44 protein-coding genes (2 of these 44 running past the window's edge) are annotated in these 57671 nt (G+C 52.4%); 30 read left to right on the top strand and 14 right to left on the bottom strand.

The window, feature by feature from the left end; genetic code table 11:
* The 3 genes from pflB to ycaO form a co-directional block, all read right to left on the bottom strand.
* Window positions 1-2084, bottom strand: partial view of a formate C-acetyltransferase gene (pflB, locus tag AB4K05_RS19995; protein WP_368481612.1) — the 5' portion only. It extends 199 nt beyond the left edge of the window; the window shows 2084 of its 2283 coding nt (coding positions 1-2084); it begins with the start codon at window positions 2082-2084; its stop codon lies beyond the left edge, outside the window.
* Between the two features lie 54 nt (window positions 2085-2138).
* Complete coding sequence (gene focA, locus AB4K05_RS19990) at window positions 2139-2996, bottom strand: formate transporter FocA (RefSeq protein ID WP_368481611.1); 858 nt, start codon at window positions 2994-2996, stop codon at window positions 2139-2141.
* A gap of 404 nt (window positions 2997-3400) precedes the next feature.
* A complete protein-coding gene (gene ycaO / locus AB4K05_RS19985) occupies window positions 3401-5161 on the bottom strand; it encodes a 30S ribosomal protein S12 methylthiotransferase accessory factor YcaO (RefSeq protein ID WP_368481610.1) in 1761 nt (586 codons plus the stop codon).
* Window positions 5162-5288: 127 nt separating this feature from the next.
* Here ycaO and AB4K05_RS19980 point away from each other — a divergent pair, with 127 nt between their 5' ends.
* From AB4K05_RS19980 to AB4K05_RS19920, 13 genes are all read left to right on the top strand, one after another.
* Entirely contained in the window at window positions 5289-5981 is a 693-nt protein-coding gene (locus AB4K05_RS19980; RefSeq protein WP_368481609.1) for a DUF421 domain-containing protein, read from the top strand.
* Window positions 5982-6143: 162 nt separating this feature from the next.
* Window positions 6144-7232, top strand: a complete 1089-nt coding sequence (serC, locus tag AB4K05_RS19975) for a 3-phosphoserine/phosphohydroxythreonine transaminase (RefSeq protein ID WP_368481608.1) — start codon at window positions 6144-6146, stop codon at window positions 7230-7232.
* Between the two features lie 73 nt (window positions 7233-7305).
* Window positions 7306-8589, top strand: coding sequence for a 3-phosphoshikimate 1-carboxyvinyltransferase (gene aroA, locus AB4K05_RS19970; protein ID WP_368481607.1), 1284 nt, complete (start codon window positions 7306-7308; stop codon window positions 8587-8589).
* A 187-nt stretch (window positions 8590-8776) separates the two neighbouring features.
* A complete protein-coding gene (gene cmk, locus AB4K05_RS19965) occupies window positions 8777-9460 on the top strand; it encodes a (d)CMP kinase (RefSeq protein ID WP_368481606.1) in 684 nt (227 codons plus the stop codon).
* A 115-nt stretch (window positions 9461-9575) separates the two neighbouring features.
* Window positions 9576-11249 (top strand): 30S ribosomal protein S1, encoded by a 1674-nt coding sequence (rpsA, locus tag AB4K05_RS19960; RefSeq protein WP_368481605.1) that lies wholly within the window; start codon window positions 9576-9578, stop codon window positions 11247-11249.
* A gap of 152 nt (window positions 11250-11401) precedes the next feature.
* On the top strand, window positions 11402-11686 hold the full coding sequence (ihfB, locus tag AB4K05_RS19955) for an integration host factor subunit beta (protein WP_052284034.1): 285 nt from the start codon (window positions 11402-11404) through the stop codon (window positions 11684-11686).
* Between the two features lie 230 nt (window positions 11687-11916).
* The gene (locus AB4K05_RS19950) at window positions 11917-14178 is read left to right on the top strand and encodes a ComEC family protein (RefSeq protein ID WP_368481604.1); all 2262 of its coding nucleotides are present in this window, start codon (window positions 11917-11919) and stop codon (window positions 14176-14178) included.
* Window positions 14179-14214: 36 nt separating this feature from the next.
* Entirely contained in the window at window positions 14215-15963 is a 1749-nt protein-coding gene (gene msbA, locus AB4K05_RS19945; RefSeq protein ID WP_368481603.1) for a lipid A ABC transporter ATP-binding protein/permease MsbA, read from the top strand.
* Window positions 15960-16940: a tetraacyldisaccharide 4'-kinase gene (gene lpxK, locus AB4K05_RS19940; protein WP_368481602.1), complete on the top strand. Its 981-nt coding sequence runs from the start codon at window positions 15960-15962 to the stop codon at window positions 16938-16940. Before msbA ends, lpxK begins: the two co-directional genes overlap by 4 nt.
* Before the next feature lie 30 nt (window positions 16941-16970).
* The gene (locus AB4K05_RS19935) at window positions 16971-18203 is read left to right on the top strand and encodes a winged helix-turn-helix domain-containing protein (RefSeq protein WP_368481601.1); all 1233 of its coding nucleotides are present in this window, start codon (window positions 16971-16973) and stop codon (window positions 18201-18203) included.
* A gap of 51 nt (window positions 18204-18254) precedes the next feature.
* Window positions 18255-18437: a protein YcaR gene (ycaR, locus tag AB4K05_RS19930; RefSeq protein ID WP_052284039.1), complete on the top strand. Its 183-nt coding sequence runs from the start codon at window positions 18255-18257 to the stop codon at window positions 18435-18437.
* Window positions 18434-19180 carry a 3-deoxy-manno-octulosonate cytidylyltransferase gene (gene kdsB / locus AB4K05_RS19925; protein WP_368481600.1) on the top strand — a complete coding sequence of 249 codons (747 nt, stop codon included), beginning with the start codon at window positions 18434-18436 and terminating at the stop codon, window positions 19178-19180. Before ycaR ends, kdsB begins: the two co-directional genes overlap by 4 nt.
* 141 nt (window positions 19181-19321) lie before the next feature.
* Window positions 19322-20215: a YcbJ family phosphotransferase gene (locus AB4K05_RS19920; RefSeq protein ID WP_368481599.1), complete on the top strand. Its 894-nt coding sequence runs from the start codon at window positions 19322-19324 to the stop codon at window positions 20213-20215.
* On the opposite strand, the gene elyC is transcribed toward AB4K05_RS19920, so the two are convergent.
* Window positions 20192-20971, bottom strand: a complete 780-nt coding sequence (gene elyC / locus AB4K05_RS19915) for an envelope biogenesis factor ElyC (protein ID WP_368481598.1) — start codon at window positions 20969-20971, stop codon at window positions 20192-20194. The genes AB4K05_RS19920 and elyC overlap by 24 nt on opposite strands.
* Window positions 20972-21099: 128 nt before the next feature.
* On the opposite strand from elyC, the gene cmoM reads away from it, so the two are divergent.
* The 7 genes from cmoM to AB4K05_RS19880 all read left to right on the top strand — a co-directional run bounded on the left by cmoM (window position 21100) and on the right by AB4K05_RS19880 (window position 31981).
* On the top strand, window positions 21100-21894 hold the full coding sequence (gene cmoM, locus AB4K05_RS19910; RefSeq protein ID WP_368481597.1) for a tRNA uridine 5-oxyacetic acid(34) methyltransferase CmoM: 795 nt from the start codon (window positions 21100-21102) through the stop codon (window positions 21892-21894).
* Window positions 21887-23209 carry a chromosome partition protein MukF gene (gene mukF, locus AB4K05_RS19905; RefSeq protein WP_368481596.1) on the top strand — a complete coding sequence of 441 codons (1323 nt, stop codon included), beginning with the start codon at window positions 21887-21889 and terminating at the stop codon, window positions 23207-23209. Before cmoM ends, mukF begins: the two co-directional genes overlap by 8 nt.
* Window positions 23190-23894, top strand: coding sequence for a chromosome partition protein MukE (gene mukE / locus AB4K05_RS19900; protein ID WP_368481595.1), 705 nt, complete (start codon window positions 23190-23192; stop codon window positions 23892-23894). Before mukF ends, mukE begins: the two co-directional genes overlap by 20 nt.
* Window positions 23894-28342 (top strand): chromosome partition protein MukB, encoded by a 4449-nt coding sequence (gene mukB, locus AB4K05_RS19895; protein ID WP_368481594.1) that lies wholly within the window; start codon window positions 23894-23896, stop codon window positions 28340-28342. Before mukE ends, mukB begins: the two co-directional genes overlap by 1 nt.
* A 289-nt stretch (window positions 28343-28631) precedes the next feature.
* Window positions 28632-30407: a L,D-transpeptidase gene (gene ldtD / locus AB4K05_RS19890; protein WP_368481593.1), complete on the top strand. Its 1776-nt coding sequence runs from the start codon at window positions 28632-28634 to the stop codon at window positions 30405-30407.
* A gap of 184 nt (window positions 30408-30591) precedes the next feature.
* On the top strand, window positions 30592-31143 hold the full coding sequence (locus AB4K05_RS19885; RefSeq protein ID WP_368481592.1) for a DUF882 domain-containing protein: 552 nt from the start codon (window positions 30592-30594) through the stop codon (window positions 31141-31143).
* 190 nt (window positions 31144-31333) lie between these two features.
* Window positions 31334-31981 (top strand): MBL fold metallo-hydrolase, encoded by a 648-nt coding sequence (locus tag AB4K05_RS19880; RefSeq protein WP_368481591.1) that lies wholly within the window; start codon window positions 31334-31336, stop codon window positions 31979-31981.
* Between the two features lie 52 nt (window positions 31982-32033).
* Here AB4K05_RS19880 and AB4K05_RS19875 read toward each other — a convergent pair whose 3' ends face one another.
* From AB4K05_RS19875 to pncB, 4 genes are all read right to left on the bottom strand, one after another.
* Window positions 32034-33224 (bottom strand): amino acid aminotransferase, encoded by a 1191-nt coding sequence (locus AB4K05_RS19875; protein ID WP_368481590.1) that lies wholly within the window; start codon window positions 33222-33224, stop codon window positions 32034-32036.
* 184 nt (window positions 33225-33408) lie between these two features.
* Entirely contained in the window at window positions 33409-34587 is a 1179-nt protein-coding gene (locus AB4K05_RS19870) for a porin (RefSeq protein WP_368481589.1), read from the bottom strand.
* A 616-nt stretch (window positions 34588-35203) separates the two neighbouring features.
* A complete protein-coding gene (asnS, locus tag AB4K05_RS19865; protein WP_368481588.1) occupies window positions 35204-36604 on the bottom strand; it encodes an asparagine--tRNA ligase in 1401 nt (466 codons plus the stop codon).
* A gap of 167 nt (window positions 36605-36771) precedes the next feature.
* Window positions 36772-37974 carry a nicotinate phosphoribosyltransferase gene (gene pncB, locus AB4K05_RS19860; protein ID WP_368481587.1) on the bottom strand — a complete coding sequence of 401 codons (1203 nt, stop codon included), beginning with the start codon at window positions 37972-37974 and terminating at the stop codon, window positions 36772-36774.
* Window positions 37975-38238: 264 nt separating this feature from the next.
* Between pncB and pepN the strand changes: the two genes are divergently transcribed.
* Entirely contained in the window at window positions 38239-40851 is a 2613-nt protein-coding gene (pepN, locus tag AB4K05_RS19855) for an aminopeptidase N (RefSeq protein ID WP_368481586.1), read from the top strand.
* A gap of 82 nt (window positions 40852-40933) precedes the next feature.
* Here pepN and ssuE read toward each other — a convergent pair whose 3' ends face one another.
* On the bottom strand, window positions 40934-41509 hold the full coding sequence (gene ssuE, locus AB4K05_RS19850; RefSeq protein WP_368481585.1) for an NADPH-dependent FMN reductase: 576 nt from the start codon (window positions 41507-41509) through the stop codon (window positions 40934-40936).
* A gap of 250 nt (window positions 41510-41759) precedes the next feature.
* Here ssuE and pyrD point away from each other — a divergent pair, with 250 nt between their 5' ends.
* Window positions 41760-42770 carry a quinone-dependent dihydroorotate dehydrogenase gene (gene pyrD / locus AB4K05_RS19845; protein ID WP_368481629.1) on the top strand — a complete coding sequence of 337 codons (1011 nt, stop codon included), beginning with the start codon at window positions 41760-41762 and terminating at the stop codon, window positions 42768-42770.
* A 167-nt stretch (window positions 42771-42937) separates the two neighbouring features.
* A complete protein-coding gene (zapC, locus tag AB4K05_RS19840) occupies window positions 42938-43480 on the top strand; it encodes a cell division protein ZapC (protein WP_368481584.1) in 543 nt (180 codons plus the stop codon).
* Here zapC and AB4K05_RS19835 read toward each other — a convergent pair.
* Entirely contained in the window at window positions 43477-44586 is a 1110-nt protein-coding gene (locus AB4K05_RS19835; protein WP_368481583.1) for a YcbX family protein, read from the bottom strand. The two genes, zapC and AB4K05_RS19835, sit on opposite strands and share 4 nt — an antisense overlap.
* Before the next feature lie 97 nt (window positions 44587-44683).
* Here AB4K05_RS19835 and rlmKL point away from each other — a divergent pair, with 97 nt between their 5' ends.
* The 6 genes from rlmKL (at window position 44684) to rmf (ending at window position 52607) form a co-directional block, all read left to right on the top strand.
* On the top strand, window positions 44684-46789 hold the full coding sequence (gene rlmKL / locus AB4K05_RS19830) for a bifunctional 23S rRNA (guanine(2069)-N(7))-methyltransferase RlmK/23S rRNA (guanine(2445)-N(2))-methyltransferase RlmL (RefSeq protein WP_368481582.1): 2106 nt from the start codon (window positions 44684-44686) through the stop codon (window positions 46787-46789).
* A 12-nt stretch (window positions 46790-46801) separates the two neighbouring features.
* The gene (locus AB4K05_RS19825; RefSeq protein ID WP_368481581.1) at window positions 46802-48709 is read left to right on the top strand and encodes an ABC transporter ATP-binding protein; all 1908 of its coding nucleotides are present in this window, start codon (window positions 46802-46804) and stop codon (window positions 48707-48709) included.
* A 13-nt stretch (window positions 48710-48722) separates the two neighbouring features.
* Window positions 48723-49982, top strand: a complete 1260-nt coding sequence (gene pqiA, locus AB4K05_RS19820; protein ID WP_368481580.1) for a membrane integrity-associated transporter subunit PqiA — start codon at window positions 48723-48725, stop codon at window positions 49980-49982.
* Between the two features lie 4 nt (window positions 49983-49986).
* On the top strand, window positions 49987-51624 hold the full coding sequence (pqiB, locus tag AB4K05_RS19815; RefSeq protein WP_368481579.1) for an intermembrane transport protein PqiB: 1638 nt from the start codon (window positions 49987-49989) through the stop codon (window positions 51622-51624).
* The gene (pqiC, locus tag AB4K05_RS19810; RefSeq protein WP_368481578.1) at window positions 51624-52184 is read left to right on the top strand and encodes a membrane integrity-associated transporter subunit PqiC; all 561 of its coding nucleotides are present in this window, start codon (window positions 51624-51626) and stop codon (window positions 52182-52184) included. Before pqiB ends, pqiC begins: the two co-directional genes overlap by 1 nt.
* 255 nt (window positions 52185-52439) lie before the next feature.
* Entirely contained in the window at window positions 52440-52607 is a 168-nt protein-coding gene (gene rmf, locus AB4K05_RS19805) for a ribosome modulation factor (protein ID WP_073971187.1), read from the top strand.
* A 98-nt stretch (window positions 52608-52705) separates the two neighbouring features.
* Here rmf and fabA read toward each other — a convergent pair whose 3' ends face one another.
* Complete coding sequence (gene fabA, locus AB4K05_RS19800; protein ID WP_368481577.1) at window positions 52706-53224, bottom strand: bifunctional 3-hydroxydecanoyl-ACP dehydratase/trans-2-decenoyl-ACP isomerase; 519 nt, start codon at window positions 53222-53224, stop codon at window positions 52706-52708.
* Between the two features lie 69 nt (window positions 53225-53293).
* Window positions 53294-55054: an AAA family ATPase gene (locus AB4K05_RS19795; protein WP_368481576.1), complete on the bottom strand. Its 1761-nt coding sequence runs from the start codon at window positions 55052-55054 to the stop codon at window positions 53294-53296.
* Between the two features lie 184 nt (window positions 55055-55238).
* Between AB4K05_RS19795 and matP the strand changes: the two genes are divergently transcribed.
* Window positions 55239-55694 (top strand): macrodomain Ter protein MatP, encoded by a 456-nt coding sequence (matP, locus tag AB4K05_RS19790; RefSeq protein ID WP_368481575.1) that lies wholly within the window; start codon window positions 55239-55241, stop codon window positions 55692-55694.
* A gap of 89 nt (window positions 55695-55783) precedes the next feature.
* Here matP and ompA read toward each other — a convergent pair whose 3' ends face one another.
* Both ompA and sulA read right to left on the bottom strand, forming a co-directional pair.
* The gene (gene ompA, locus AB4K05_RS19785) at window positions 55784-56839 is read right to left on the bottom strand and encodes a porin OmpA (protein ID WP_368481574.1); all 1056 of its coding nucleotides are present in this window, start codon (window positions 56837-56839) and stop codon (window positions 55784-55786) included.
* Window positions 56840-57192: 353 nt separating this feature from the next.
* Window positions 57193-57671 carry the 3' portion of an SOS-induced cell division inhibitor SulA gene (sulA, locus tag AB4K05_RS19780; protein ID WP_368481628.1) on the bottom strand. 31 nt of this gene lie beyond the right edge of the window, so 479 of the gene's 510 nt are visible here — the last part of the coding sequence; the start codon falls outside the window, past its right edge; its stop codon occupies window positions 57193-57195.

Here is a 57671-nt window from a genome sequence, read left to right as displayed (position 1 = left end):
TGGAAGTAACCATCCATCAGGCCTGCCAGGTTGGTTTTACGAACGTCGTCGTCTTTACCCAGTGCGTTAGGAACGATAGAGAAGGTGTAAGAGATACCATCTTTAGCGTAAGCAAACGGCAGTTTAGCAACGGAAGTCAGAGAGGCAACAGCACCTTTCTGGTCACGACCGTGCATTGGGTTAGCACCTGGACCGAACGGAGCGCCTGCGCGACGACCATCTGGGGTGTTACCCGTTTTCTTACCATAAACCACGTTAGAGGTGATGGTCAGAACAGACTGAGTTGGGATAGCGTTGCGGTACATAGTCAGTTTCTGAATTTTCTTCATGAAACGTTCTACCAGGTCAACGGCCATGTCATCTACACGTGGGTCGTTGTTACCAAACTGCGGATATTCGCCTTCGATTGCGAAGTCGATAGCCAGACCGTCTTCGTCACGAATTGGTTTAACTTTCGCATATTTGATTGCAGACAGGGAGTCAGCAGCAACGGACAGACCTGCGATACCACACGCCATGGTGCGGATAACGTCACGGTCGTGCAGAGCCATCAGAGACGCTTCGTAGCTGTATTTGTCATGCATGTAGTGAATGACGTTCAGCGCGGTGACGTACTGTTTAGCCAGCCAATCCATAAAGTGATCCATACGATCCATCACTTCGTCGAAGTTCAGGAGATCACCTTTGATTGGTTCAGATTTAGGACCAACCTGCATTTTCAGTTTTTCATCAACGCCGCCGTTGATTGCGTACAGCATGGTTTTCGCCAGGTTTGCACGAGCACCGAAGAACTGCATTTGTTTACCAACGATCATTGGGCTTACGCAGCAAGCGATAGCGTAGTCATCGTTGTTAAAGTCAGGACGCATCAGGTCATCGTTCTCGTACTGCAGAGAAGAGGTATCGATGGACACTTTAGCCGCGTATTTTTTGAACGCCAGTGGCAGTTTTTCAGACCACAGAACGGTGATGTTCGGCTCTGGAGAAGGACCCATGGTGTACAGGGTGTTCAGGAAGCGGAAGCTGTTTTTGGTAACCAGGGTACGGCCATCAACGCCCATACCGGCGATGGATTCAGTTGCCCAGATTGGGTCACCGGAGAACAGTTCATCATACTCAGGGGTACGCAGGAAGCGAACCATACGCAGTTTCATGACCAGGTGGTCAATCATTTCCTGAGCATCAAGCTCGGTGATTTTGCCAGCTTTCAGGTCACGTTCGATGTAGATATCCAGGAAGCTGGAAGTACGACCGAAGGACATTGCAGCGCCGTTCTGAGATTTAACAGCGGCCAGGTAGCCGAAGTAAGTCCACTGAATAGCTTCCTGAGCGTTGGTAGCAGGACCAGAGATATCGCAGCCATATTTAGCAGCCATTTCTTTGATCTGACCCAGTGCGCGGTGCTGTTCAGCGATTTCTTCACGCAGACGGATAGTCGCTTCCAGGTTTACGCCGTTTTCCATGTCAGATTGCAGAGACAGGAACTGTGCGTATTTGTCTTTCATCAGGAAGTCGATACCGTATACGGCGATACGACGGTAGTCACCGATGATACGACCACGGCCATATGCATCTGGCAGACCAGTCAGAACGCCAGATTTACGGCAGTTCAGGATGTCTTTGGTGTAGACATCGAATACGCCTTGGTTGTGGGTTTTACGGTATTCGGTGAAGATTTTTTTGATCTGAGGATCCATTTCGCGGTTGTACGCTTTGCAGGAGTTCTCGATCATTTTGATGCCGCCGAACGGAATCAGAGCACGTTTCAGCGGAGCTTCAGTCTGCAGACCAACAATTTTTTCCAGCGCTTTGTTGATGTAGCCAGCGTCATGGGAAGTGATGGTAGATGCAACGGAGGTGTCAAAGTCAACTGGCGCGTGAGTGCGGTTTTCCAGTTTAACGCCTTCCATAACGTTGTCCCACAGCTTAGTGGTCGCATCAGTTGCGCCAGCCAGGAAGGACTCGTCACCCTCATACGGAGTGTAGTTTTTCTGGATGAAGTCACGTAAGTTTACTTCATTCTGCCAGTCACCTTTGGTAAAACCTTCCCAGGCTGTGGCTAACTTTTCATTAAGTTCGGACATGTAACACCTACCTTCTTAAGTGGACTTTTCTTTACTGCTTGGAGCAACTATCAATTAATGACGGTCACCGCCACGCAGATAAATGACCCAGTATGTCAACCCAACCAGCAAACCGCCGCCGATAATGTTCCCGATAGTGACGGGAATCAGGTTATCGGTGATGAAGTTCATCACGGTTAGGTGAGAGAAACTTTCCGGAGAAGAACCGACAGCGGTCCAGAATTCCGGGCTAGCAAAATTGCGTACAACGATACCCATCGGGATCATAAACATGTTGGCAATACTGTGCTCAAAACCGCTGGCAACGAACATGGCAACCGGTAAAACCATAATCATGGCTTTATCCATCAAGCTGCGGCCAGAGTAGCTCATCCAGACTGCCAAGCAGACCATCAGGTTTGCTAGGATGCCGAGAGCAACGGCTTCAATAAATGTATGGTGCATTTTGTGGTCAGCGGTTTGCAGGACGTTTAGCCCCCATCCGCCGTTCGCTGTCATATATTCACCAGACAGCCACATCAGCAGCACGAATATCAGGCAGCCAATCAGGTTACCAACATAGACGTTGAGCCAGTTTTTTGCCAGTTGACCCCAAGTGATTCGGCCGCTGGCTTTCGCAACTACGATAAGTACGGTCGAAGTGAAGAGGTCGGCACCACAAATAACGCAAAGAATGAGGCCTAGTGAGAAGCAGATACCACCAATCAATTTCGCAATGCCAAACGGCATGCCAGCTGTACCTGTGGTGGCTGTAATGTAAAACACAAAAGCAATCGAGATGAAGACGCCCGCAGTAATCGCCAGATAAAAGGTTTTCAGCGGATGCTTGGTTGCTTTATAGACACCTGCTTCTTCGGCAACTTTTGCCATTGCAGCAGGGAGAAGTAGATCAAAAGGGTTGTCAGCTTTCACACTAACTCTCTCTTTTTATTTAATCGGCGACGAGATACTAACAAAGCATTATAGATGAGAATTTGATGTAGATCATATCTCGCCTGGCTTATAGGCCTGCAAATCGGATGGTTTTTCAGCGAAAGCAGGGTAATATATTGAATATAAAGATAAAAATAATTTTTAATATTTGCAAATTCAGTTGAAAATTTTCTTCACCCTTCATTTTGCTGGTTAATTAAAATGGAGTAATGATCATAGAAATTAACAATAAAAGTAAGCTACTAATAATTGAGTTTACTTATCTTTAACTTTATTTTCACACTCAACTAAAACGAAGCGCGGAAATAAAAAAGGGGCTCATAAGAGGCCCCGTAATATAACGTAGAGTTGCAGGTTAAACCTACTATTTCTACGGATTTGTCTTATTTAGCCCAGAACGCAGCCTTTGCGCGCTGCAGTTTTTCGTAGGCCTGTAACAACGACTGATGTGCCGGGAAGGCTTTTAACGAACCGTCAACCGGCTGCAGGCCATAGAATGCCTCTTCGCCGCTCAGCGCAGCGCTAGCTGCTTCGACAGCGTCCGCGCCGTACATACGTACGAAAGCGTTCAGATACTGTAAAGGCTCGCGCTCTTCTTCCTGAGACAGCAGCAGCAGGGTCTGCAGGCAACGGTAGTAGTTCGCGCGTTCAGCGCTAAACACCGAAGCGTTGAACTCCATTGTCCACTCCGTCCAGATCAGCGCCTGCTCAAGATCGCCGCCTGCCAGTGCCAGCATAGCTTTAAGCTCACCAACACGCAGGGTGTACCAGCCGTTGTCGGAACCCGTCGCCAGGCCCAGCAGTTCGCGTACGCGGGTGAAATCGTCCAGACCTTCATCATCGATCTGTTCGATAAGATTCAGATACTCTTCTTTTTCCCACTCGCTGCCCGGCAGGGAGAGAATGGTTTCGCGCAGGTGGCTGCCCATATTGTTATTCGCCAGCCACAGGTCTTCAGCCGGATAAATGTCGGACATACCCGGCACGATGATGCGGCAAGCGTAAACGCTCAGGTGCTCATAGTCGGCGATGTACACTTCTTTATCTTCTTCTTTGAAGATAGCCATCAGGGTCGCGAACTCTTCTTCAGTGGTACCGGAGAAGTTCCAGTCAGCGAACGGATAGTCAGCGTCCTGCTTGAACAGATCCCAAGAGATAGAACCGCTGGAATCGATGAAGTGGGTTTCGAGGTTGGTGTGTTCGGCAACTTCTTCGTCATCGAAGGTTGGCGGGGTGAACACGTCGAGATCTTTCAGACCACGACCCTGCAGCAGTTCTGTGACGGTACGCTCCAGCGCCACGCCAAAGTCCGGGTGCGCGCCGAAGGAGGCGAAGCAGGTACCGTTTTCTGGGTTGAACAGTACTACGCAGATAACCGGATATTTACCGCCCAGCGAACCGTCGTAAGCGAAGATTGGGAAACCTTCATCTTCCAGCGTTTTAATGGATTCCACCACACCCGGATAGCGAGCCAGCACTTCGGCTGGGATCTCCGGCAGGCTGATGCTTTCCGCAATAATGCGGTTTTTCACGTGGCGTTCGAATACTTCTGACAGACCCTGAACGCGCGCTTCATTACGGGTATTACCCGCAGACATGCCGTTAGACACGTACAGGTTAGCGACGATGTTCATCGGAATGTAGATGGTCTTATCATCAGACTGACGGGTGAACGGCAGGCCGCATACGCCGCGATCGTCGTTACCGGATTGCAGATCGACCAGCATACTTGCGCTTAACTGATCGTCAGGATCGTAGAACGCACGCAGACGAGCATCGAGCAGACCTTCCGGCACTTCGTCATCTTCGGTCAGCGGGAACCATTTTTCGTTCGGATAATGCACGAATGGCCCGTTGGCAATTTCTTCACCTAACCAGAAGTCAGCGAAGAAATAGTTGGTAGACAGGCGCTCGAAATATTCACCCAGCGCTGAGGCCAGCGCCGCTTTTTTAGTCGCGCCTTTACCGTTGGTAAAGCATAAGGAACAGGCTTTATCGCGAATATGTACTGACCAGACGTTAGGTACAGGATTCAACCAAGAGGCTTCTTCAATATCGAAACCGAGGTCGAGCAGCTTTTGCTGGAAGCGGGCGATGGAATCTTCCAGCGCGGCATCTTTGCCGGGTATATAGGTCTGCGTCATAGCAATCTCTTTTGTCGTACGGAAAGCGCGCAATGATACGGGTTTTGCGTGACAGGTGCTATCTCCGGCGAAAATAAAAGGCGGGGCTATGCTTAAGGGAACAACCTCCCGTTAAGGCATTGAAAACATGAAAGCGTTTGATCTTCATCGGATGGCATTTGATAAAGTCCCGCCCGAATTTTTAGGTGAGGTGGCGCTGCGAACTCTATTTACTTTCCTACTGGTCTTTCTGTTCCTCAAAATGACTGGCCGACGCGGTGTTCGGCAGATGTCGCTTTTTGAAGTGCTGATTATCCTCACGCTGGGTTCGGCGGCAGGGGACGTGGCGTTTTATGACGATGTGCCGCTGGTGCCCGTATTGGTGGTTTTTGTCTGCCTTGCACTGCTGTATCGGCTGGTGATGTGGCTGATGGCAAAAAGTGAAAAATTGCAGGATTTACTGGAAGGGAAAGCCATCGTCATTGTGGAAGAGGGGCAGCTGGCTTGGGAAAATTTGCGCAAAGCCAATATGACGGAGCTGGAATTTTTCATGGAGCTACGCCTCAATAGCATTGAGCAACTCGGACAAATCCGCTTGGCTATCATGGAAACCAATGGCCAGATTAGCGTGTTCTACTATCCCGATGACGACGTAAAGCCGGGCCTGTGCATTCTGCCGCAAAGCTTTGTTCAGCGGTATCAGGTCGCACCAGAGCCTGCCGAGTATGCCTGTACAAAATGTAGCTACGTAACGCGCCTGAAGGCGGGCGACCGTCAATTGTGCCCGCGTTGTGCAAATCCGGAATGGACGAAGGTTAGCCGGGCTAAACGGTTCGCCTGACAGCCATTTTGTCGGTTTAGCGGCGGCAGGATGGAAGAATGTATTGTGTGATGGGGGCCGCATTTTACGGGTCATCCGTTTTAGACATTGCGGCGCGTGTCACTGAATGATAAAACCGATATCCACAGTTATTACTTATGACTTTTAGCGTGGTGAGGGAAAATGGCTCAGGTTTTTAATTTCAGTTCAGGTCCAGCAATGTTACCGGCAGATGTGCTTAAACTGGCGCAGCAAGAACTTTGCGACTGGAACGGGTTAGGTACGTCGGTAATGGAAGTTAGCCACCGTGGTAAAGAATTTATCCAAGTGGCGGAAGAAGCAGAAAAAGATTTCCGTGACCTGCTCAGCATCCCTTCCAACTACAAAGTGCTGTTCTGCCATGGCGGCGGTCGTGGCCAGTTTGCCGGTGTCCCGCTGAATATCCTGGGCGATAAAACTACCGCCGACTATGTTGACGCTGGCTATTGGGCTGCAAGCGCGGTCAAAGAAGCGAAAAAATACTGCACGCCGAACGTCATTGACGCCAAGGTAACCGTAGATGGCAAGCGTGCCGTGAAGCCAATGCGCGAATGGCAGCTTTCCGATAACGCCGCCTACCTGCACTTCTGCCCGAACGAAACCATTGATGGCATCGCCATTGAAGAGACGCCAGACTTTGGTAAAGACGTCGTCGTGGCTGCAGATTTCTCCTCCACCATTCTTTCTCGTCCGATTGATGTCAGCCGCTACGGCGTTATCTACGCGGGCGCGCAGAAAAACATCGGTCCTGCTGGATTAACCATCGTTGTTGTGCGTGAAGATTTGCTGGGTAAAGCACACGTTGCCTGCCCGTCGATTCTTGACTACACCGTCTTAAACGACAATGACTCTATGTTCAATACGCCGCCGACCTTTGCCTGGTATCTTTCCGGCCTCGTGTTCAAATGGCTGAAAGAGCAGGGGGGCGTCGATGCCATGGATCGTATCAATCAGCAGAAGGCCGATCTTCTGTATAGCACCATCGATGGCAGCGATTTCTACCGTAACGATGTGGCGAGCGCCAACCGTTCTCGTATGAACGTTCCGTTCCAACTGGCAGATAGCGCGCTGGATAAACTGTTCCTCGAAGAGTCATTTGCTGCTGGTCTGCATTCGCTTAAAGGCCACCGTGTGGTTGGGGGTATGCGTGCCTCTATATACAACGCGATGCCGCTGGCCGGTGTCCAGGCGCTGACGAACTTCATGCAAGACTTCGAACGCCGCCACGGTTAATCTATTTCTATCTATTCATCCCCACGGACATTCCGTGGGGTTTTTATTTTTTGTTTTTTGAGAGTTGAGTTTCATGGAATCCCTGACGTTACAACCTATTGCGCGTGTCGACGGCACCATCAATCTGCCTGGTTCGAAAAGCGTGTCGAATCGTGCGCTGCTGCTGGCCGCGCTGGCCCGTGGCACAACGGTCCTGACCAACCTGCTGGACAGCGATGATATTCGCCACATGTTGAACGCGTTGAAGGCGCTGGGAATTCGCTACACCCTGTCTGACGATCGTACGCGTTGCGAAGTGATTGGGCATGCAGGCCCGCTGCACTCTGCCGATTCACTTGAGCTATTTCTCGGCAATGCGGGCACGGCAATGCGTCCGCTGGCAGCCGCGCTGTGCCTAGGCAGCAATAACATCGTGCTGACCGGTGAACCGCGCATGAAAGAGCGACCAATCGGTCATCTGGTCGACTCCCTGCGTCAGGGCGGCGCAGAGATTGAGTATCTGGAGCAGGAAAACTATCCGCCGCTGCGCCTGAAAGGCGGTTTCAAGGGCGGGCGCGTTGAGGTTGACGGTAGCGTATCCAGCCAGTTCCTAACTGCGTTGCTGATGGCGGCCCCGCTGGCCCCGCAGGATACCACCATTGCCATTAAGGGCGAGCTGGTATCGAAACCGTATATTGATATCACGTTGAATCTGATGAAAACCTTTGGTGTAGAGGTGGATAATCAGAACTACCAGCACTTCGTTGTGCGCGGCAACCAGCAGTATGTTTCACCGGGCCAATATTTGGTGGAAGGTGACGCCTCCTCTGCTTCTTATTTCTTGGCTGCTGGCGCCATCAAAGGCGGTACGGTCAAAGTCACCGGCATTGGCCGTCACAGCGTGCAGGGTGACATTCGTTTTGCCGATGTGCTGGAGAAAATGGGCGCGACTATTACTTGGGGCGATGACTTTATTGCCTGTACCCGCGGTGAGCTTAACGCTATCGATATGGACATGAACCATATTCCCGATGCGGCGATGACCATTGCCACTGCGGCCCTGTTTGCCAAAGGCACCACGACGCTGCGCAATATCTACAACTGGCGCGTAAAAGAAACTGACCGCCTGTTTGCGATGGCGACCGAGCTGCGCAAAGTGGGCGCGACCGTGGAAGAGGGCGAAGACTACATTCGCGTCACCCCTCCTACGACGCTGAACTTTGCCGAAATTGGGACCTACAACGATCACCGCATGGCGATGTGCTTCTCGCTGGTGGCGTTGTCTGATACGCCAGTCACCATTCTCGATCCGAAATGTACGGCGAAAACTTTCCCGGACTATTTCGAACAGCTGGCACAAATCAGCACGCTTGCCTGACCTCTGCTGTAAACGTAAAAACACGTACTTTCTGGGCTGGTATCTGACCAGCCCACTATACTTATCAATCCACCCGCTCTTCTCAAGGCTAATTCTGGAATTCGCAGACAAAGGTAACCGTCGAGCGCAGAGATGCGTATAATGCGCGGCGTTTACGTTGAAGATGCCCTTTGTTAAGGAGATAGAGATGACGGCAATTGCCCCGGTAATTACCATTGATGGCCCAAGCGGCGCGGGTAAAGGCACATTGTGCAAAGCCATGGCAGAAGCGTTGCAATGGCACTTACTGGATTCGGGCGCGATTTATCGCGTACTGGCTTTAGCTGCGCTGCATCATCATGTTGACGTGGCGTCTGAAGATGCATTGGTTCCACTGGCAACCCATTTAGATGTCCGTTTTGTCTCTACCGAAGGAACGCTGGAAGTTATTCTTGAAGGTGAAGATGTCAGCGGTGAGATTCGCACTCAGGATGTGGCTAATGCTGCATCACAGGTCGCGGCGTTCCCGCGCGTTCGCGAAGCACTGCTGCGTCGCCAGCGTGGTTTTCGCGACGCTCCAGGCCTGATTGCGGATGGCCGTGATATGGGCACCGTAGTGTTCCCCGATGCGCCAGTAAAAATCTTCCTTGATGCTTCATCGGAAGAGCGCGCCAACCGCCGCATGCTACAGTTGCAGGAAAAGGGCTTTAGTGTTAACTTTGAGCGCCTTTTGGCAGAGATAAAGGAGCGTGACGACCGCGATCGTAATCGTGCTGTTGCGCCATTGGTTCCTGCCGCCGATGCTTTAGTGTTGGATTCCACCACCTTAAGCATTGAGCAAGTAATTGAAAAAGCGTTAGACTATGCGCGCCAGAAATTGGCACTCGCATAAAACGCGACCGAATTTTTGTAGTACCCCCGCGACAATGGAATGTAAGCGGGTATGTGAAACAACCCCATCCGACATGGTGTCAGATGGACGTTAATCTAACTTTTGAAGATTAAACATGACTGAATCTTTTGCTCAACTATTTGAAGAATCCTTAAAAACAATCGAAACCCGTCCGGGTTCCATCGTTCGTGGCGTTGTTGTCTCTATCGACAAAGACGTAGTTCTGGTTGATGCGGGCCTGAAATCTGAATCTGCAATTCCTGCAGAGCAGTTCAAAAACGCAGCCGGCGAACTGGAAATTCAGGTCGGTGACGAAGTTGACGTTGCGCTGGACGCAGTAGAAGACGGCTTCGGCGAAACCCTGCTGTCCCGTGAGAAAGCTAAGCGTCACGAAGCTTGGATCACGCTGGAAAAAGCTTACGAAGAAGCTGAAACTGTGGTTGGTGTTATCAACGGCAAAGTTAAAGGTGGCTTCACTGTTGAGCTGAACGGTATTCGTGCGTTCCTGCCAGGTTCCCTGGTAGACGTTCGTCCAGTGCGCGATACGCTGCACCTGGAAGGCAAAGAGCTTGAGTTCAAAGTAATCAAGCTGGACCAGAAGCGTAACAACGTTGTTGTTTCTCGTCGTGCCGTTATCGAATCCGAAAACAGCGCAGAGCGCGATCAGCTGCTGGAAAACCTGCAGGAAGGCATGGAAGTTAAAGGTATCGTTAAGAACCTCACTGACTACGGTGCATTCGTTGATCTGGGCGGCGTTGACGGCCTGCTGCACATCACTGACATGGCATGGAAACGCGTTAAGCATCCAAGCGAAATCGTAAACGTTGGCGACGAAATCACTGTTAAAGTGCTGAAGTTCGACCGTGAGCGTACTCGTGTATCCCTTGGCCTGAAACAGCTGGGCGAAGATCCATGGGTAGCTATCGCTAAGCGTTATCCAGAAGGTACCAAACTGACTGGTCGCGTGACCAACCTGACCGACTACGGCTGCTTCGTTGAAATCGAAGAAGGCGTTGAAGGCCTGGTTCACGTTTCCGAAATGGATTGGACCAACAAAAACATCCACCCATCCAAAGTTGTTAACGTTGGTGATGTAGTGGAAGTTATGGTTCTGGATATCGACGAAGAACGTCGTCGTATCTCCCTGGGCCTGAAGCAGTGCAAAAACAACCCATGGCAGCAGTTCGCGGAAACCCACAACAAGGGCGACCGTGTTGAAGGTAAAATCAAGTCTATCACTGACTTCGGTATCTTCATCGGCTTGGACGGCGGCATCGACGGCCTGGTTCACCTGTCTGACATCTCCTGGAACGCTACAGGCGAAGAAGCAGTTCGTGAATACAAAAAAGGCGACGAAATCGCAGCAGTTGTTCTGCAGGTTGACGCAGAGCGTGAACGTATCTCCCTGGGCGTTAAACAGCTCGCAGAAGATCCGTTCAACAACTGGGTTGCACTGAACAAGAAAGGCGCAATCGTAAACGGTAAAGTGACTGCAGTTGACGCTAAAGGCGCAACCGTAGAACTGGCTGACGGCGTTGAAGGTTACCTGCGCGCTTCCGAAGCTTCACGTGACCGCGTTGAAGATGCAACTCTGGTTCTGAGCGTTGGCGACGACGTTGAAGCTAAGTTCACCGGTGTTGATCGTAAAAACCGCGCAATTAGCCTGTCTGTTCGTGCTAAAGACGAAGCTGATGAGAAAGATGCAATCGCAACTGTTAACAACAAACAGGAAGAAGGCAACTTCTCTAACGCGATGGCTGAAGCATTCAAAGCAGCTAAAGGCGAGTAATCTTGTCTGTTCGGGTTTAACAACCTGAATTGTGATGAGTTTACTTGACAGATTGCAGGTTTAGGCCTGTAATCTAGCACAAAGGGCGGCTACGGCCGCCCTTGTTTAATAAGCTGTTAGCTAATTTTCCTTTAATGGAAACCGGAGGAATCATGACCAAGTCAGAATTGATTGAAAGACTTGCCAGCCAGCAATCCCATATCCCTGCAAAGGCAGTGGAAGATGCGGTGAAAGAGATGCTGGAGCATATGGCCTCAACTCTTGCTGAGGGTGAGCGCATTGAAATCCGCGGTTTCGGCAGCTTCTCTCTGCACTACAGAGCACCACGTACCGGGCGTAACCCGAAGACTGGCGATAAAGTTGAACTGGAAGGCAAATACGTGCCGCACTTCAAGCCGGGTAAAGAACTGCGCGATCGCGCCAATATTTACGATTGAGTTTAGCTCGCCAGTAGGCGGAAAACTTGATTGAGAGAAAAGCACCTGCGGGTGCTTTTTTCGTTTCTGCTGATCTTACACTTTTCACTCCTATAGCAATCCGCCTCGCATATTGCCTGTAACGTTTTCCTATCCTGAGTCATTCTTTGGAATGCTTCACGTGTTCCCCGTTTTCCCTAGACGACAAGCTGTCAACCCGGCGCGACACTTCAAAAAACAAGGAGGTGTTAATGCGTCTACCGCAGTTGGCCTGCTGCACATTGCTGGGGATTTTGCCATTGTGCGTGCTGCCGGAATTACCTGCATTATCTGTGACCAAAATGGCGATACCGGGACTCATGCTTCTGATGTTCGCTGGGCGAGCAGGGCGGGTTACGTGTCTTGTCGGGCTCTTTTTTTGCTGGGGCGTGCTGGCAGCATGGCAGGTTGTGTTGCCTGCCGAAACGCTACCGGGAAAAAACCGCCACGTTGAGGTTGTGCTGACGCAAACGGATGGGCAAACCCTGCATCGAGGAGCGATTACGCATCTGGACGGGCGGCTCTATTTTCCGCGAACGGAGATAACGCTATACGCAAGTTACTTGCCGCAGCCTCCCTGTATCGGACAGCGTTGGCGCATGACCGTCCGTATGCGAGCCGTTCACGGCGAGCTTAATGAGGGGGGATTCGATGCTCAGCGCTATGCGCTTTCTCTCAATCGCCCGCTGACTGGCCGCATTATTGCGGCTGAACCCATGGATACACGTTGTAGCCTGCGTGGGCGCTTTCTCACCTCGCTTCAAACATCGTTGGCCGACTTCCCTTGGCGTGATGTCATGCTGGCGCTGGGAATGGGGGAACGCCTATCGGTTGCGCCGGAGATTAAAAAGTTGATGCAACAAACCGGGACCTCGCATCTGATGGCAATATCTGGATTGCATATTGGTTTTGGCGCGCTGTTGGGTTGGTTATTCATTCGGGGCATTCAGTTTTTTCTCCCCTGTCGGTTTATTAACTGGCGTTTACCCGTCATCGTTGCGCTCTGTGCTGGGCTTGCCTATGCCATGTTGACGGGGATGCAACCGCCGGCGTTACGCACGGTGGCGGCGGCGGCCATCTGTTATGCATTACGTCAAAGCGGTCGGCAGTGGAGGGCGTGGGAAGTCTGGTTGTGCTGTTTGGCCGCGATTGTATTTATCGACCCTTTATCCGTGCTTTCAGACAGCCTGTGGCTGTCGGCATTTGCAGTTGCCGCGCTGATTTTTTGGTATCAGTGGATGCCGTTTCCCACCGCACTACGCCCGCCTTATCTCCGGCCGCTGGCCCGTCTTATCCATTTGCAACTGGGGCTGATGTTGCTATTAATGCCGCTGCAATTTGCGCTATTTCACGGCGTGAGCGTGACTTCGCTGCTGGCAAACGTCGTTGCGGTTCCGGTAGTCACCTTTATCTGCGTGCCGCTCATACTGCTGGCCATGTTTCTGCATCTCTGGGCACCACCGGTGGTTGAGATGATGGTGTGGAACGGGGCCGATCGCGCGTTAGCGCTGGTTTTTGGCTACCTGCGTATGCTCCCTACAGGTTGGTTGAATATAAGCGGTGCTTGGCTTGGAACATCGCTGTTGCCGTGGGGAGCGCTTATGTTATGGCGGTTGCATGGTTGGTGGCGCTTTCCTGCACTATGGCTATCGTCAGGCGTACTGCTCGCTTTTCCACTGTGGCAAAAAACGCCCGAAGACCAATGGCGCGTTACGATGCTTGATGTAGGGCAGGGACTGGCACTGGTGATTGCGAAGGGTGATAAGGCGCTGGTCTATGATACGGGACTGGCGTGGCCCGGCGGTGACAGCGGGGAACAACTCATTGTCCCATGGTTACGTTGGCACGGGCTGACGCTAGAGGGAATTATCCTGAGTCACGATCATTTGGATCATCGTGGTGGCCTTCATTCCTTACAGCAGGCTTGGCCACAGGCGTGGATCAGAAGTCCGCTGGGTTGGGCTGGTCATCAACCCTGCATGCGCGGCGAATCTTGGCATTGGCAGGGCTTGCGCTTTCGGGCGCTTTGGCCGCTGCCTGGCAGCATGCAAAAAGGCAATAACGGGTCATGTGTCGTGAGAGTCGACGATGGAAAATACAGCATCCTGCTGACGGGAGATATTGAATTACCGGCAGAAATGAACATGCTTAGTCGATTCTGGCAGCCATTTGCGTCTACAATTATTCAGGTTCCACATCACGGTAGCTCAACATCGTCGGGTATGGCGTTGATCCAACGGGCGGGCGGGGCTGTTGCCTTGGCTTCCGCGTCACGCTATAACGCATGGCGGCTGCCATCCTCAAAGGTTAAAGCACGCTATCTTCAGCATCAGTATGCCTGGTTTGATACTCCTCACCAAGGGCAGATAACCGTCACTTTCGGGGCGAAAAGCTGGAAGATTGAAGGCTTACGAGATCAACTTTTACCACGTTGGTATCATCAGTGGTTTGGCGAGACTCGCGATAACGGGTAGAATATGCGGCTATTTCAACATAAGCTGGTTTTTTGAATGCAGAACGACAAAGATCTCTCCACGTGGCAGACCTTCCGCCGACTCTGGCCGACTATCGCGCCGTTTAAAGCAGGGTTGATCGTGGCGGCCATCGCGTTAGTCCTTAACGCGGCCAGCGATACCTTTATGTTATCGCTTCTTAAACCGTTACTGGATGATGGTTTTGGTAAAACAGATCGCTCAGTGCTGCTGTGGATGCCGCTGGTCGTTATTGGCTTGATGATCCTGCGTGGTATCACAAGCTATATTTCAAGCTACTGTATCTCTTGGGTTTCGGGCAAAGTCGTCATGACTATGCGTCGCCGTCTGTTCAGCCATATGATGGGCATGCCGGTCTCGTTTTTTGATAAGCAGTCCACCGGGACGCTGCTGTCGCGTATCACCTATGATTCCGAACAGGTCGCTTCATCATCGTCAAGCGCGCTGATAACCGTAGTGCGCGAAGGCGCGTCGATTATCGGTCTGTTTATCATGATGTTTTACTACAGCTGGCAGCTGTCGGTCATTCTTATCGTCTTGGCACCGATCGTGTCGATTGCGATTCGCGTGGTCTCTAAACGCTTCCGTAGCATCAGTAAAAATATGCAAAACACCATGGGGCAGGTGACCACCAGCGCAGAACAGATGCTGAAAGGGCATAAAGAAGTGCTGATGTTTGGCGGCCAGAACGTGGAAACTAAGCGTTTTGATAAGGTCAGCAACAGAATGCGTCTGCAAGGGATGAAGCTGGTCTCGGCATCGTCTATCTCAGACCCAATCATTCAGCTGATTGCTTCTCTGGCATTGGCATTCGTCCTATATGCTGCAAGCTTCCCAAGCGTCATGGAAACACTGACTGCCGGTACGATTACCGTGGTCTTCTCCTCAATGATTGCCCTGATGCGTCCGCTGAAATCATTAACCAACGTCAACGCGCAGTTCCAGCGCGGGATGGCAGCATGCCAGACACTGTTTGCGATTCTTGATAGTGAACAGGAAAAAGACGAAGGCAAGCTGGACATTGAACGTGCTAAAGGGGCGATTGAGTTCCAGAACGTTACCTTTACCTACCCAGGCCGTGAGACCCCGGCGTTGCGTAACATTAATCTATCGATCCCCGAGGGGAAAACGGTGGCTCTGGTAGGGCGTTCGGGTTCAGGTAAATCGACTATCGCCAGTCTGTTGACCCGTTTTTATGATATCGATGAAGGCAAAATTTTGCTCGATGGTCATGATTTACGCGAGTACAAACTGTCCGCGCTGCGTAATCAGGTTGCGCTAGTCTCGCAAAATGTTCATCTGTTCAACGATACCGTCGCTAACAACATCGCCTATGCGCGTACGGAAGAGTTCAGCCGTGAACAAATTGAAGAAGCGGCGCGTATGGCCTACGCGATGGACTTTATCAACAAAATGGATGATGGCCTCGATACGGTAATCGGTGAAAACGGCGTCCTGCTCTCCGGCGGTCAGCGTCAGCGTATTGCCATTGCACGTGCTTTGTTGCGTAACAGCCCAATCCTGATCTTGGATGAAGCCACCTCCGCACTGGATACCGAATCTGAACGCGCAATTCAGTCAGCGCTGGACGAGCTGCAGAAAAACCGTACTTCGCTGGTGATTGCCCACCGCCTCTCGACCATCGAGCAGGCTGACGAAATTATCGTTGTTGAAGATGGTAAAATCGTTGAGCGCGGAAGCCACAGCGACCTGCTGGCCCATCGCGGTGTTTATGCACAGTTGCACAAAATGCAGTTTGGCGAATGATAGCCAAAATTTGGTCGGGTGAATCGCCGCTTTGGCGTCTACTGTTGCCGCTTTCCTGGCTGTATGGTTTGGTGAGCGGCATCATCCGGCTGTGCTATCAGCTTGGCCTGAAAAAGTCATGGCGCGCACCTTGCCCGGTCGTGGTGGTGGGAAACCTCACTGCGGGCGGCAACGGTAAAACGCCGGTTGTTATCTGGCTGGTCGAGCAGTTGCAGCATCAAGGTGTTCGCGTAGGCGTGGTGTCACGTGGCTATGGCGGCAAAGCGGAAAGCTATCCACTTTTGCTCAATAGCGATACCACCACCGCGGAGGCGGGTGATGAGCCGGTGCTTATTTTTCAGCGTACTGGCGCACCGGTCGCGGTCTCTCCGGTGCGGGTCGATGCGGTTAAGGCGTTGCTCGCCGCGCACGACCTGCAGCTTATCGTCACCGATGATGGCCTTCAGCACTACCGGCTTGCTCGTGACAAAGAAATTGTTGTTATCGATGGTGTGCGTCGTTTCGGCAACGGCTGGTGGCTGCCCGCGGGGCCTATGCGTGAACGTGCTTCACGATTAAGCTCGGTAGATGCGCGGATCGTTAACGGCGGTGAAGCGCAAGCCGGAGAAATTCCGATGACGCTGCGCCCCGGTGAGGCGGTGAATTTACTAACTCACGAAAGAAAGCCGGTTTCCGCGCTGCAAAACGCGGTGGCGATGGCCGGAATCGGACACCCACCGAGATTCTTCACGACCTTAAATGAGTGCGGTCTGCAACCGGTGCGCACCGTTGCCTTGGCAGACCACAAGGCGCTTACCGAAGCTGACGTTCTGGCGCTGGTTGAACCTGGCCAATCGCTTATTATGACTGAAAAAGATGCGGTGAAATGCCGCCGCTTTGCGCATGAAAACTGGTGGTATCTGCCGGTCGACGCCGTGCTTTCTGGCGATCGTGCGCAGACGCTGCTGCAGGAATTGATCACCCTCGCACGACGCTAAAAAGCGTCGGCGATACCCGGGGGAACCGGTATGGCCGAACAGCATCTTACCCTCCGTGCCGCACGCCATCTTCATCTTGCGGCGCAGGGGCTTCTCAATCGCCCTCGTCGTCAGCCCAAAGCGGCCGATATTCTTCGTACCATCCAACAAATGTCTCTGTTGCAGATTGATACTATCAACGTGGTGGCCCGTAGCCCTTACTTAGTACTATTTAGTCGCCTAGGGGCTTATCCATCCGCATGGTTGGATGACGCGCTTGCCCGCGGCGATTTGATGGAGTATTGGGCGCATGAAGCCTGTTTCCTGCCGCGTAGCGATTTTCCACTGGTGCGCCATCGCATGCTGACACCGCAGAAAATGGGCTGGAAGTATCACCAAAGCTGGATGGATGAACACGCACAGGAAATCGCGGCGCTTAAATCGCATATTGCCGAAAACGGCCCGGTGCGCTCCGCCGATTTTTCCCATCCTCGTAAAGGCGAAAGCGGCTGGTGGGAATGGAAGCCGCATAAACGTCATCTTGAAGGCTTGTTTACCGCCGGCGAAGTGATGGTGGTGGCGCGACGTAACTTTCAGCGGATCTACGATCTGACCGAACGCGTGATGCCCCATTGGAATGACGTCACAGATGCGTTAGATCAAACTCAGGCCGAACAGGTCATGTTGGAGAATAGCGCCCGTAGCCTAGGCATTTTTCGTCCGCAATGGCTGGCCGATTACTATCGACTGCGGCAACCCGATCTCAACGCGCTGCTAACGCAGTGGCAGTCGCAGCAGCAGATTATTGCGGTCAATGTCGAAACGCTGGGTGAAATGTGGGTACACAGCAGTTTGCTGCCACTACTTGAGCGGGCGAAGGAGGGCAAGCTAAAGGCGACTCACAGCGCGGTATTGTCGCCTTTTGATCCGGTCGTTTGGGATCGCAAGCGGGCCGAACAGCTGTTTGATTTTAGCTATCGCCTTGAATGCTATACCCCGGCGCCGAAAAGGCAGTACGGCTATTTTGTGTTGCCGCTGCTGCATCGAGGCGAAATCGTCGGGCGTATGGATAGCAAAATGCACCGCAGCGATGGCGTGCTTGAGATCTTCGCGCTGTATCTGCAAGACGGTGTTCGCATTACTCAGCATTTGGAAAACGGGCTGGTGCAGGCGATTAATGATTTTGCTCGTTGGCAGGGCGCCACGCGAATCAAGCTGAGTCGCGTGGCAGAAAAACTCTTTATTGAACAACGCCACGGATGGGAGATTGACGCCGACCGTTAGCGCTCTATGATATGCTGCACTGGTTTTCGATACGGCCCATCAGGAGGAACCATGGATCACCGTCTACTTGAAATTATTGCCTGCCCGGTTTGCAACGGTAAACTTTACTACAGCCAGGACAAGCAAGAACTTATTTGCAAACTTGATAATCTGGCGTTTCCCCTGCGTGACGGTATCCCCGTATTGCTGGAAACCGAAGCCCGCGTGCTCGCTGCTGAAGAGAACAGACCATGAGTTTTGTCGTCATTATTCCCGCGCGTTTTGCCTCAACGCGCCTGCCGGGTAAACCGCTGCAGGATATTAACGGCAAACCAATGATTGTTCATGTGCTGGAACGCGCGCGTGAATCGGGTGCCGAGCGCATTATCGTTGCGACCGACCACCCGGAGGTGGCAACGGCCGTTGAAGCCGCTGGTGGCGAAGTATGCATGACGCGTGCCGATCACCAATCAGGTACTGAACGTCTGGCGGAAGTGGTTGAGAAATGTGGATTCAGCGACGACACCGTCATTGTTAACGTACAGGGCGATGAGCCGATGATCCCGGCGGTCATTATCCGCCAGGTAGCGGACAATCTGGCGGCCAGCCAGTCCGGCATGGCAACGCTGGCAGTGCCTATCCATGACGCCGAAGAAGCCTTTAATCCAAACGCGGTTAAAGTGGTGATGGACAAAGATGGCTATGCGCTCTATTTCTCCCGCGCGACCATTCCGTGGGATCGTGACCGTTTTGCCAAAAGCCGCGAAGAGATTGGCGACACGCTGTTACGCCATATCGGCATCTACGGTTACCGCGCTGGATTTATCCGTCGCTATGTCAACTGGGCGCCAAGCCCGCTTGAGCACATTGAGATGCTCGAGCAGCTCCGCGTACTCTGGTACGGCGAAAAAATTCATGTCGCCGTAGCGAAAGAAGTCCCGGGTACCGGCGTCGATACACCGGAAGATCTGGCGCGCGTTCGTGCCGAGATGAAGTAATCCTTTTGCCCCCTTGTCATAAGGGGGCGATTCCCTACCGCAATCTTTCCCGTCTTTCTGTTGCAATTTTGATCTTGTCTGGTGAAATTCGCATCTCATATGCTCATTATGGAAGCAATGGCTTTTATAGGGGCAATCGACATGGAACAGCTACGTGTAGAACTCAGCCATCTATTGGGTGAATCACTCAGTCGTGTGGAATGTATTAACGAGCAGACGGATACCGCGCTGTGGTCGCTATATGATGCTGACGGCAATCCGATGCCATTATTGGCTCGGAGCTTTTCGTCACCGGGGCTAGCCCGCCAGCTGGCGTGGAAAATATCGATGCTGGCGCGCAGCGGCACGGCCCGTATGCCGGTGGTGTACGGGGTTATGACGCATGAAGAGCATCCTGGCCCTGATGTTTTGCTGCTTGAGCGGCTGCGCGGTGTTCCGGTGGAGGCGCCAACCCGCAGCCCACAGCGGTGGGATGCGCTGAAGGATCAAATTGTCGAAGCCCTACTGGCATGGCATCGAGTGGACAGCTCAGGTAGCGTCGGCTTTGTTGACGGCACTCAGGAAAACAGCTGGCCGCAGTGGTATCGCCAGCGGATTGAAGTGTTGTGGGGCACCTTGAATCTCTACCACAGCACCGGATTGACAATGCAGGACAAACGTCTGCTGTTCCGCACGCGAGAATGCTTGAGTGCGTTATTTGATGGTTTTAGCGATAACTGCGTACTGGTGCATGGCCATTTGACGCTGCGCAGCATGTTGAAAGATTCCCGAAGCGATCAGCTGCTGGCGATGGTGGGGCCGGGGACCATTTTGTGGGCACCGAGGGAATATGAGCTGTTTCGTCTGCATGAAAGCGCGCAGGCGGAACAGCTGCTGTGGCATTACCTCCAGCGCGCCCCGGTGGCTGAGGGATTCCTCTGGCGGCGCTGGCTCTATCTTCTGTGGGACGAAGTCGAGAAGTTAGTCAGCACCGGTAAGTTTAACCGGGCTAACTTCGATATTGCATCGAAATCACTGATCCCGTGGCTCTCCTGAATCCCCTTTCAGCCATTGCCAAATCCGCCCCAATGTCTCATAACCGACCCGGTCGCTGTGCATCAGCCAGACCGGGGAGGGAATAATGCGTTCCCACGGGTTGAGTGGCGAAACGATAGCTAACTGGTTTGCCGGAGCCGGAAGGGGATGCAGTCCCGCCTGCTGGAAGAAAATCATGGCGCGAGGCAGATGCGATGCAGAAGTCACCAGAAGGAACGGCGCATCGCCGATTGCCGCCTTGACCGCGCTGGCCTCTTCTTCGGTATCTTTGGGGCTATCCAGCACGAGGATTTCATCGCGCGGTACGCCCAGACTTTCTGCCACACGCGCACCGGCCTCCGCGGTGCTCACCGGATTAGTTCTCGCCCGTGCGCCGGTGAAGACCATTTTTGCCCCCGGATTAGCCTGCCATAGGCGAATCCCCTCTGCCAGACGCGGTAAACTGTTGCTGATAAGGTTTGAGCTTGGCGCCCAGTCCGGGTTCCATGTGTAACCACCGCCTAACACCACCACGTACTGCACCGGTTCTTCGCCACGCCAGGTGGGGTACTTATCTTCAATCGGCTTCAGCAGGCTATCGGCAACGGGCTGCAGGCTTAATAACAGCAGCGCCAGCCAGCCTAAGGTAATGGTCGTTTTGCCCAGTTTTTGAAAACGGGTAAACCAAACCAGGAGGATTCCTAAACCGATAAGTAAAAGCAGGAGTGGCAGCGGCAGCATCATGCCGCCGATATACTTTTTCAGCATAAAAAGCATTCTGTGGCGTACCTTTTTTAAGCATCCGATCGTATGAATGCAGTGATATTACACTAGGTAGCTCCATTCTCGTCGTGGGTGTGACAAAATAGACCTTTTGCGGCTGGCGAAGTCAGTAAGGATGCCCTGTGCAGGATCGCAATTTTGATGACATGGCGGAAAAGTTTTCGCGCAACATCTATGGCACGACGAAGGGTAAACTGCGTCAGGCTATTTTGTGGCAGGATCTCGACGTTCTGCTGGCAACGATGGGCTCGAAACCGCTGCGTATCCTGGATGCCGGCGGCGGTGAAGGTCAGACGGCCATCAAAATGGCGGAGCGCGGACATCACGTCACCCTGTGCGATCTTTCCGCGGAAATGATCGCGCGCGCAAGCCAGGCTGCTTGCGAAAAAGGTGTGAGCGACAACATGCATTTCATACATTGCGCGGCCCAAGACGTGGACGAGCATTTGGAAAGCCCGGTTGATCTGATATTGTTTCACGCGGTCTTGGAGTGGGTGGCTGAACCACAGGAAGTGTTAAAAACGCTTTGGTCGGTGCTTCGTCCAGGCGGCGCATTATCATTAATGTTCTACAATGCAAACGGCCTGTTGATGCATAACATGGTGGTCGGCAACTTCGATTACGTGGCATTGGGCATGCCGAAAAAGAAAAGACGGACGCTGTCGCCGAATTATCCGCGCGATCCGCAGCAGGTCTATAGCTGGCTAGAAGAGATTGGCTGGCAAATTAACGGGAAAACCGGCGTGCGGGTATTTCATGACTATCTGCGCGATAAGCAGATGCAGAAAAACTGTTTTGATATTCTGCTGGAGCTTGAAACGCGCTATTGCCGTCAGGAACCGTATATTAGCCTTGGGCGCTATATTCATGTCACAGCGTTTAAGCCGCTGACAGAAACAAGGAAAAACGATGAGTGAATTTTCCCAGACAGTCCCCGAACTGGTTGCCTGGGCCAGGAAAAATGATTTTGCCATCTCGCTACCCGTCGATAGGCTCTCATTTCTGCTGGCTGTGGCAACGCTGAACGGTGAGCGACTGGAAGGTGAAATGACGGAAGGCGAGCTGGTGGATGCGTTTCGTCACGTCAGTGATGCGTTTGAGCAAACCAGTGAAACCATCGGTACGCGTGCCAACAACGCGATTAACGACCTGGTTCGCCAACGTCTGCTGAACCGCTTTACCAGCGAAATCACGGAAGGGAACGCCATCTATCGTCTGACCCCGCTGGGGATTGGCATCACCGACTATTATATTCGCCAGCGTGAGTTTTCAACGCTGCGCCTGTCCATGCAGCTGTCCATTGTGGCCGGTGAGCTTAAAAGGGCGGCAGACTCGGCGGATGAGGGCGGCGATGAGTTCCACTGGCACCGTCACGTTTATGCACCGCTTAAATACTCGGTAGCGGAAATCTTCGACAGTATCGACCTGACGCAGCGCATTATGGATGAGCAGCAGCAATCGGTGAAAGACGATATTGCCCAGCTGCTGAATAAAGACTGGCGTGCGGCGATCTCTAGCTGTGAACTGTTGCTGTCGGAAACCTCCGGCACTCTGCGTGAACTTCAAGATACCTTGGACGCTGCTGGCGATAAGCTGCAGGCGAACCTGCTACGCATTCAGGATGCCACGCTCAGCCATAACGACCTGCAATTTGTTGACCGCCTGGTCTTCGATCTGCAAAGCAAGCTCGACCGCATCGTGAGCTGGGGCCAGCAGGCGATTGACCTGTGGATTGGCTATGACCGCCACGTGCATAAATTTATCCGTACCGCGATTGATATGGATAAAAACCGCGTCTTTGCCCAGCGTTTGCGCCAGTCGGTGCAGAACTATTTTGACGCCCCATGGGCGCTCACCTACGCCAACGCCGATCGTCTGCTGGATATGCGTGATGAAGAGATGACGCTGCGTGACGAAGAGGTGACTGGTGAACTTCCGCCGGATTTAGAGTACGAAGAATTTAACGAAATTCGCGAACAGCTCGCTGCGCTGATTGAAGAACAATTGGCGATTTATAAATCCAAACAGCTGCCGCTGGATCTCGGTCTGGTGGTGAAAGAGTATCTGCTTCAGTACCCTCGGGCGCGTCACTTTGACGTTGCACGAATCGTGGTTGATCAGGCAGTACGTTTGGGTATAGCGCACGCAGATTTCACCGGACTGCCAGCAAAATGGCAGTCGATTAATGATTACGGAGCCAAGGTACAGGCGCATGTCATCGACAAATATTGAACAAGTGATGCCGGTTAAACTGGCACAGGCTCTGGCCAACCCCATTTTTCCTGCGCTGGATAGCGCGCTGCGTGCCGGTCGTCATATTGGTCTGGATGAACTGGACAATCACGCATTTTTAATGGATTTCCAGGAGTATCTGGAAGAGTTTTACGCCCGCTATAATGTGGAGTTAATCCGCGCGCCGGAAGGTTTTTTCTACCTGCGCCCGCGTTCCACAACGCTGATTCCGCGGTCGGTGCTTTCCGAGCTGGATATGATGGTCGGAAAAATCCTCTGTTACCTCTACCTGAGTCCAGAACGTCTGGCCAATGAAGGTATTTTCACCCAGCAGGAACTGTACGACGAACTGCTGGCGCTGGCTGAGGAATCCAAGCTGCTGAAGCTGGTGAACAACCGCTCCACCGGTTCTGACCTCGATCGTCAGAAACTGCAAGAGAAAGTGCGTTCTTCGCTTAACCGCCTGCGCCGTCTGGGCATGGTGTGGTTTATGGGGCATGACAGCAGCAAATTCCGCATCACCGAGTCCGTCTTCCGCTTCGGCGCCGACGTGCGCTCCGGCGACGATGCGCGTGAAGCGCAGCTGCGCATGATCCGCGATGGTGAAGCGATGCCTATCGAAAACCATCTGCAGCTCAATGACGAGAATGACGAAAATCAGCCAGATAGCGGGGAGGAAGAATAATGATCGATCGCGGTAAATTTCGTTCGCTAACGCTGATTAACTGGAACGGGTTCTTTGCCCGTACCTTCGACCTAGATGAACTGGTCACCACGCTGTCGGGCGGTAACGGTGCGGGTAAATCCACCACCATGGCGGCATTCGTCACGGCGTTGATTCCAGACTTAACCCTGCTGCACTTCCGTAACACCACCGAAGCCGGGGCAACCAGCGGTTCACGCGATAAAGGTTTGCACGGTAAGCTGAAAGCGGGCGTGTGTTATTCGGTGCTGGACGTGATGAACTCACGTAACCAGCGCGTGGTGGTTGGCGTACGTTTACAACAGGTCGCTGGCCGCGATCGTAAAGTGGATATCAAGCCGTTCGCTATTCAAGGTCTGCCAACCTCTTACCAGCCAACCCAGTTGCTGACCGAAACGGTAAGCGATCGCCAAGCGCGTGTTTTGACCTTGCAGGAGCTTAAAGACAAGCTCGATACCATCGAAGGCGTGCAGTTCAAACAGTTTAACTCGATTACCGACTATCACTCGCTGATGTTCGATTTGGGCATTGTGGCGCGTCGTCTGCGCTCAGCCTCTGACCGTAGCAAATTCTATCGTCTGATTGAAGCCTCACTGTACGGCGGTATCTCCAGCGCCATTACTCGTTCCCTACGCGACTATCTGTTGCCGGAAAACAGCGGCGTGCGCAAAGCGTTCCAGGATATGGAAGCGGCGCTGCGTGAAAACCGCATGACGCTGGAAGCGATTCGCGTTACTCAGTCCGACCGTGACCTGTTCAAACATCTGATTTCCGAAGCCACCGATTACGTTGCCGCTGACTATATGCGTCATGCCAACGACCGTCGAGTGCATCTGGATAAAGCGCTGGAGTATCGTCGCGAGCTGTTCACCTCTCGCTCAACGCTTGCGGCGGAGCAGTTCAAGCACGTCGATATGGCGCGTGAACTGCAGGAGCATAACGGTGCAGAAGGCGATCTGGAAGCCGATCACCAGGCCGCCAGCGACCACCTGAACCTCGTGCAGACGGCTCTGCGTCAGCAAGAAAAAATTGAACGCTATGAAGCGGATCTAGACGAGCTGCAAATTCGTCTGGAAGAACAAAACGAAGTGGTGGCGGAAGCCGCCGACCAGCAGGAAGAAAACGAAGCTCGTGCCGAAGCCGCCGAACTGGAAGTGGATGAGCTGAAAAACCAGCTGGCGGACTACCAGCAAGCGCTGGATGTGCAGCAGACGCGTGCGATTCAGTACACCCAGGCGCTGCAGGCACTACAGCGGGCGAAAGAGCTTTGCCACCTGCCGGATTTAACGCCAGAAAGCGCGGATGAATGGCTGGAAACTTTCCAGGCGAAAGAACAGGAAGCGACCGAAAAACTGTTAACGCTTGAGCAAAAAATGAGCGTTTCGCAGACTGCTCACAGCCAGTTTGAACAGGCGTTCAAAATTGTTGAGGCCATTAACGGCCCGCTGGCGCGCGATGAGGCCTGGCAAATTGCCCGCGAATTACTGCGTGACGGTGTCAACCAGCGTCATCTGGCAGAACAGGCACAGCCGCTGCGCAGCCGTCTGAACGAGCTGGAACAGCGTCTGCGCGAGCAGCAGGACGCCGAACGTCTGCTGGCTGATTTCTGCAAACGTCAGGGCAAACAGTACGATATTGAAGAACTTGAAACGCTGCACCATGAGCTGGAAGCGCGGATTGCTGCACTGAGCGATTGCGTCAGCGACGCCCGTGAACAGCGCATGACGTTACGCCAAGAGCAAGAGCAGTTGCAGTCGCGCATTTCCGCGCTGATGCACCGCGCACCGGTATGGCTGGCAGCGCAAAACAGCCTGACCCAGTTGAGCGAGCAGTGTGGCGAACAGTTTGAATCCAGCGTCGACGTCACCGAATATTTGCAACAGCTGCTGGAACGTGAACGTGAGGCCATCGTTGAACGTGACGAAGTCGGCGCGCGTAAGCGGGCGGTTGACGATGAAATTGAACGTTTAAGCCAGCCTGGTGGCTCGGAAGATCAGCGTCTTAATGCGCTGGCAGAACGTTTTGGCGGTGTGCTGCTCTCAGAAATTTATGATGATGTGAGCCTCGAAGATGCACCGTATTTCTCCGCGTTGTACGGTCCGTCACGTCACGCCATCGTGGTACCGGATTTGTCACAAATTGCCGAGTACCTGGAAGGCTTGGAAGATTGTCCGGAAGATCTCTATCTGATCGAAGGGGATCCACAGTCCTTCGATGACAGCGTGTTTAGCGTCGATGAACTGGAAAAAGCGGTGGTGGTGAAAATCGCCGATCGTCAGTGGCGTTATTCCCGCTTCCCGACGCTGCCGCTGTTTGGTCGCGCTGCGCGTGAAAGCCGCATTGAAAGTCTGCACGCTGAGCGTGAAGTGCTTTCTGAACGTTTCGCGACATTGTCATTTGACGTGCAGAAAACCCAGCGTCTACATCAGGCGTTCAGCCGCTTTATCGGTAGCCACCTGTCGGTTGCCTTTGATGCCGATCCAGAAGCAGAAATTCGTAAGCTGAACACCCGTCGTAACGAACTGGAACGCGCGCTGAGCAGTCATGAAAGCGACAACCAGCAGCAGCAAACGCAGTTTGAGCAGGCGAAAGAGGGTGTTGCGCTGTTAAACCGCCTGCTGCCTCGTCTGAGTCTGTTAGCGGATGAAACGCTGGCCGACCGCGTCGATGAAATTCAAGAGCGTCTGGATGAAGCCCAGGAAGCCGCTCGCTTTATCCAGCAGTATGGCAATCAGTTGGCGAAACTCGAGCCGATTGTCTCTGTATTGCAAAGCGATCCTCAGCAGTTCGAGCAGTTAAAAGAAGATTACGCTTGGTCTCAGCAGGTGCAGCGTGAAGCGCGTCAGCAGGCCTTTGCGCTGACTGAAGTGGTGCAACGTCGCGCCCACTTTGGCTACTCTGATTCCGCTGACATGCTCTCCGGCAACAGTGATTTGAATGAAAAACTGCGTCAGCGTTTGGCTCAGGCGGAAACGGAACGTAGTCGTGCGCGTGAAGCGATGCGTACCCATGCGGCCCAGGTAAGTCAGTACAGCCAGGTGCTGGCGTCGCTGAAAAGCTCGTATGACACGAAAAAAGAGCTGCTTAACGATCTGCATAAAGAGCTCAAAGACATTGGTGTTCGCGCCGATGCCGGGGCTGAAGAACGTGCGCGTATGCGCCGTGACGAGCTGCATGCTCAGCTAAGCAACAACCGTGCCCGTCGTAACCAACTGGAAAAAGCGCTGACCTTCTGCGAAGCCGAGATGGACAACCTGACTCGCCGTCTGCGCAAGCTGGAACGCGATTATCTGGAAATGCGCGAGCAGGTAGTGAGCGCGAAGGCCGGATGGTGTGCGGTAATGCGTCTGGTGAAAGACAACAACGTTGAGCGTCGTCTGCATCGTCGTGAGCTGGCTTACCTCTCAGCCGACGATCTGCGTTCAATGTCGGATAAAGCGCTCGGTGCGCTGCGTCTGGCTGTCGCGGATAACGAACACCTGCGCGATGTGCTGCGTATGTCGGAAGATCCAAAACGTCCGGAGCGTAAAATTCAGTTCTTCGTCGCCGTCTATCAGCATCTGCGTGAACGTATCCGTCAGGATATTATTCGCACTGATGATCCGGTTGAAGCCATCGAACAGATGGAAATCGAACTGAGCCGCCTGACCGAAGAGCTGACTAACCGCGAACAGAAGCTGGCGATAAGCTCTCGCAGCGTGGCGAATATTATTCGCAAAACCATTCAGCGCGAACAGAACCGTATTCGTCAGTTGAACCAGGGGTTGCAGAACGTTTCGTTTGGCCAGGTCAACAGCGTGCGTCTGAACGTCAACGTGCGTGAGACCCACGCGATGCTACTGGACGTGCTTTCCGAGCAGCACGAGCAGCATCAGGATCTGTTTAACAGCAACCGCCTGACCTTCTCCGAAGCGCTGGCGAAGCTCTATTCCCGCCTGAATCCACAAATCGATATGGGCCAGCGTACGCCGCAAACCATCGGCGAAGAGCTGCTCGACTACCGCAGCTACCTGGAAATGGAAGTTGAGGTTAACCGTGGCTCCGACGGCTGGCTGCGTGCCGAGTCCGGTGCACTGTCGACCGGTGAGGCTATCGGGACCGGGATGTCGATTCTGGTGATGGTGGTACAGAGCTGGGAAGATGAAGCACGTCGTCTGCGCGGTAAAGACTTGTCTCCGTGCCGCCTGCTGTTCCTCGATGAAGCGGCGCGTCTGGATGCCCGTTCCATCGCTACGTTGTTCGAGCTGTGCGAACGTCTGGAGATGCAGCTGATTATTGCGGCGCCAGAAAACATCAGCCCGGAGAAAGGAACAACCTATAAGCTGGTGCGTAAAGTGGTCAATAACCATGAACATGTGCATGTGGTCGGTCTGCGCGGTTTCGCCGCCCAGTTACCGGAGACGTTGCCAGGTACCGCTGACGCGTCTTAGGCCGGGTAAACCAATATTGGCATTGCCGGATGGCGGCTTTGCCTTATCCGGCCTACGCAATAACGGTTTGTAGGCCTGATAAGCGTAGCGCCATCAGGCGGGCCGAGCCGGAGTAAATACGGAATGAAGGGCGACAGCGATGTCGCCCTTTTTGTTTTCCGCTTTTGGCTGCTAGTGCGTTATTATCTTTAGACTTCTTTACATTTCACCGGGCAAAAATGTTTTTGTCTTTATATACTGAAGGTACGCCCATGTTACGGGTCTTCGTATATTTAACAGGGGGCAAGGGATGTTGCTTAATAAAAAAAATGGTCGTCGTTTGTCTGCTGTGAGTCTGTGCCTGACAATGACATTTGCTCCACTGTTGACTGCTTTTGCGGATGAACCCGAACTGGTTCCATCTGATAGCAGCGCACTGCCGGCAGAAGCTTCGCCGGTACTTCAGCATCCGGGGTCATCGTCGTCGGCGATGGCGAGCCTGCTGGGTAGCCAACCGCTGGCCTCCGAAACGGCCGCGGCGAGCCGCGCCGAAATCCAGTCTCTTCTGCCAGCCGGATACAAACCGGTCTATCTTAATCCCTTGGTGACGCTGTATTCCGCCCGCGGGATGAAACCCATGTGGGAAAACCGCGATGCGGTGCGTGCCTTCCAGCAACAGCTGGCTGAGGTGGCTATCGCCGGTTTCCAACCGCAGTTCACCCAATGGGTCGAGCTACTCACCAATCCAAATGTGAGCGGTATGGCCCGCGATGTTGTGCTATCCGACGCGCTGATGGGCTATCTCCACTTTATTAGCGGTATTCCGGTACAGGGCAATCGTTGGTTGTACAGCGATAAGCCTTACACGCTGGGTACGCCGCCGTTGTCGGTTATCAACCAGTGGCAGTTGGCGCTTGATAACGGCTCCTTGCCGCAGTTTATTACAGCTTTGGCACCGCAACACCCGCAGTATGCCGCGATGCATCAGTCGCTACTGGCGCTGACCGGGGATTCACGCCCATGGCCAAAATTGACCTCAACGGTTTCTTTACGTCCAGGGCAGTGGAGTAGCGATGTGCCAGCACTGCGCGAGATTTTGCAGCGCAACGGCGTGCTGGATAGCGGACCGGATATCGCGCTACCTGGTGACAATGTTGGCAAAACCAAGAAAGCGGGGCCGGCGGCCTACGATCCGAAGCTGGTGGCCGCGGTTAAGCGTTTCCAGACGGCGCAAGGTTTAGGCGCCGATGGCGTTATTGGTGCGTCAACCCGCGATTGGCTGAACGTCTCGTCTGCACAGCGAGCTGGCGTCTTGGCGCTGAATATTCAGCGTCTTCGTTTATTGCCAGGCAAAGTGTCCACCGGAATTATGGTGAATATCCCAGCTTACTCACTGGTCTATTATCTTAACGGCAGCGAAGCGCTGGCCTCACGGGTAATTGTCGGTCGTCCCGATCGTAAAACGCCGATGATGAGCAGCGCGCTGAATAACGTGGTGGTCAATCCGCCGTGGAACGTCCCGCCTACGCTGGCGCGTAATGATATTCTGCCGAAGCTGCGCAATGATCCCGGTTATCTGGAGCGGCATAACTACACCGTCCTTCGTGGCTGGAATAGTAAAGAGGCTATCGATCCGTGGCGCGTAGATTGGTCAACTATTACGGCGTCGAATCTGCCGTTCCGCTTCCAGCAGGCACCGGGCGAGCGCAACTCGTTAGGGCGTTATAAATTTAATATGCCGAGTTCAGATGCGATTTATCTGCACGATACGCCAAACCATAATTTGTTCCAGAAAGACGCCAGAGCATTAAGCTCAGGATGTGTGCGTGTAAATAAAGCCTCCGATTTGGCTAATATGTTGTTACAGGATGCAGGATGGAATGACGCGCGAATTTCTGATGCGCTGAAACAAGGGAATACACGCTATGTGAATATCCGCCAAAATATCCCGGTTAACCTCTATTATTTGACCGCCTTTGTTGGGTCTGATGGACAGACACAATATCGAACAGATATTTACAATTATGATGTTACTGCGCGATCCGGCGCACAAATTTTGCCAAAAGCGGAACAATTAATCAGATAAATGAAGCAGTTCAGGTAATGTGATTGTCGAATATAAAGCAATGAAGCCAGCCTCGAACGTCCAGGGCTGGCGGATCTGCGCTGCAGGCCGCCTTGACGCTGGCTTTGATGCCCGGTAAGGTGCTTAACGTGCGCCAGAAGTGCATATTTTTCGATCACATTTACTGACTGTAGACCTGATTATCATGGACAAATTTGACGCTAATCGCCGCAAATTGCTGGCGTTAGGTGGTGTTGCGCTTGGCGCGGCGGCCATCTTACCCACGCCTGCATTTGCCACCCTCTCGACCCCACGTCCGCGTATTTTAACGCTGAGTAACCTGCATACAGGTGAGTTGATAAAAGCCGAGTTTTTTGACGGCCGAGGCTATATTCAGGATGAATTAGCAAAACTGAACCATTTTTTCCGTGACTATCGCGCGAATAAAATAAAGAGCATCGATCCTTCATTGTTCGATCAACTCTATCGCCTTCAGGGACTATTAGGAACTAATAAGCCTGTGCAATTGATTTCTGGATATCGTTCTATTGATACCAATAATGAATTGCGCGCGCACAGTAGTGGGGTAGCGAAAAAGAGCTATCACACGAAAGGCCAGGCCATGGATTTCCACATTGAGGGTATTTCGTTAAGCAATGTACGCAAAGCTGCGTTATCTCTACGCGCAGGTGGTGTAGGATACTACCCACGTAGCAACTTTGTGCATATTGATACCGGGCCGTTACGGCACTGGTAACTCTACGCCCGGCAGTTCAGATTGATTAAAAGATCTGAACGGTGACGAGAATAACCCCTAAATAATTCGAGTTGCAGGAAGGCGGCAAGAGAGCGAATCCCTAGGAGCTTACTTTAGTAAGTGACTGGGGTGAGTGAGCGCAGCCAACGCACCTGCAACTTGAAGTATGACGGGGATAAACAGGAGCAGCATGAATTATCGAATCATTCCGGTTACTGCATTCGCGCAAAACTGTTCGTTGATCTGGTGTGAGCAAACCAAAATGGCGGCGCTGGTCGATCCAGGTGGTGATGCCGAAACCATCAAACAGCAGGTAGCAGACGCTGACGTGACGCTGCAGCAAATTTTGCTGACCCATGGTCATCTCGACCATGTGGGTGCGGCGGCGGAACTGGCACAACATTACGGTGTGCCGGTGATTGGGCCGGAAAAAGAGGATGAGTTCTGGTTGCAGGGGCTTCCTGCGCAAAGCCGGATGTTTGGCCTCGACGACTGTCAGCCGTTGACGCCGGACCGCTGGTTGAATGAAGGCGATACGGTGAGCGTCGGTAACGTTAAGCTACAGGTGCTTCACTGTCCCGGGCATACCCCTGGACACGTAGTCTTTTTTGACGACGCTGCGCGGTTGCTCATCTCTGGTGACGTGCTGTTCAAGGGCGGCGTCGGGCGCAGTGATTTCCCGCGTGGCGACCACGCGCAGTTGATTGACGCTATTAAGCGCAAATTGCTGCCGCTGGGCGATGACGTGAAGTTTATTGCCGGACATGGGCCGATGTCGACGCTGGGTCACGAGCGTTTGCACAACCCGTTCTTACAAGATGAACTTCCCGTTTGGTAAGAAATTAAAAAGGCCGCGAAAGCGGCCTTTTTTGTCACAGCAGTAACCAGAGTTACAGCACGGCGACGATGGCTTCGCACAGAGGAGCCATGTTGTCTGGCGTCATCCCGGCGACGTTAATACGACCCGAAGCAACAGCATACACCCCAAACTCTTCACGCAGACGCAGCACCTGTTCTTTGGTCAGGCCGCTGAAAGAGAACATGCCGTTTTGTTTGGTAATAAAGCTGAAGTCGCGGTTGGCACCTTTTTCCTGCAGCGTGTTCACAAACAGCAGACGCATGCGTTGAATACGCTGGCGCATATCGGTCAGCTCTTGTTCCCAGATAGCGCGCAGCGCGTCGTTACCAAGAATCGTTGCCACTACGGATGCACCGTGAGCCGGTGGGTTCGAGTAGTTTGCGCGGATAACGGCTTTCAGCTGGCTGAAGGCGCGATCGGCGGTATCAGTATCAGCGGTGACGAGGGTGCAAGCCCCAACACGTTCATTATAGAGGCCGAAGTTCTTCGAGTAGGAACTCGCGACAATCAGCTCTTTGTGCAGCGCGGCAAACGCACGCAGACCTTCCGCATCTTCTTCCAGACCGCGGGCGAAGCCCTGGTAGGCGAAGTCAAACAGCGGCAACCAGCCTTTTTCAAGAGACAGCGCAGCCAACTGCTGCCACTGCTCCAGCGTAGGATCGATACCGGTTGGGTTATGGCAGCAGCCGTGGAACAGAACCACGTCGCCTGCCTGAGCTTCATTCAGGCTTGCCAGCAGCGCATCGAAGTCCAGCGCGTGCTTTTCAGCGCTGTAGTAGTGATATTCACGTACTTCTAGACCGGCCGCGCCAAAAACGCTTTTGTGGTTCGGCCAGCTTGGGTTGCTGACCCAAATACGTTTCACGTCAGTGTTTTTGGCAATGAAATCCGCCGCGACGCGCAGTGCGCCAGTACCACCGGGGGTCTGCGCGGTGCGTGCGCGTTTATCGCTGACAATCGCGCTGCCTTTACCAAACAGCAGCTCCTGCGTGCAGCGACCGAATTCAGGGATACCATCAATACCGAGGTAATTTTTGGTGGTCTCATTTTCCAGCAGATACTGTTCAGCTTTCTTGACGCTGGTCAGAACCGGGGTCTTACCGGTTTCGTCTTTATAGACACCAATCCCGAGATTGATTTTTCCCGGGCGTTCGTCGGCGCGAAACAGATCGGCTAGGCCCAAAATTGGGTCGGCAGGGGCGGCTGTAATGTTCTCAAACATGACGAGGTTCCATTTATAAGTTCGGGGGAAATCCGCTATCAGGTTAACGGTAGATTTACAAAATGCCAACCGTTAGAGACTAAAAGCGCGAAGGTTTTCAAAAGTTACGATCTTCATCTTAGGAACGTAAAAAAGCAGGACCGAAGTCCTGCTTTTTAGGCATATAGCAGCGAGGGTCTGCTGATTAGAACTGGTATACGATACCAACTGCAGCCTGGTCGTCGGTCGCCAGACCGGACTCAGCGGAGTAAGCGTTGTCATCCAGCAGGTTGAACTTGTACGCAGCGTATACGTTCATGTTCTTGTTGAAGTAGTACCATGAACCCACTTCGATGTATTTAACCAGGTCAGCATCGCCGCCTTTGAAGTCGCCGCGAGCGATCAGATCTTTACCTTTGGACTGTACGTAGCCAATGGATGGACGCAGACCATTGTCGAACTGATACTGAACGACAGCTTCGATGTTCTGAGTTTTGTTCGCGAAGTTGTTGTCTGGCTCGCGAGTCATGTTCAGGGTTTCAGCATACATTACAGCAGCGTAGACGTTGTTCGCGTCGTATTTAGCAGCGGTAGACCATGCTTCAGCTTTGCTGCCGCCAGCGCTTGCCCAAGTGTGAGTCACGCCACCGAGTGTGGTGCTGCCAGGGTTAACCTGTGCGTTGGTGCGGTCAGCAACTTCATAACCAGCTGCCAGCGCGATACCGTTGCCGAAATCGTACTGTGCGGAGGTGCTGAAGCCGTCGCCGTTACCTTTCGCGCCGTTGCCGCCGTAACCAACATCTTTAACGGTACCGTCAGAGTTGAAGGTGGTGACAACTGGGTTGTTACGATCGTTTTTACCCTGATACTGCAGCGCGAAGCTCAGACCATCAACCAGGCCGAAGAAATCGCTGTTACGGTAGGTCAGCAGACCAGAAGAACGACCGTTCATGAAGTTGTCGGTTGCAGCCCAAGAATCGCCGCCCCATTCAACCAGCATATCGGTGTAAGCTGCTACGTCGTAGATGGCACCGTAGTTACGACCGTAGTCGATAGAACCGGCGTCACCAAATTTCAGGCCAGCGAATGCCAGACGGGTTTTGGTACCCTGGGAGCCTTCCGCGTTGGAAGCATCCATGTTGTATTCCCACTGACCGTAACCAACCAACTGGTCGTTGATCTGGGTTTCGCCTTTAAAGCCGATACGCGCATAAGTGGTATCTTCGTTGCTGGTGTCGCCGTTGGTGGTCCAAATGTGTTCACCAACTGCTTTACCGTAGAAGTCCAATTTGTTGGCATTTTTGTTGTAGATTTCTGCAGCATTAGCTGCGCCAGCTACCAGCAGAGCAGGGATAACCACTGCCAGGATATTACGCTTCATCATTATTTATTACCCTCATTAGGTTTTTTTTTATAGACACTCTCCACTTTCTTCAATTACTTCCGTCAATAAAAATTTACGGAACTATTGATGAGAGTTTGGTGTCTTTATGTGTCTGAGAGGCATCTTTCCATTCAAAACACTCTTTCGCTAGCCTGAAAATGCTACAAACATCGAGAATGAGTAAGCAAAAGAAATAATGTGTAAGAATTTGTGTATTTTAAGGAACTTTGTGAACTATCTCAAAATTCTGAGACATACGCGGATTAATTGAACACATCATTATCTATCAATATGAATTTCTTATGTTTTATTCGCATAACGCTTTTTCTTATCGCACTGAGCGGACGAGTTAACTTTTCCCTATGATATTTTTTAGCCATCTGGATAGCTGTGTTTTTGGCTAAATAATGTGCTAAGGCGTTAGCGGAATCTTAAGTGCAATAATTTTATGGCTGTTTTTTGTACGGATTGATTTCGAGAAATGTGATGTAACAAAGAGCAGGCGGCGGGGGCTTGAAGTTTAAGTTTGTTAAACTTAATAAAGATTTCTTTACATACTCTACTGAGCGTTAAAAAAAAGGCCAGCACGCTGGCTGGCCCTTGAGACAGAGATAACTTAGAAAGAGGCGTTACGTGGCGTTCTTGGGAAGGCGATCACATCGCGCACGTTCTGTACGCCAGTCACGTAGGCAATCAGACGTTCGAAGCCCAAACCGAAACCAGAGTGTGGAACGGTGCCATAACGACGCAGATCGCGGTACCACCAGTAGTCTTCTTTATTGAGACCCATTTCAGCCATGCGCGCATCCAAGACATCCAGACGCTCTTCACGCTGTGAACCACCGATGATTTCACCGATTCCTGGCGCCAGGACGTCCATAGCGGCAACGGTTTTGCCGTCGTCGTTCAGACGCATGTAGAACGCTTTGATCTCTTTCGGATAGTTCTTCATTACCACCGGGGCTTTGAAGTGCTCTTCAGCCAGGTAACGTTCATGTTCAGAAGAAAGATCCACGCCCCAGAACACTGGGTTTTCAAATTTCTTACCGCAGTTTTCCAGAATGGTGATCGCGTCGGTGTAGTCTACCTGCGCGAAATCGGCGGTCACGAAACGCTCCAGACGGTCGATCGCATCTTTATCAACGCGTTCGGCGAAGAACTTCATGTCGTCTGCGCGTTCTTCGAGCACGGCCTTGAAGACATATTTCAGCATCGCTTCTGCGAGAGCGGCGTTATCAGCCAGATCGGCAAACGCTACTTCTGGTTCCAGCATCCAGAATTCTGCCAGATGGCGGGTGGTGTTGGAGTTTTCGGCGCGGAAGGTTGGCCCGAAGGTGTAAATTTTAGACAGCGCACAAGCATAGGTTTCGCCGTTCAGTTGGCCGGATACGGTCAGGAACGCTTCTTTGCCAAAGAAATCTTTGTCGTAGTCTACTTTGCCCTGATCGTTGCGCGGCAGGTTTTCCATATCCAGCGTTGATACACGGAACATTTCGCCAGCGCCTTCGGTGTCTGAAGCCGTAATCAGCGGCGTAGAGACCCAGAAGAAACCTTGCTCATCGAAGAAGCGGTGCAGCGCCTGTGCCAGAGTGTGACGAACGCGAGCGACCGCGCCAATCAGGTTGGTACGTGGGCGCATATGCGCAACTTCACGTAAATACTCGATGCTGTGACGTTTTGCCGCCATCGGGTAGGTATCAGGATCTTCAACCCAACCGGTGACTTCTACGCTGGTGGCCTGAATTTCAAAACTCTGACCTTCGCCTTTGGAGGCGACAATCTTACCGGTGACAATAACGGAACAGCCGGTGGTCAGACGCAGCACTTCCTGATTGTAATTGGGCAGAGAATTATTAATAACGGCCTGTACAGGATCAAAGCAGGAACCGTCATAGACGGCAAGGAAGGAAAAGCCAGCTTTTGAATCTCGGCGAGTACGTACCCAGCCGCGCACGGTGACTTCTTGGTCCCCGGTGACACGGCCCTGGAGTACGTCGGCTACAGGCACAACGCTCATAATAGTCTCTCTATTCGTAGTCCAATAAAAAAATCGATTTCCCCATCACTGCGGGGGGATATCTATGTTACCTGTCATCTTCCATCAGACAAGCAGAATTCGCATTCGGGGAGGGTGTTTTCAGAAATAAATAAAGAAGAAGGGAGCCCGGTGGCTCCCTTTGATGATTAACTGGCCTTTTTAATCTGCGGGAGATCGAAGGCTTTACGTAAAGCGCGAACAAACGCTTTATCGTGGCAGATGGTTTTTCCCGGGCTATCGGAGAGTTTCGCGACCGGTTTGCCGTTGCACTCGACCAGCTTAATGACAATATTCAGCGGTTTGACCTGTGGAATATCGCAGGTTAAACGGGTGCCAATACCGAAGCTCAGATTAATGCGCGACGAGAAATGACGATATAAGTCGACAGCTTTTGCCAAATCAAGGTTATCGGAGAACACCAGCACTTTGGAATGCGGGTCGATACCCAGTTTCTGATAATGCTGAATTGCTTTCTCGCCCCACTCAAATGGATCACCTGAATCATGACGCAGACCCTGATAACGGGTGGCAAATTCAGGGCCAAAGTCGCGTAGGAAAGCATCCATGGTAATGCAATCGGTCAGAGCAATGCCAAGCTGGTCAGGATATTCCGTAAGCCAAGCGGCCAGCGCTGCCCGTTGGCTGGTCGCCAAGTCCGGACTAATTTGTTGATGCGCTTGGAACCATTCATGCGCCTGGGTGCCCATTGGTGTGAGCGTCAGGCGGCGCGCTAAATCGTAGTTACTGGTGCCGGTAAACCACGACTCCTGCTGCAGGCGGCTGACAATCGCCTCCTGAACGTCGCGGGAGAAACGACGGCGGGTGCCAAAGTCCATCAGCTTGAATGCGGACATATCGATGTCGGCGGTCATCTGATTAAACTCGACGAGCTTATGCTCGAGCATATCCAACGCTTGCGGCACGCCATGTTCCGGCGAGCGGTAATGGTGAACCAGTTCACTAATAACCGCCAGCAGGGGAACTTCCCACATGATCACTTCGCGCCACGGGCCCTCAAGGCGAATATTGAGTTTGCCATTGTCGTTGGTGACGGTGACCTGACGCGGGTCATAGCGGAAATCACGCAGCCAGGTCAGGTAATCTTGTTTAAAGAAAGGAAGTCCGGACAGCCAGTGATATTCGTCATCTTGCAGCGTAAGAGAACGCATGGCGTCGACTTGTTCGCGAATTGCATCAGCATAAATACCTAGCAGATCGTCTCCACGGCAGCGGAATTCAGCCGCTACGTTGACATCATAGTAGTGGTGGAAAACGGCCTGCTGCATATGCAGTTTGTAGGCATCGGTATCCAGCATCGAGAGCAGGATAGGGGAAGCGAATTGTGTCATGGTGCGCAGTAGCATCCTCTCACAGGAGCGTTTAGTACAATAAACAACAGGGGAGAATCGCTGGAGTATACCTTGTTTATCGATTTATTGAACCCCGATCACATCATAAGGCACGAAGCGCCACTCATGTGTTTTGTACAGCATGTTGCGTAAATGTATCATTTTTCGCTATTTGACTGGAAAAGATGAAGATTCTGCGTAGCGTGATTAACACAACAGGAATAGACTGGAGATGACATTTACATAAGATGCTAAAGGTTTTTTATGACACAACAGCCCCAAGCCAAGTACCGCCACGACTATCGTGCGCCGGACTACCTGATTAGTGATATTGACCTGGCCTTTGACCTGGATGCCGCAAAAACCGTCGTGACAGCGGAAAGCCAGGTTTCCCGCCACGCAGCGTCTGATGTGCCGCTCCGTTTAGATGGTGAAGACTTAACGCTGGTCTCCCTGCACGTTAACGGCGAGCCGTGGACTGACTATAAAGAAGAAGAAAGTCATCTGGTGATCTCCGGTTTGCCAGAGCGTTTCACTTTAAAGATCGTCAATGAAATTAGCCCTGCGGCAAATACCGCCTTAGAAGGCCTGTATCAGTCCGGTGAAGCGCTGTGTACTCAGTGTGAAGCAGAAGGTTTCCGTCATATCACCTGGTATCTTGACCGCCCAGATGTGCTGGCTCGCTTTACCACCAAAATCACTGCCGATAAAAACAAATATCCTTTCTTGCTTTCTAACGGTAACCGCATTGCCGAAGGCGAGTTGGATAACGGGCGCCACTGGGTGCAGTGGCAAGATCCATTCCCAAAACCGTGCTACCTGTTTGCCTTGGTCGCGGGCGACTTCGATGTACTGCGCGATACCTTCAAAACCCGCTCCGGGCGTGAAGTGGCGCTGGAGCTGTTTGTCGATCGAGGCAACCTCGATCGCGCGCCGTGGGCGATGACTTCGCTGCAAAACTCTATGAAATGGGACGAAGACCGTTTCGGTCTCGAATACGATCTCGACATCTATATGATCGTTGCCGTCGACTTCTTTAATATGGGGGCCATGGAGAATAAAGGGCTGAATGTCTTTAACTCTAAGTACGTGCTGGCGCGTACCGATACGGCAACCGATAAAGACTACCTTGATATCGAGCGCGTCATTGGCCACGAGTATTTCCATAACTGGACTGGTAACCGCGTCACCTGCCGCGACTGGTTCCAGCTAAGTCTCAAAGAGGGCTTAACGGTATTCCGCGATCAGGAGTTCAGCTCCGATCTGGGGTCCCGTGCGGTTAACCGCATCAGCAATGTGCGCACCATGCGTGGTCTGCAGTTTGCCGAAGATGCAAGCCCAATGGCGCACCCAATCCGTCCAGATAAAGTTATTGAAATGAATAACTTCTATACGCTGACGGTGTATGAGAAAGGGGCGGAGGTGATCCGCATGCTACACACCTTGCTGGGGGAAACGAACTTCCAGAAAGGGATGCAGCTTTATTTCGAGCGTCATGATGGCAGTGCGGCAACCTGCGATGATTTTGTTCAAGCGATGGAAGATGCTTCTAACGTCGATTTGTCCCATTTCCGCCGCTGGTATAGTCAGGCCGGTACGCCGATTGTTAGCGTTCACGACGACTACAACCCGGAAACCGAGCAGTACACGTTAACGATTCGCCAGCGCACCCCAGCGACGGCGGAGCAGGATGAAAAATATCCTCTGCACATTCCGTTCGATATCGAGCTGTACGATAACGAAGGCAAAGTGATCCCGCTGCAAAAAGACGGTCACCCGGTTCATCACGTGCTGAACGTGACGCAGGCTGAGCAAACGTTCGTCTTTGATAACGTCTATTTCCAGCCGGTACCGTCACTGCTGCGTGAATTCTCCGCGCCGGTGAAACTGGAATATAAATGGAGCGATCAGCAGCTAACGTTCCTGATGCGCCATGCGCGCAACGACTTCTCCCGTTGGGATGCGGCGCAAAGCCTGCTTGCTACCTATATCAAGCTGAACGTTGCCCGTCACCAGCAGGGCCAGCCGCTGTCGCTGCCGATTCACGTTGCTGACGCTTTCCGCGCTATCTTGCTTGATGAGACTATCGATCCCGCATTGGCTGCAGAAATTTTAACGCTGCCATCGGCAAGTGAAATCGCTGAGCTGTTTGAGATTATCGATCCTATTGCCATTGCGGCAGTGCGCGAAGCGCTGACCCGCACACTGGCAAGCGAACTGGCCGACGAATGTTTGGCAATCTACAACCTTAACAAACTGCATAGCTACCGCGTTGAGCATGCCGATATTGGCAAGCGCACCCTGCGCAACACCTGCCTACGTTATCTGGCGTTCGGTGATGCTGAATTGGCGGATAAACTGGTGAGCCAGCAGTATCACGAAGCCGACAATATGACCGATGCGCTCGCGGCCTTGTCTGCGGCCGTCGCAGCAGAATTACCGTGCCGTGATGCGTTGATGCAGGAGTATGACGATAAGTGGCATCAGGATGGTCTGGTGATGGACAAATGGTTGATTCTGCAAGCCACAAGTCCGGCGGATGATGCGCTGGTAACGGTGCGTAAGCTGCTGAATCACCGCTCGTTTAGCATGAACAACCCGAACCGCATTCGCTCGCTGATTGGCGCGTTTGCTGGCAGCAACCCTGCCGCATTCCACGCAGCGGACGGCAGCGGTTATCAGTTCTTGGTGGAAATGCTGACGGAACTGAACAGTCGTAACCCACAGGTCGCTTCCCGGTTGATTGAGCCGCTGATCCGCCTGAAACGTTACGATGCGAAACGTCAGGCGCTGATGCGTGCGGCACTTGAGCAGTTGAAAGGGCTGGAAAACCTGTCAGGCGATCTGTACGAGAAGATTGCGAAAGCCCTTGCGTAACATCATTGTAGCTCGGCCGGGCTACAATCAATGAAGTACAAAATTAAACGCCGCTAGGTTATCACCTGCGGCGTTTTTTTTATCAAACATGTTCAGCCTGTCGCGATTCGCCAAGCGTAGGAACCTGTATATCCCGCCGATGCAACGCCTGCCAGAAGGTTTCCAGTGCACCATCGAGGCGCTTGTGCAAATTCTGACTAAACTGCGGTTTATGCTGATAGTCGGTGACTTGGCTATCGTCGGCAAAAACACCCTGTAATATTTCTTGCGCCTTCAGCGCGTTCAGCACCGGCTTTAAGGCGTAATCGACCGCCAGCATATGGGCAACCGTTCCGCCGGTCGCAAGCGGCAGCACGACTTTTCCTTCCAGCGCACGTTCCGGCAGCAGATCAAGCAACGCTTTCAGCGCCCCCGCGAACGATGCCTTATAGACCGGCGTGGCGATAATCAAGCCGTCGGCATGGGCCAGTTGCTCGGTTAAGGCTAGCAGGGCGGGGCTGTCAAAACGGGCGTAAAACAGATCTTCTGGCGAAAAATTTTGCAGATGCCAGTGGAACACTTCAACGTCCGCAGCCGACAGTTTATCTCGTGCATATTCCAGCAGCGCGCTGGAGCGAGAAGGAAAGCGGGGGCTGCCTGCTAAGGTAATGACGCGCATACTCTCTCCTTATAACTAAAAATAAACATTATTCTAGAATTGATAACATTTGCGTCAGTGTGTCAGAGGTAGTAAGGGGGGCGAAATATTTTTTCTGACGTTGTTTAATCAGAAAATGCATATGGCCTTGCGTTGGGGCGTCGGAGAGAAGAAAACGTTTGCGTTTTTTTTGCCGTAGGTCAATTCCCTTTCTTAGCAAGAAAGTACATAATACGCCCCCGGTTTGCACACCGGGAATCCAGGAGAGTTCATGTACTATCCCTTCGTTCGTAAAGCACTTTTTCAGCTCAATCCAGAGCGCGCTCATGAATTAACGTTTCAACAATTACGCCGTATTACCGGAACGCCGCTGGAAGCTTTAGTGCGCCAGAAGCTGCCGGAAAAACCGGTCACCTGTATGGGACTGACGTTTAAAAATCCACTGGGTCTGGCTGCGGGTCTGGATAAAGATGGCGAATGCATTGATGCCTTAGGGGCAATGGGATTCGGTTCGATCGAGATCGGTACCGTGACGCCGCGTCCGCAGCCGGGTAACGATAAGCCGCGCCTGTTCCGCTTGGTCGATGCAGAAGGGTTGATCAACCGCATGGGCTTCAATAACCACGGTGTTGATAACCTAGTAGAGAACGTTAAAAAAGCCCATTTCGACGGTATTCTGGGAATTAATATTGGAAAGAATAAAGATACCCCAGTCGAACATGGTAAAGATGACTATCTGATTTGTATGGAAAAAATCTACGCCTATGCGGGTTATATCGCAATTAACATCTCATCGCCAAATACCCCAGGCCTGCGTACGCTGCAATATGGCGAAGCACTAGATGATTTACTTTCCGGTATTAAAAATAAACAATCGGAGCTTCAGGAAAAGCATCATAAATATGTTCCTGTGGCCGTAAAGATCGCCCCGGATCTTTCTCATGAAGAGTTGATCCAAGTAGCCGACAGTTTAGTTCGCCATAATATCGATGGGGTAATTGCAACCAATACCACATTAGATCGTTCCCTGGTTCAGGGGATGAAACATTGTGATGAAATGGGTGGATTAAGCGGTCGTCCATTGCAATTAAAAAGCACCGAGATTATTCGCATGCTGTCGGCAGAATTAAAAGGCCAGCTTCCTATTATTGGCGTCGGTGGGATTGACTCTGTGATTGCGGCTCGCGAGAAGATTGCGGCTGGGGCATCGCTGGTGCAGATCTATTCTGGCTTTATTTTTAAAGGCCCGCCGCTGATTAAAGAAATCATCACGCATATCTAGTCTTTTTCTCTGTAATGTGAACCAGGGCTTTATTTCCAGCCCTGGTTGCTTTATATTTCCTCATTGTTGCTTATTTAAACATATTGGTCTTTTATTATTAAGACAATGTCGCGTAACGCAGCACAAGAACAAGCAAAGCAATGGACGCGAAATGATGGGGGAGAAAAATGCGAATTAAACCTGATGATAACTGGCGTTGGTATTATGATGAAGAGCACGATCGAATGATGCTCGATTTAGCCAATGGTATGTTATTTCGCTCGCGTTTTGCCCGCCGAATGTTAACGCCTGATGCTTTTGACCCTACCGGTTTTTGCGTCGATGATGCAGCGCTCTATTTCTCTTTTGAGGAAAAATGCCGCGACTTGACGCTGTCGAAAGAACACCGCGCCGAGCTTATCTTAAATGCGCTGGTGGCGATTCGCTTCCTGAAACCGCAAATGCCAAAAAGCTGGCATTTCCGCGCGCACCAAGATTGCTGGTCACCGGTAACCGGTGATGCGGCCTGTGTTTGGTTGAGCGATGACGACAGTCAGGTGAATCTGCTGGTGGTTGAACCTGGTGAAAACGCTGCGTTATGTCTGCTCGCGCAGCCCGGCTTGACGCTGGCTGGCCGGACGATGCAGCTTGGCGATCCGATTAAAGTCATGAATGACAGGCTGCAACCTCAGCCAAGACTGGACGGTTACAACCTAGAACAAGCGGTCTAAAGCGTTAGTTTCAGCGCGGTTTTAGGCACGCAACTGCAGCTTAAAATGGTGCCATCGTCTCGAATTGCGCTTTTTTTCAGCGGGCTCACCTCTCCCTCAAGTAGCGTTACTCGGCAGCTTCCGCACAGTCCGGCGCGGCAGGAGTAAGGCACGCGAATGCCTTGTTGCTCAAGCTGCTCCAGCAAAATCTGCTGATTATTGCCGCTGAAAGTTTTCCCCTCCCAGTCAATGTCGACCAGCGCATCCTTTGCCGTCGGCGTGGCTAACGCATCGTCGCTTTTCCCCACGCTGTAGGCTTTCGCCGGACCGGTGGCTAATATTTCCACCTCGTCGCCAACGCGGATCACCCCGCTATTGCGGGCAATTAGGTTTTGGCCGAAATCAACATCGCCGCTTGCAGGGTCAGTACGAAATGATTGTAGGGTACTCAGTGGCTCACCGCTCGGATGCTTTTGCCCCTTTTCTGGGCTAATCGTAGTAAAGACGCATCGGCTACACGGTTTTACAACATCGAACACCACCTCGCCAATGCGAATGGTTTTCCAACCATCTTCTGCCCAAGGCTCTACGCCAGTGACCACCAGATTGGGGCGAAACTGCTCCATGCGCACGCTTGCCGGACAGCGCTGTTGGACATCGCGCAGTGAGGCTTCGTTAGTCAGCAAATAAGGGAAACCGTCAGCAAAAGAGAGCGGCACCGCGTCATGGCGTTTTACGCGACGGGTTGGGTTCGCGCCTAGCCAGCGTAGCTGAACCTCACGCTTAAAGAACGGAGAAAGCCACTGATTGATAGCGTCCGGGGCAATACGCGAGGTAAAATGGTTGCCCCACACTTCGGTCGGTGAAGACTGCCCGCCGAAATCAGCAAAACGCACCAGTGCGCTGCTGCCGTCGGGAGCGGTGAGATGAAGACCATCGTGCAGGACGGCAGGGGTGAAGCGCACCATCGCCGGAAACTGACGGGCGGTAATAAAGGTGCCATCAGGTTCGGTAACCATAAAAATGCGGTCAAATGCGAATCCGCTAATATCAGCATACGCATGCGTGAGCCCGATACCCCGCATAGACTTCACCGGATGAATAAAAAGCCGCGATAATGTAGCCACAATGCTGTCCCTGAATCGAAATTAGCCTTTAACTTTATGACATGGGCTGCAGATTGGCTATAATGCGCAACAATTTTCTGCGAGTAAAAGTGACGATATGAATTCTCTGTTTGCCAGTACGGCCCGTGGGCTGGAAGAACTGTTAAAAACTGAACTGGAAGGTCTTGGCGCACAAGAGTGCCAGATTACCCAGGGTGGCGTCCATTTCCAGGGCGATACGCAGCTTCTGTACAAAAGCCTGATGTGGAGTCGCCTGGCGTCGCGCATTATGCTGCCGCTGGGAGAATGTAGCGTCTGGAGCGATCTCGATCTTTATCTTGGCGTACAGGCTATCGACTGGACATCCATCTTTACCCCAGATGCCACCTTTGCGGTGAGCTTTGGCGGGTTGAATGACAGTATCCGTAACAGCCAGTACGGTGCGTTGAAGGTCAAAGACGCTATCGTTGATGCCTTTACACGCAAAAACCTGCCACGTCCGAACGTCGATCGTGACAATCCGGATCTGCGTATTAACGTCCGCCTGAACAAAGAAACTGCCTATATCTCGCTGGATTTGAGCGGCGAAGGCCTGCATTTGCGTGGCTATCGCGGTAGCACCGGTATGGCTCCTATCAAAGAAAACCTCGCCGCGGCGGTTGTCATGCGCTCTGGTTGGGTGCCGGGTACGCCGATGCTCGATCCGATGTGTGGTTCCGGTACGCTGCTGATTGAAGCCGCGATGTGGGCCACCGACCGCGCACCTGGGCTGCACCGTAGCCACTGGGGCTTTGGCGGCTGGGCACAGCACGACGAAGCGGTTTGGCAGTCGGTCAAGGCCGATGCGCAGACCCGCGCACGTGCAGGACTTGCCGCTTATGAATCTCGCTTCTTTGGCTCTGACGTCGACAGCCGTGTGGTTGAATTGGCGCGTAGCAACGCCCGCCGTGCCGGTATTGGCGAGCTGATTACCTTTGAAGTGAAAGATGTTGCGCAGCTTAGCAATCCGCTGCCAAAAGGCCCTTACGGTACCGTTATCAGTAACCCGCCATATGGTGAGCGTCTGGAAAGCGAACCGGCGCTGATTGCGCTTCACAGCCTGCTCGGTCGCCACATGAAAAACCTGTTTGGCGGTTGGAATCTGTCACTGTTTAGCGCCTCTCCTGAGCTGTTAAGCTGCCTGCAGCTTCGTGCCGAGCGGCAGTTTAAAGCAAAAAATGGCCCGCTGGACTGCGTGCAGAAGAACTATCATCTGACGGAAAGCACCGGTGAAGCACCGGCTTCACTGGCAGAAGATTTCGCTAACCGTCTGCGCAAAAACCTGAAGAAATACCAGAAGTGGGCGAAGCAGGAAGGTATCGAATGCTACCGTCTGTATGACGCCGATCTCCCGGAATATAACGTTGCCGTTGACCGTTACGCCGATTGGGTTGTGGTGCAGGAATATGCGCCACCGAAAACCGTTGACCCTAATAAAGCACGTCAGCGTCTGTTTGATATTATTGCCGCGACGATTTCCGTATTGGGCATTGCGCCAAACAAACTGGTGTTGAAAACGCGTGAGCGTCAGAAGGGCAAAAATCAGTATCAGAAGATGAATGAGAAGGGCGACTTTATGGAGGTGAGCGAATATAACGCCCGCCTGTGGGTCAACCTGACCGATTATCTGGATACCGGCCTGTTCCTCGATCACCGTATTGCCCGTCGCCTGCTGGGCCAGATGAGCAAGGGTAAAGACTTCCTCAACCTGTTCGCGTATACCGGCAGCGCCACCGTTCATGCTGGTCTGGGCGGCGCGCGTTCCACCACCACCGTCGATATGTCACGCACCTATCTGGAGTGGGCAGAACGCAACCTGCGGTTGAACGGTTTAACCGGTCGTCCACATCGCCTGATGCAGGCTGATGTGCTGTCATGGCTGCGTGATACCGATGAACAATTCGACGTTATTTTTATCGATCCGCCTACCTTCTCGAACTCTAAGCGTATGGAAGATGCGTTTGACGTTCAGCGCGATCACCTGCGCTTGATGACGGATCTAAAACGCCTGCTGCGTAAAGGCGGCACCATTATGTTCTCCAACAACAAACGCGGTTTCCGTATGGACCACGACGGCTTGGCAGAACTGGGACTGAAAGCACAAGATATTACCCAAAAAACGCAGTCACCAGATTTCGCCCGTAACCGTCAGATCCACAACTGCTGGCTGATTACCGCAGCCTGAAAGGAATAAAGAATGTCATTAATTAGTATGCATGGCGCTTGGCTGTCGTTCAGCGACGCGCCGCTTCTCAATAATGCCGAACTGCATATTGAGGACAACGAACGAGTCTGTCTGGTTGGGCGAAACGGCGCGGGCAAATCGACGCTGATGAAAATCCTCAACCGCGAGCTGGGCCTGGACGACGGGCGCATCATCTACGAGCAGGATCTGGTTGTGGCACGTCTGCAGCAGGATCCACCGCGTAACGTAGAGGGCAGCGTGTACGATTTCGTGGCTGAGGGCATTGCCGAGCAGGCGGTGTATCTCAAACGCTATCACGATATCTCGCATCTGGTGATCACCGATCCGAGCGATAAAAATCTGCAGGAACTGGCGAAAGTTCAGGAGCAACTGGACAACCATGGCCTGTGGCAGTTGGAAAGCCGCATTAACGAAGTACTGGAGCAGCTAGGATTAACGGCAGATACCGAACTGGCCTCGCTTTCCGGTGGTTGGCTACGTAAAGCCGCGCTGGGTCGTGCATTGGTCAGCGCGCCGCGCGTGCTGCTGCTTGATGAACCGACGAACCACTTGGATATCGAAACCATCGACTGGCTGGAAGGCTTCCTGAAGTCTTTCAAAGGGACGATTATTTTCATCTCCCACGACCGTTCATTTATCCGCAATATGGCGACGCGCATTGTCGATCTCGATCGCGGAAACCTGGTGACGTATCCGGGTAACTACGATCAGTATCTGCTGGAAAAAGAAGAAGCGCTGCGCGTTGAAGATCTGCAAAACGCTGAGTTTGACCGCAAGCTGGCGCAGGAAGAAGTGTGGATTCGTCAGGGCATCAAGGCGCGCCGTACACGTAATGAAGGCCGCGTCCGCGCATTAAAGGCAATGCGTAACGAACGCAGCGCCCGCCGTGAAGTGATGGGCAGCGCGAAGATGCAGGTCGAAGAGGCCTCTCGTTCCGGTAAAATTGTCTTCGAAATGGAAGATGTTAACTACCAGGTCGATGGCAAAGTGCTGGTGAAAGATTTCTCCGCGCAGGTGCAGCGTGGTGACAAAATCGCCATGATTGGCCCGAACGGCTGTGGTAAAACCACGCTGCTGAAGCTGATGCTGGGTCAACTGCAGGCCGACAGCGGCCGTATTCACGTGGGGACTAAGCTGGAAGTTGCTTATTTCGACCAGCACCGCGCAGAACTCGATCCGGATAGAACGGTAATGGATAACCTCGCGGAAGGTAAGCAAGAGGTTATGGTTAACGGTAAACCGCGCCATGTACTGGGCTATCTGCAAGACTTCCTGTTCCATCCAAAACGGGCAATGACGCCAGTACGTGCGCTGTCCGGCGGGGAGCGTAACCGTCTGCTGCTGGCACGTCTATTTTTAAAGCCAAGCAATCTATTGATTCTCGATGAACCAACCAACGACCTGGATGTCGAAACGCTCGAACTGCTGGAAGAGCTTATCGACGGCTATCAGGGGACCGTGCTGCTGGTCAGCCACGATCGTCAGTTCGTGGATAATACCGTGACTGAATGCTGGATCTTCGAAGGTAAAGGACGCATTGGACGTTATGTCGGCGGTTACCACGATGCGCGTGGGCAGCAGTCGCAATCACAGTCTTATCAACAGCCAGTTGCCAAGAAAGCGGTAGAAGTCGCGCAACCCAAAGCAGAACCTGGCAAACGTGCCGCGGGCAAAATGAGCTATAACCTGCAGCGTGAATTGGAACAGTTGCCGCAAAAGTTGGAAAAACTGGAAGCGGATCTGGAAGCGTTGCAGCTGCAGGTTGCTGACGCGACTTTCTTTAGCCAGCCCCACGATCATACTCAAAAGGTACTGGCTGATATGGCGCAGGCCGAGCAAGCGCTGGAAGAAGCGTTTGAGCGTTGGGAATATCTGGAAGCGTTGAAAAACGGCGCCTGATAGAGGATTTTTCATGTGTGAACAACATCATGCTGCGCAGCATATTCTGTGTTCACAGTGTGACATGCTGGTGGCGTTGCCACACCTCGAGCACCGACATAAGGCTAACTGCCCGCGTTGTGGTACTACGTTAACCACATCTTGGGATGAACCAAGACGGCGTCCGACGGCGTACGTCTTGGTGGCGCTCTTTATGCTGCTGCTGGCCAACCTGTTCCCGTTTATTAGTATGAACGTGGCGGGCGTCAGCAGCGAAATCGAGCTGCTGGAAATCCCCAGCGTGATGTTTTCCGAAGATTACGCCAGCCTCGGCACCTTCTTTTTGCTGTTTGTACAGCTGGTGCCGGCCTTCTGCCTCGTTACCATTCTGTTGCTGGTTAATCGGGTCAAAATGCCCTACAGGCTCAAAACGTTTCTGGCGCGGATCTTATTCACGCTTAAAACGTGGGGGATGGCGGAAATCTTCCTCGCCGGCGTGCTGGTGAGTTTTGTGAAGCTGATGGCCTATGGCGATATTGGCGTCGGCAGCAGCTTCCTGCCTTGGTGTCTTTTCTGTTTGCTGCAGTTGCGTACTTTCCAGTGCGTTGACCGCCGCTGGCTGTGGGACGATATCGGTCCGATGCCGGCACTTACGCAGCCCTTAAAGCCTGGGGTGACGGGGATGAAGCAGGGGCTGCGTTCCTGCTCGTGCTGTACGGCTATCCTTCCTGCCGACTTACACGAATGTCCGCGTTGCCACAGCAAAGGCCATGTGCGGCGTAAACATAGCCTGCAGTGGACAATGGCGCTGCTGGTCACGTCGATCATGCTCTATCTTCCCGCCAACATTCTGCCGATCATGATAACCGATCTTCTGGGCGACAAGATGCCGTCGACCATTATTGCCGGGGTTGTTCTGCTGTGGAGCGAAGGATCGTATCCGGTAGCGATGGTTATTTTCATCGCCAGTATCTTGGTCCCGACGCTGAAAATGATCGCTATCGCTTGGCTCTGTCTTGATGCCAACGGCCTCAAGCGCAGACACCGGGACAGTGAGCGCATGCACCTGATTTATGAAGTGGTGGAGTTTGTCGGGCGCTGGTCAATGATCGACGTATTTGTAATTGCAGTACTCTCCGCGCTGGTGCGTATTGGAGGGCTAATGAATATTTATCCGGCAATTGGCGCGTTAATGTTTGCGCTGGTGGTCATAATGACTATGTTCTCGGCAATGACCTTTGATCCGCGACTGTCCTGGGATCGGGAACCTGAATCAAGCCATGAGGAGTCGTAAAAGCATGGAAACCAAGAGCGGGGAGGCACAAGTGCAGAAAGTGAAAAACTGGTCTCCCATTTGGATCTTCCCGATTGTCACGGCGCTGATTGGCGCCTGGATCCTGTTTTATCATTACAGCCATCAGGGGCCGGAGGTGACGCTAATCACCACCAATGCTGAAGGTATTGAAGGTGGTAAAACTACGATTAAAAGCCGCAGTGTGGATGTGGGGGTGGTGATCAGCACCACGTTGACCGATGACCTGACGCACGTGGAAATCAAAGCGCGCCTGAACTCCGGTATGGAGAAACTACTGCACAAGGACTCTGTCTTTTGGGTCGTGAAACCACAGATTGGCCGTGAAGGGATCAGTGGGCTGGGGACATTATTGTCCGGGGCTTACATTGAACTGCAGCCGGGATCAAAAGGCCCAGAGCCTAGCAACTATCAACTGCTGGATGCGCCGCCGCTAGCGCCGCCGGATGCTAAAGGTATCCGCGTGCTACTGGACAGCCAAAAAGCGGGGCAGCTCAATCCGGGCGATCCGGTATTGTTCCGCGGCTACCGCGTGGGATCGGTTGAGACCAGCACCTTTGATCCGCAGCATCGCAATATTACCTATCAACTGTTTATCAGTGCGCCTAACGATCGACTGGTTACCAGCAACGTTCGTTTCTGGAAAGACAGCGGCGTCGCGGTCGATCTTACTTCTGCCGGTATGCGTGTGGAAATGGGATCGCTGGCAACGCTGTTCAGCGGTGGGGTCAGCTTTGATGTGCCTGAAGGCGTGGATTTAGGTCAGCCCATTGCTGAAAAAACCGAATTTAAGCTCTACGACGATCAAAAAAGCATTCAGGACTCCCTTTACACCGAACACGTCGACTACCTGATGTTCTTTAAAGACTCCGTTCGTGGTCTACAGCCGGGAGCACCGGTTGAATTCCGTGGGATCCGCTTAGGGACGGTGGCCGAGGTGCCGTACTTTGTTCCGGGTCTACGCCAAGCATTGAATAATGACTACCGTATCCCCGTCAAAATTCGTATCGAGCCTGAGCGTTTGAAAAGCGCGCTGGGTGAGAATCCGGATCTCGGCGCTCATCTGCAGGAGCTGACTCAACGTGGACTGCGCGGAGCGCTAAAAACCGGTAACTTGGTGACCGGTGCGCTGTATGTTGATATGGATTTCTACCCGAAAGAACCGGCAGTGACCGGGATGAAATCTTTCGGTGGCTATCAGATAGTGCCTACCGTGAGCGGTGGGTTGGCGCAAATCCAACAGCGTCTGATGGACACGTTGGATAAATTCAACAACCTGCCTCTGACGCCAATGGTCGAACAAGCGACCAACACGCTAAGCGAAAGCCAAAATACGATGCGTCGCCTGCAAACGACGCTGGACAATCTTAACAAGATAACAGCCAGCCAGTCGGCGCAGCAGCTGCCAGCCGATATGCAGAAAACCTTGCGCGAGTTGAATCGCAGTATGCAAGGCTTCCAGCCGGGCTCCGCGGCGTACAACAAAATGGTTGCCGATATGCAGCGTCTGGATCAAGTACTGCGCGAACTGCAGCCGGTGTTGAAAACCTTGAATGAGAAGAGCAACGCGCTGGTATTCGAAGCGAAGGACAAAAAAGATCCTGAGCCTAAGAGGGCTAAATAATGAAAAAGTGGTTAGTACTGGCTGCGGCCTGCCTGCTGGCGGCCTGCAGCAGCACCGAGAATAAAACCTATTACCAGCTGCCACTGGCGGCAGGAACGGTACAAAATAGTGCCTCCGCAAGTCAGCGTATGCTGTGGGTGGAACAAGTCAACGTGCCTGATTTCCTCGCCGGCAGCGGCGTGGTCTATCAGACCAGCGATGTCCAGTACGTGATTGCTAGCAATAACCTCTGGGCCAGCCCGCTGGACCAGCAGTTGCGGACGACATTGGTTTCTAATCTCAGTAATCAACTGCCGGGTTGGGTGGTCGCATCGCAGCCATTGGGCAGTGATCAGGACACGCTGAATGTCACCGTGACGGGTTTCCATGGTCGCTATGATGGCAAGGTCGTGGTGAGTGGGGAATGGCTACTCAATCATCAAGGAAAGCTGACCAAGCGTCCGTTCCATATTGAATTGGCACAACAGCAGGACGGTTATGATGCCATGGTGAAAGTGCTGGCGCAGGCTTGGAGTCAGGAAGCGGCTTCTATTGCGCAGACCATCAATCGCCAACCATAAATAGAATTAATTGTTCTAAGGGCCGCTGTCGGTGCAAAACCGGCGGCGGTATTTTTATGTCTGGCTTCAACTGGTTACTTATGCCGGGTCACGTTTTTTGTACAAATGAACTACTGATTAGCTCACAAATATGACATTGGTATGAATTCTGCGCATTGACGGAGTCAATTTTTAGCGTTATTCGTATTATGTGGTCGCATACTTTGTAACCACTGTTTTCTTTTCCACCAGACCAAGATATGAGGGAAACGAGGCATGAAGAGACAAAAAAGAGATCGCCTGGATCGGGCACATCAGCGTGGGTACCAGGCCGGGATTACCGGACGGTCTAAAGAAATGTGTCCTTACCAGACTATTAACCAGAGGTCTTACTGGCTGGGAGGCTGGCGAGAAGCCATGGAGGACAGGGCAGTCGTTGCCTAACACTGTCTCTTTAAAAAGAAACCTCCGCATTGCGGAGGTTTCGCCTTTTTAATTCATGCTACGTATTTTGCGTCAGTAAGCTCCGACGCTAAAGCGTATTAGAATGCGGAAGTATCCTGGAACAGGCCTACTTTCAGATCGTTCGCGCTGTAGATCAGACGACCATCAACCAGAACTTCACCATCTGCCAGACCCATGATCAGACGACGGTTAACGATACGCTTGAAGTGAATGCGATAGGTCACTTTTTTCGCAGTTGGCAGAACCTGACCGGTGAATTTCACTTCACCCACACCGAGCGCGCGGCCTTTGCCTTCGCCGCCCAGCCAGCCTAGGTAGAAACCAACCAGCTGCCACATTGCGTCCAGACCCAGGCAGCCTGGCATGACGGGATCGCCGATGAAGTGACAACCGAAGAACCACAGGTCCGGATTGATATCTAGCTCAGCTTCAACATAACCTTTGTCAAAGTTGCCGCCGGTTTCGGTCATTTTAATGACACGATCCATCATCAGCATGCTAGGTGCAGGTAACTGCGGGCCTTTTGCGCCAAACAGTTCACCGCGACCAGAGGCAAGAAGGTCTTCTTTTGTATAGGATTCGCGTTTATCTACCATGTTTTAAGTAAGCCTTATTTTAAGTTCGGAACGCAGGATAGCTAACACGTGTACGCTGAACAAGTCCGATCAGTTGGAATGTGAACGGTTTAGCCAGCGTAACGGCCACGGATAGCGGGAGTGAGGCTCCGGCTGGGTGGCCTGTGCGATGCGTTCCTGAATAGTTTGCAATAGCGTCTGTCCTTCACCATCCCAGTTAAGCTGCGTCAGAAGTGGCAGCGCATCACCAACATCATCGATAGCCCAAATCGTGAATGTGCCAGCCTCTACGGCTTCCTGTACTTCATTCGATAGGCTGAGATGGCGTACGTTAGCCGAAGGTATGATGACTCCCTGCTTGCCGCTGAGGCCGCGTTGGGCGCAAATAGCAAAGAAGCCTTCAATCTTCTCGTTGAGGCCGCCAACCGGCTGCGCACGACCAAACTGATCGACAGAACCGGTCATGGCGATGCTCTGGTTGATTGGTACGTTAGCCAAAGCGCTAATCAGGGCACACAGCTCAGCCATTGAGGCGCTGTCGCCATCAACTTCGCTGTAGGATTGCTCAAAGGTTAGCGAGGCGGAGAAGGGGATCTGTTGTTCAAGATCGAGTTCAGCCATCAGGAAAGCCTGCATCAGCATCATTCCTTTGGCATGAATATTCCCCCCAAGCTCGGCTTTACGCTCCACGTCGGTAAACTCACCGTCACCAATGTGCACGACGCAGGTAATACGCGACGGCTCACCAAATGGGCGTGGGTGGCCAGGGAAATCGATAACGGAAAGGGCGTTAATCTGCCCAATGCACTCGCCTTCGGTTTCAATTAGGATCTGTTCAAGCAGGATTTCATCCTGCATACGCTCAGCAAGGAACCCTTCTCGCCATAGGCGCTGTTCCAGCATTGTTTTAAGCTGTTCTGCGTTGATCTCACCGCTGTCGGTGAACAGGGCGGCTTCTCGCAGCTGACGCGTGATCCACATTGGACAGAGCGGCATGATTTCTTGGTCGCCGGTATCACGCGCACCTTCTTGCATCAGCAGTGGCCATGCATCGGCGGCAAGGCCTGGTAAGGATTTTTCGCGAGCAATATTCCAGACCCACTGACACCACTGCTTAAGCGTTTCTTCATCGCTGATTTGCAGGTTGTCTTCAAATTCACTGTACAGCGAGATCTCGGCAAGCTCCGGCTCCATTTCCTCGAAGTCGGCCAATGAATCGCGATCGCCTACCAGCACTATTTTGAGAGTGAGGGGCATCGAGGGAATGCTGACCGGCAAAGGACGCGAATCGTCGAAAGTGAGCCAGTCAAAACGTTGCTGCGAAATCACATTTTTTAGGCGCATCCACAGCAGAGGCTGGGCCATCAGCGTGCGTGCGGACAAGACTAGAATGCCACCATTAGCTTTATGCACTAAGCCTGGTTCAAGAGTGATTTCACTATTAAACTGACGTACACAGCCAAACAGCTGCTCGGCTTCGACCCAATCGGCGTAGATAACCGGTCCCGTGCTGGCAAAATTGTTATCCGCGCTGACTGCTGGCGACATCGTGACTTTGCTACCGTTCACCTGATAATCGACGCCCGTCAGGGCAGATTCATCGCTATCACGTAGGGATGACGTGGTCTGTGTAATGAGTTGAAGGTACTCTTTTTCTTCTGGCGCTTTGACCAGCAAGAAAGGGGAGACACCCTGAGGATGTAGAAACTGCTCTAGGGCGTAATGCAAACGCGCCTGCAGCTCACTGAATAAGGAATCGTTTTCTGAGGCCAGATCAGGCTGGGCAAATAGCGCCTGAAATGCTTCAGTCGCGGGGGCGAGAAAGCGCCGGGAAAGAGTATTTATAGTCAATGTCGCTATTTTTAGTCAGATGTAAAGTGCGTGATTATACCTGATGCCAACGGGAAGCTCACGGAGAATAGGGAAGTATATTCCGCCGCTTGGCTCATACGTATCACAGTTGCAGATTTCTTCTCAGCACATTGAGAAAAAACTGTTATTCTGAAAAGAGTTACACGGTCACACTGAGATCGCAATGAAATATCAACAACTGGAAAATCTTGAAAGCGGCTGGAAGTGGAAATACCTGGTTAAAAAGCACCGGGAAGGCGAATCCATCACCCGCTACATTGAAGCCAGCGCCGCACAAGAGGCTGTCGATGTTTTGCTGAAGCTGGAACATGAACCCGTTCAGGTTAATGACTGGATTGCCCAGCACATTAGTCCACAACTGGTGAACCGTATGAAGCAGACGATTCGCGCACGCCGCAAGCGTCACTTCAATGCAGAGCATCAGCATACTCGTAAGAAGTCTATCGATTTGGAGTTTGCTGTCTGGCAACGACTGGCGGGATTAGCGCAACGTCGCGGCAAGACGTTATCGGAAACCGTCGTCCAACTCATCGAAGATGCCGAAAACAAAGAGAAGTATGCGACTAAGATGTCGAGCCTTAAACAAGATCTCGAGGCGATGTTGGGCAAAGAAAAATAGTCTGAGTTCGACGCGCCTTTGATGGCTGATAGAGAGTCACACAGGCAAAAAAAAACCCCGCAGCGCGGGGTTTTTTATTAGACGAGAACTTAAGCCTGTGGCTGAGTTACAACGTCTTTGCTGCCTTTAACTTCGATCTCTACGCGACGGTCTGGCGCCAGGCAGTCGATCAGCGCAGCTTTCGCTTTTACGCCGTCACAGGTGCTGCCGGTAACTGGGTTAGATTTACCCATGCCACGTGCGGAGATTTTGTCAGAAGGGATACCTTTAGATACCAGGTAATCAACTACGGACTGAGCACGTTTCTCGGACAGACCCTGGTTGTAAGCGTCAGAACCGATACGGTCAGTGAAGCCCAGAACCACTACGGAACCGTCTTTCGGATCCAGGTTGCTCAGCTGGCTGTACATCTGATCCAGAGCTTGTTTGCCTTCTGGTTTCAGAGTTGCTTTGTTGAAGTTGAACAGAACGTCAGACTTCAGAGTGAAGTGTTTGGTCTGTACTTCTGGAGCTGGAGCTGGAGCTGGTGCGATTACTGGTGCAGCTGCATCCTGCTGGCCAAAGCGGTAGGAAACACCTACGCTCAGCATGCCGTTGTCAGGACGTACGCCAACGCTGTTTGCGTCGCCGATGTTGTTAACCCACTGGTATTCCAGACGGGTTGCGATATCACGAGTAACAGCCCACTCAACGCCGCCTGCGAATACAGGGGAAACGCCGGTGTCATGGTGATCGCCAGCGATGTTGTTGCTGGAGTCAGCACGCCATACCATACCACCCAGACGAGTGTAGATGTCCAGATCGTCAGTTACTGGGTAACCCAGTTTAGCGGTCAGCTGAACGCCTTGAGCTTTCAGAGCACCGTTAGTCTGGCTGCCGGTATATTCCATACGGCCCAACCAATCGTAACCCATTTCGAAACCAACATACGGGTTAACCTGGTAGCCACCGAACGCGCCTGCGCCCAGCTGGCTGTTGTGGGTAGAACCGTTGTTGTTCAGGTCACTCTGGTACCAGCCAGTGTCATGGAACTGGGACCAACCCAGTTTACCACCAGCATACCAGGTGTTGTCTTGCGGAGCGGCCTGAGCCACTGAAGCGAAGCCTGCCAGTGCCACTGCAATCGCGATAGCTGTCTTTTTCATTTTTTGCGCCTCGTTATCATCCAAAATTTGCCATGAAGTTCTAAATAGACTCACGGTTAAATCCTTCCACCGGGGTGGGGCTTAGTGAATTACTTAGCAGATATCTGCGGTGTAAGCTGAGCACCCCTGGCGATGTAAAGTCTACAACGTCGTTCGAAACTTACAAGTGTGAACTCCGTCAGGCTTATGAAAAAAAAAGAGTTGTATACGCAATATTTAACAAATATGTTGAGAAATTAAGCAGTGTAAAATACTGGAAACCGCACCAGACAAGCCTTCTGAGAAAAAACCATCAGAAAATCTGGGAGATAAAAAAGTTGCAAAAAAATTACCAGGAATAATCCTAATTTGGCTTAATGGAACAAATTAGAATGAATTTTTAGCCCATTAAATTGTCCAGTGGGGTGTATCGCAGAGCAAACAGGACGCATTATGAACACCATTGCGTTTCCTTCTTCCGCCGCACCCAGCAAACGAGCGTGCTCTTCCGCCGACAGTTCATCCGTTAACCAGCCGATAACAACGCTATAATTACCGGTACGTAATGCGCGAACCATCGACTCCAGCATATCGCACGGCTGCATTTGGCGCAGTTGCATGACTTTTGTTAACGGCAAACCCGATTCTAATACCCATTGGCGGCTTAGTTTCTGCTGTGGGGTCAGCCACAGCTGCCAGCGTGACTGCTGTCCCAGTTGCTGAAGCAATGGCAGCAATAACAACTGTGCCATCATTGGCTGATCTTCACGATAAAGCACTTCGCTAATGAGCGCAGATGACGTGCTTTTCGCAGGAGTGAAAGCATGGGAAGCCGTTGTTGAGACAGCGGCAG

This window comes from Kluyvera sp. STS39-E (assembly GCF_040932435.1).
In the GTDB taxonomy this organism is placed as follows: domain Bacteria; phylum Pseudomonadota; class Gammaproteobacteria; order Enterobacterales; family Enterobacteriaceae; genus Kluyvera.
Note: the sequence above shows the minus strand (reverse complement) of the source record. Positions and strands in the feature narration are given on the sequence as shown.

Coding starts and splice junctions, on each gene's coding strand:
- ycaO (WP_368481610.1), bottom strand. CDS start 5,161: ATGACGCAGACCTATATACCCGGCAAAGATGCCGCGCTGGAAGATTCC.
- AB4K05_RS19980 (WP_368481609.1), top strand. CDS start 5,289: ATGAAAGCGTTTGATCTTCATCGGATGGCATTTGATAAAGTCCCGCCC.
- serC (WP_368481608.1), top strand. CDS start 6,144: ATGGCTCAGGTTTTTAATTTCAGTTCAGGTCCAGCAATGTTACCGGCA.
- aroA (WP_368481607.1), top strand. CDS start 7,306: ATGGAATCCCTGACGTTACAACCTATTGCGCGTGTCGACGGCACCATC.
- cmk (WP_368481606.1), top strand. CDS start 8,777: ATGACGGCAATTGCCCCGGTAATTACCATTGATGGCCCAAGCGGCGCG.
- rpsA (WP_368481605.1), top strand. CDS start 9,576: ATGACTGAATCTTTTGCTCAACTATTTGAAGAATCCTTAAAAACAATC.
- ihfB (WP_052284034.1), top strand. CDS start 11,402: ATGACCAAGTCAGAATTGATTGAAAGACTTGCCAGCCAGCAATCCCAT.
- AB4K05_RS19950 (WP_368481604.1), top strand. CDS start 11,917: ATGCGTCTACCGCAGTTGGCCTGCTGCACATTGCTGGGGATTTTGCCA.
- msbA (WP_368481603.1), top strand. CDS start 14,215: ATGCAGAACGACAAAGATCTCTCCACGTGGCAGACCTTCCGCCGACTC.
- lpxK (WP_368481602.1), top strand. CDS start 15,960: ATGATAGCCAAAATTTGGTCGGGTGAATCGCCGCTTTGGCGTCTACTG.
- AB4K05_RS19935 (WP_368481601.1), top strand. CDS start 16,971: ATGGCCGAACAGCATCTTACCCTCCGTGCCGCACGCCATCTTCATCTT.
- ycaR (WP_052284039.1), top strand. CDS start 18,255: ATGGATCACCGTCTACTTGAAATTATTGCCTGCCCGGTTTGCAACGGT.
- kdsB (WP_368481600.1), top strand. CDS start 18,434: ATGAGTTTTGTCGTCATTATTCCCGCGCGTTTTGCCTCAACGCGCCTG.
- AB4K05_RS19920 (WP_368481599.1), top strand. CDS start 19,322: ATGGAACAGCTACGTGTAGAACTCAGCCATCTATTGGGTGAATCACTC.
- elyC (WP_368481598.1), bottom strand. CDS start 20,971: ATGCTTTTTATGCTGAAAAAGTATATCGGCGGCATGATGCTGCCGCTG.
- mukF (WP_368481596.1), top strand. CDS start 21,887: ATGAGTGAATTTTCCCAGACAGTCCCCGAACTGGTTGCCTGGGCCAGG.
- mukE (WP_368481595.1), top strand. CDS start 23,190: ATGTCATCGACAAATATTGAACAAGTGATGCCGGTTAAACTGGCACAG.
- mukB (WP_368481594.1), top strand. CDS start 23,894: ATGATCGATCGCGGTAAATTTCGTTCGCTAACGCTGATTAACTGGAAC.
- ldtD (WP_368481593.1), top strand. CDS start 28,632: ATGTTGCTTAATAAAAAAAATGGTCGTCGTTTGTCTGCTGTGAGTCTG.
- AB4K05_RS19885 (WP_368481592.1), top strand. CDS start 30,592: ATGGACAAATTTGACGCTAATCGCCGCAAATTGCTGGCGTTAGGTGGT.
- AB4K05_RS19880 (WP_368481591.1), top strand. CDS start 31,334: ATGAATTATCGAATCATTCCGGTTACTGCATTCGCGCAAAACTGTTCG.
- AB4K05_RS19875 (WP_368481590.1), bottom strand. CDS start 33,224: ATGTTTGAGAACATTACAGCCGCCCCTGCCGACCCAATTTTGGGCCTA.
- AB4K05_RS19870 (WP_368481589.1), bottom strand. CDS start 34,587: ATGATGAAGCGTAATATCCTGGCAGTGGTTATCCCTGCTCTGCTGGTA.
- asnS (WP_368481588.1), bottom strand. CDS start 36,604: ATGAGCGTTGTGCCTGTAGCCGACGTACTCCAGGGCCGTGTCACCGGG.
- pncB (WP_368481587.1), bottom strand. CDS start 37,974: ATGACACAATTCGCTTCCCCTATCCTGCTCTCGATGCTGGATACCGAT.
- pepN (WP_368481586.1), top strand. CDS start 38,239: ATGACACAACAGCCCCAAGCCAAGTACCGCCACGACTATCGTGCGCCG.
- ssuE (WP_368481585.1), bottom strand. CDS start 41,509: ATGCGCGTCATTACCTTAGCAGGCAGCCCCCGCTTTCCTTCTCGCTCC.
- pyrD (WP_368481629.1), top strand. CDS start 41,760: ATGTACTATCCCTTCGTTCGTAAAGCACTTTTTCAGCTCAATCCAGAG.
- zapC (WP_368481584.1), top strand. CDS start 42,938: ATGCGAATTAAACCTGATGATAACTGGCGTTGGTATTATGATGAAGAG.
- rlmKL (WP_368481582.1), top strand. CDS start 44,684: ATGAATTCTCTGTTTGCCAGTACGGCCCGTGGGCTGGAAGAACTGTTA.
- AB4K05_RS19825 (WP_368481581.1), top strand. CDS start 46,802: ATGTCATTAATTAGTATGCATGGCGCTTGGCTGTCGTTCAGCGACGCG.
- pqiA (WP_368481580.1), top strand. CDS start 48,723: ATGTGTGAACAACATCATGCTGCGCAGCATATTCTGTGTTCACAGTGT.
- pqiB (WP_368481579.1), top strand. CDS start 49,987: ATGGAAACCAAGAGCGGGGAGGCACAAGTGCAGAAAGTGAAAAACTGG.
- pqiC (WP_368481578.1), top strand. CDS start 51,624: ATGAAAAAGTGGTTAGTACTGGCTGCGGCCTGCCTGCTGGCGGCCTGC.
- rmf (WP_073971187.1), top strand. CDS start 52,440: ATGAAGAGACAAAAAAGAGATCGCCTGGATCGGGCACATCAGCGTGGG.
- fabA (WP_368481577.1), bottom strand. CDS start 53,224: ATGGTAGATAAACGCGAATCCTATACAAAAGAAGACCTTCTTGCCTCT.
- matP (WP_368481575.1), top strand. CDS start 55,239: ATGAAATATCAACAACTGGAAAATCTTGAAAGCGGCTGGAAGTGGAAA.
- ompA (WP_368481574.1), bottom strand. CDS start 56,839: ATGAAAAAGACAGCTATCGCGATTGCAGTGGCACTGGCAGGCTTCGCT.